The organism is Streptomyces sp. NBC_01497, assembly GCF_036250695.1.
GTDB lineage: Bacteria > Actinomycetota > Actinomycetes > Streptomycetales > Streptomycetaceae > Streptomyces.
Genome location: NZ_CP109427.1, coordinates 1,147,080 through 1,204,750 on the forward strand (window position 1 = coordinate 1,147,080; position 57,671 = coordinate 1,204,750).

General features: G+C 73.3%; 40 protein-coding genes, 1 tRNA gene and 3 pseudogenes (2 of these 44 cut by a window edge). 22 read left to right on the top strand and 22 right to left on the bottom strand.

The window, feature by feature from the left end; translation table 11 throughout:
• Nucleotides 1-794: the 3' portion of a xylulokinase gene (gene xylB / locus OG310_RS05060; protein WP_329454658.1), read on the top strand. 682 nt of this gene lie to the left of the window's left edge; 794 of the gene's 1,476 nt are visible here — the last part of the coding sequence; its start codon lies off the left edge, out of view; its stop codon occupies nucleotides 792-794.
• A gap of 158 nt (nucleotides 795-952) precedes the next feature.
• On the opposite strand, the gene OG310_RS05065 is transcribed toward xylB, so the two are convergent.
• From OG310_RS05065 to OG310_RS05085, 5 genes are all read right to left on the bottom strand, one after another.
• Complete coding sequence (locus tag OG310_RS05065; RefSeq protein WP_329454659.1) at nucleotides 953-1,867, bottom strand: LysR family transcriptional regulator; 915 nt, start codon at nucleotides 1,865-1,867, stop codon at nucleotides 953-955.
• A 45-nt stretch (nucleotides 1,868-1,912) separates the two neighbouring features.
• A complete protein-coding gene (locus tag OG310_RS05070; RefSeq protein WP_329454660.1) occupies nucleotides 1,913-3,106 on the bottom strand; it encodes a glycine C-acetyltransferase in 1,194 nt (397 codons plus the stop codon).
• A 36-nt stretch (nucleotides 3,107-3,142) separates the two neighbouring features.
• On the bottom strand, nucleotides 3,143-4,171 hold the full coding sequence (gene tdh, locus OG310_RS05075; protein WP_329454661.1) for an L-threonine 3-dehydrogenase: 1,029 nt from the start codon (nucleotides 4,169-4,171) through the stop codon (nucleotides 3,143-3,145).
• Nucleotides 4,172-4,283: 112 nt separating this feature from the next.
• Nucleotides 4,284-5,252, bottom strand: coding sequence for a DMT family transporter (locus tag OG310_RS05080; protein WP_329454662.1), 969 nt, complete (start codon nucleotides 5,250-5,252; stop codon nucleotides 4,284-4,286).
• Nucleotides 5,249-6,223, bottom strand: a complete 975-nt coding sequence (locus tag OG310_RS05085) for a phosphatase PAP2 family protein (RefSeq protein ID WP_329454663.1) — start codon at nucleotides 6,221-6,223, stop codon at nucleotides 5,249-5,251. The genes OG310_RS05080 and OG310_RS05085 overlap by 4 nt, the downstream gene beginning before the upstream one ends.
• A gap of 192 nt (nucleotides 6,224-6,415) precedes the next feature.
• Between OG310_RS05085 and OG310_RS05090 the strand changes: the two are divergent.
• The 4 genes and pseudogenes from OG310_RS05090 to OG310_RS05105 all read left to right on the top strand — a co-directional run.
• Nucleotides 6,416-7,000, top strand: a pseudogene (locus OG310_RS05090) (TetR/AcrR family transcriptional regulator); the annotation flags it as partial.
• Between the two features lie 449 nt (nucleotides 7,001-7,449).
• The gene (locus tag OG310_RS05095) at nucleotides 7,450-8,238 is read left to right on the top strand and encodes an IclR family transcriptional regulator domain-containing protein (protein ID WP_329454664.1); all 789 of its coding nucleotides are present in this window, start codon (nucleotides 7,450-7,452) and stop codon (nucleotides 8,236-8,238) included.
• A gap of 528 nt (nucleotides 8,239-8,766) precedes the next feature.
• Entirely contained in the window at nucleotides 8,767-9,669 is a 903-nt protein-coding gene (locus OG310_RS05100) for a helix-turn-helix transcriptional regulator (protein ID WP_329454665.1), read from the top strand.
• Between the two features lie 148 nt (nucleotides 9,670-9,817).
• The gene (locus tag OG310_RS05105) at nucleotides 9,818-11,065 is read left to right on the top strand and encodes a D-alanyl-D-alanine carboxypeptidase family protein (protein ID WP_329454666.1); all 1,248 of its coding nucleotides are present in this window, start codon (nucleotides 9,818-9,820) and stop codon (nucleotides 11,063-11,065) included.
• Nucleotides 11,066-11,096: 31 nt separating this feature from the next.
• On the opposite strand, the gene OG310_RS05110 is transcribed toward OG310_RS05105, so the two are convergent.
• The 4 genes and pseudogenes from OG310_RS05110 to OG310_RS05125 form a co-directional block, all read right to left on the bottom strand.
• A complete protein-coding gene (locus OG310_RS05110) occupies nucleotides 11,097-12,080 on the bottom strand; it encodes a pentapeptide repeat-containing protein (RefSeq protein WP_329454667.1) in 984 nt (327 codons plus the stop codon).
• Nucleotides 12,081-12,402: 322 nt separating this feature from the next.
• A pseudogene (locus OG310_RS05115) lies at nucleotides 12,403-15,019 on the bottom strand (AAA family ATPase).
• A 396-nt stretch (nucleotides 15,020-15,415) separates the two neighbouring features.
• A complete protein-coding gene (locus OG310_RS05120; protein ID WP_329454668.1) occupies nucleotides 15,416-16,720 on the bottom strand; it encodes a M14 family zinc carboxypeptidase in 1,305 nt (434 codons plus the stop codon).
• Nucleotides 16,721-17,327: 607 nt separating this feature from the next.
• The gene (locus tag OG310_RS05125) at nucleotides 17,328-17,777 is read right to left on the bottom strand and encodes a MarR family winged helix-turn-helix transcriptional regulator (RefSeq protein WP_329454669.1); all 450 of its coding nucleotides are present in this window, start codon (nucleotides 17,775-17,777) and stop codon (nucleotides 17,328-17,330) included.
• 56 nt (nucleotides 17,778-17,833) lie between these two features.
• On the opposite strand from OG310_RS05125, the gene OG310_RS05130 reads away from it, so the two are divergent.
• Nucleotides 17,834-18,358 (top strand): DUF6790 family protein, encoded by a 525-nt coding sequence (locus tag OG310_RS05130; RefSeq protein ID WP_329454670.1) that lies wholly within the window; start codon nucleotides 17,834-17,836, stop codon nucleotides 18,356-18,358.
• A gap of 390 nt (nucleotides 18,359-18,748) precedes the next feature.
• On the opposite strand, the gene OG310_RS05135 is transcribed toward OG310_RS05130, so the two are convergent.
• The gene (locus OG310_RS05135; protein WP_329454671.1) at nucleotides 18,749-19,600 is read right to left on the bottom strand and encodes an alpha/beta fold hydrolase; all 852 of its coding nucleotides are present in this window, start codon (nucleotides 19,598-19,600) and stop codon (nucleotides 18,749-18,751) included.
• 101 nt (nucleotides 19,601-19,701) lie between these two features.
• On the opposite strand from OG310_RS05135, the gene OG310_RS05140 reads away from it, so the two are divergent.
• The 3 genes from OG310_RS05140 to OG310_RS05150 all read left to right on the top strand — a co-directional run bounded on the left by OG310_RS05140 (nucleotide 19,702) and on the right by OG310_RS05150 (nucleotide 22,330).
• On the top strand, nucleotides 19,702-20,112 hold the full coding sequence (locus tag OG310_RS05140; protein ID WP_329454672.1) for a winged helix-turn-helix transcriptional regulator: 411 nt from the start codon (nucleotides 19,702-19,704) through the stop codon (nucleotides 20,110-20,112).
• Nucleotides 20,113-20,379: 267 nt separating this feature from the next.
• Nucleotides 20,380-20,622 carry a hypothetical protein gene (locus OG310_RS05145; RefSeq protein WP_329454673.1) on the top strand — a complete coding sequence of 81 codons (243 nt, stop codon included), beginning with the start codon at nucleotides 20,380-20,382 and terminating at the stop codon, nucleotides 20,620-20,622.
• A 340-nt stretch (nucleotides 20,623-20,962) separates the two neighbouring features.
• Complete coding sequence (locus OG310_RS05150) at nucleotides 20,963-22,330, top strand: L-fuconate dehydratase (protein WP_329454674.1); 1,368 nt, start codon at nucleotides 20,963-20,965, stop codon at nucleotides 22,328-22,330.
• 120 nt (nucleotides 22,331-22,450) lie between these two features.
• Here OG310_RS05150 and OG310_RS05155 read toward each other — a convergent pair whose 3' ends face one another.
• Nucleotides 22,451-25,375 carry an FAD-binding and (Fe-S)-binding domain-containing protein gene (locus OG310_RS05155; RefSeq protein ID WP_329454675.1) on the bottom strand — a complete coding sequence of 975 codons (2,925 nt, stop codon included), beginning with the start codon at nucleotides 25,373-25,375 and terminating at the stop codon, nucleotides 22,451-22,453.
• 175 nt (nucleotides 25,376-25,550) lie between these two features.
• Between OG310_RS05155 and pgm the strand changes: the two genes are divergently transcribed.
• Entirely contained in the window at nucleotides 25,551-27,191 is a 1,641-nt protein-coding gene (pgm, locus tag OG310_RS05160) for a phosphoglucomutase (alpha-D-glucose-1,6-bisphosphate-dependent) (protein WP_329454676.1), read from the top strand.
• A 122-nt stretch (nucleotides 27,192-27,313) separates the two neighbouring features.
• On the opposite strand, the gene OG310_RS05165 is transcribed toward pgm, so the two are convergent.
• On the bottom strand, nucleotides 27,314-29,584 hold the full coding sequence (locus OG310_RS05165) for an FUSC family protein (protein WP_329454677.1): 2,271 nt from the start codon (nucleotides 29,582-29,584) through the stop codon (nucleotides 27,314-27,316).
• 123 nt (nucleotides 29,585-29,707) lie between these two features.
• Here OG310_RS05165 and OG310_RS05170 point away from each other — a divergent pair, with 123 nt between their 5' ends.
• The gene (locus OG310_RS05170; protein WP_329454678.1) at nucleotides 29,708-30,223 is read left to right on the top strand and encodes a hypothetical protein; all 516 of its coding nucleotides are present in this window, start codon (nucleotides 29,708-29,710) and stop codon (nucleotides 30,221-30,223) included.
• Between the two features lie 51 nt (nucleotides 30,224-30,274).
• Here the strand turns inward: OG310_RS05170 and OG310_RS05175 are convergent, their stop codons facing one another.
• On the bottom strand, nucleotides 30,275-30,874 hold the full coding sequence (locus OG310_RS05175; RefSeq protein ID WP_329454679.1) for a helix-turn-helix domain-containing protein: 600 nt from the start codon (nucleotides 30,872-30,874) through the stop codon (nucleotides 30,275-30,277).
• Nucleotides 30,875-31,013: 139 nt separating this feature from the next.
• Between OG310_RS05175 and OG310_RS05180 the strand changes: the two genes are divergently transcribed.
• From OG310_RS05180 to OG310_RS05190, 3 genes are all read left to right on the top strand, one after another.
• On the top strand, nucleotides 31,014-32,645 hold the full coding sequence (locus OG310_RS05180; protein WP_329454680.1) for a bifunctional NAD(P)/FAD-dependent oxidoreductase/class I SAM-dependent methyltransferase: 1,632 nt from the start codon (nucleotides 31,014-31,016) through the stop codon (nucleotides 32,643-32,645).
• A 114-nt stretch (nucleotides 32,646-32,759) separates the two neighbouring features.
• Entirely contained in the window at nucleotides 32,760-33,818 is a 1,059-nt protein-coding gene (locus OG310_RS05185) for a Dyp-type peroxidase (RefSeq protein ID WP_329454681.1), read from the top strand.
• Nucleotides 33,815-34,621, top strand: a complete 807-nt coding sequence (locus OG310_RS05190; protein ID WP_329454682.1) for a family 1 encapsulin nanocompartment shell protein — start codon at nucleotides 33,815-33,817, stop codon at nucleotides 34,619-34,621. Before OG310_RS05185 ends, OG310_RS05190 begins: the two co-directional genes overlap by 4 nt.
• Nucleotides 34,622-34,793: 172 nt before the next feature.
• Here the strand turns inward: OG310_RS05190 and OG310_RS05195 are convergent.
• Together OG310_RS05195 and OG310_RS05200 are read right to left on the bottom strand one after the other, a co-directional pair.
• Nucleotides 34,794-35,137: pseudogene (locus OG310_RS05195) on the bottom strand (arabinofuranosidase catalytic domain-containing protein); the annotation flags it as partial.
• Nucleotides 35,138-35,293: 156 nt separating this feature from the next.
• On the bottom strand, nucleotides 35,294-36,733 hold the full coding sequence (locus tag OG310_RS05200) for an aldehyde dehydrogenase (RefSeq protein ID WP_329454683.1): 1,440 nt from the start codon (nucleotides 36,731-36,733) through the stop codon (nucleotides 35,294-35,296).
• A 121-nt stretch (nucleotides 36,734-36,854) separates the two neighbouring features.
• Between OG310_RS05200 and OG310_RS05205 the strand changes: the two genes are divergently transcribed.
• A complete protein-coding gene (locus tag OG310_RS05205) occupies nucleotides 36,855-37,532 on the top strand; it encodes a TetR/AcrR family transcriptional regulator (protein WP_329454684.1) in 678 nt (225 codons plus the stop codon).
• Here the strand turns inward: OG310_RS05205 and OG310_RS05210 are convergent.
• From OG310_RS05210 to OG310_RS05220, 3 genes are all read right to left on the bottom strand, one after another.
• Nucleotides 37,495-39,597, bottom strand: coding sequence for an FUSC family protein (locus OG310_RS05210; RefSeq protein ID WP_329454685.1), 2,103 nt, complete (start codon nucleotides 39,595-39,597; stop codon nucleotides 37,495-37,497). The genes OG310_RS05205 and OG310_RS05210 overlap by 38 nt on opposite strands.
• A gap of 431 nt (nucleotides 39,598-40,028) precedes the next feature.
• The gene (locus tag OG310_RS05215; RefSeq protein WP_329454686.1) at nucleotides 40,029-41,432 is read right to left on the bottom strand and encodes a M1 family metallopeptidase; all 1,404 of its coding nucleotides are present in this window, start codon (nucleotides 41,430-41,432) and stop codon (nucleotides 40,029-40,031) included.
• 247 nt (nucleotides 41,433-41,679) lie between these two features.
• Nucleotides 41,680-42,687: a LacI family DNA-binding transcriptional regulator gene (locus OG310_RS05220; protein WP_443078557.1), complete on the bottom strand. Its 1,008-nt coding sequence runs from the start codon at nucleotides 42,685-42,687 to the stop codon at nucleotides 41,680-41,682.
• 185 nt (nucleotides 42,688-42,872) lie between these two features.
• Here OG310_RS05220 and OG310_RS05225 point away from each other — a divergent pair, with 185 nt between their 5' ends.
• The 5 genes from OG310_RS05225 to OG310_RS05245 all read left to right on the top strand — a co-directional run bounded on the left by OG310_RS05225 (nucleotide 42,873) and on the right by OG310_RS05245 (nucleotide 51,406).
• Complete coding sequence (locus OG310_RS05225; protein ID WP_329454687.1) at nucleotides 42,873-44,204, top strand: MFS transporter; 1,332 nt, start codon at nucleotides 42,873-42,875, stop codon at nucleotides 44,202-44,204.
• A gap of 113 nt (nucleotides 44,205-44,317) precedes the next feature.
• Nucleotides 44,318-48,367: a hypothetical protein gene (locus OG310_RS05230; protein ID WP_329454688.1), complete on the top strand. Its 4,050-nt coding sequence runs from the start codon at nucleotides 44,318-44,320 to the stop codon at nucleotides 48,365-48,367.
• A 290-nt stretch (nucleotides 48,368-48,657) separates the two neighbouring features.
• Complete coding sequence (locus OG310_RS05235) at nucleotides 48,658-49,053, top strand: SH3 domain-containing protein (protein WP_329454689.1); 396 nt, start codon at nucleotides 48,658-48,660, stop codon at nucleotides 49,051-49,053.
• A 230-nt stretch (nucleotides 49,054-49,283) separates the two neighbouring features.
• A complete protein-coding gene (locus OG310_RS05240; protein WP_329454690.1) occupies nucleotides 49,284-50,393 on the top strand; it encodes a DUF4232 domain-containing protein in 1,110 nt (369 codons plus the stop codon).
• Between the two features lie 167 nt (nucleotides 50,394-50,560).
• Nucleotides 50,561-51,406 carry a SigB/SigF/SigG family RNA polymerase sigma factor gene (locus OG310_RS05245; protein ID WP_329454691.1) on the top strand — a complete coding sequence of 282 codons (846 nt, stop codon included), beginning with the start codon at nucleotides 50,561-50,563 and terminating at the stop codon, nucleotides 51,404-51,406.
• Between the two features lie 315 nt (nucleotides 51,407-51,721).
• Here the strand turns inward: OG310_RS05245 and OG310_RS05250 are convergent.
• From OG310_RS05250 to sucC, 4 genes are all read right to left on the bottom strand, one after another.
• Nucleotides 51,722-51,806: transfer RNA gene (locus OG310_RS05250), tRNA-Leu, on the bottom strand.
• Nucleotides 51,807-51,962: 156 nt separating this feature from the next.
• Entirely contained in the window at nucleotides 51,963-53,537 is a 1,575-nt protein-coding gene (locus OG310_RS05255; RefSeq protein ID WP_329454692.1) for an aldehyde dehydrogenase family protein, read from the bottom strand.
• A 163-nt stretch (nucleotides 53,538-53,700) separates the two neighbouring features.
• Nucleotides 53,701-54,576: a succinate--CoA ligase subunit alpha gene (gene sucD, locus OG310_RS05260; RefSeq protein WP_329454693.1), complete on the bottom strand. Its 876-nt coding sequence runs from the start codon at nucleotides 54,574-54,576 to the stop codon at nucleotides 53,701-53,703.
• Between the two features lie 12 nt (nucleotides 54,577-54,588).
• Entirely contained in the window at nucleotides 54,589-55,722 is a 1,134-nt protein-coding gene (gene sucC / locus OG310_RS05265; RefSeq protein WP_329454694.1) for an ADP-forming succinate--CoA ligase subunit beta, read from the bottom strand.
• Between the two features lie 149 nt (nucleotides 55,723-55,871).
• Here sucC and OG310_RS05270 point away from each other — a divergent pair, with 149 nt between their 5' ends.
• Together OG310_RS05270 and frc are read left to right on the top strand one after the other, a co-directional pair.
• Nucleotides 55,872-57,554 carry a thiamine pyrophosphate-binding protein gene (locus OG310_RS05270; protein WP_329454695.1) on the top strand — a complete coding sequence of 561 codons (1,683 nt, stop codon included), beginning with the start codon at nucleotides 55,872-55,874 and terminating at the stop codon, nucleotides 57,552-57,554.
• A 12-nt stretch (nucleotides 57,555-57,566) separates the two neighbouring features.
• Nucleotides 57,567-57,671, top strand: the start of a protein-coding gene (gene frc, locus OG310_RS05275; RefSeq protein ID WP_329454696.1) for a formyl-CoA transferase. It continues 1,149 nt past the right edge of the window; 105 of the gene's 1,254 nt are visible here — the first part of the coding sequence; the start codon lies at nucleotides 57,567-57,569; its stop codon lies off the right edge, out of view.

A 57,671-nucleotide genomic window follows, 5' to 3' on the forward strand; every position in this document is an offset into this window, starting at 1 on the left:
CCGCGGCGTTGGGGCTGCCCGCCGGGATCGCCGTGGCGGCCGGTACGGGCGACAACATGAGCGCGGCGGTGGGCCTGGGGCTCGGTGGCGCGGGCCTGCTCGACCACCCGGTGCTCAGCCTCGGCACCTCGGGCACCGTGTTCGCGGCGACCAGGACCCGGCCGCGGTCCGTCGCGCTGAACGGCTTCGCCGGGGCGGACGGCACCTACCTGCCGCTCGGCTGCACCCTGAACTGCACGCAGGCCGTCGACAAGGTGGCCGAACTGCTGCGGCTCGACCGCGAGGACACCGAGCCCGGTGGCGAGGCGGTCCTCCTGCCGTACCTGGACGGCGAGCGCACCCCCGACCTGCCGATGGCGGCGGGGCTGCTGACCGGTCTGCGCCACGACACGACGCCCCGGCAACTGCTGGGCGCCGCGTACGAGGGCGCCGCCTTCACGGTGCTGCGCGCGCTCGACGAGGTGCTGCGCGCCTGCGGCCTCGACCCGGCGGCGCCGGAGGTCGCGGCACGGCCGCTGCGGCTGATCGGCGGCGGCGCGCAGGGGCGCGCGTGGACGTCGACCGTGCTGCGGCTCTCCGGCCGTCCGGTGATCGTCCCGGCCAGCGGCGAGCTGGTCGCGCTCGGCGCGGCGGCCCTCGCGGCGGCAGCGGCGGACGGCGAGGACGCGGTGGCCGTGGCGAGCGAGTGGGGCACCGGCGCGGGCACGGAGCTGGAGCCGGTCGCGCGCGACACCGAGACGTGGGAGCGGGTGGCGTCGGTGCTGGAGCGAGCGGCGCCGAACCTGCTGGCCTGACCCGGCGGGCCCGGCCGACGCGGTGGCCGATGCGGTGACGAGTCGAGTGCACGACGGCCCGCGCGGGGATGACGGGGGGCGGCCGGCGGGGCGGCGAGGGGCCCTCCGCGTGGTGGGCCCGCGGCGGCCACCGTCCCGCGCGCCGGCCCGCGGTTTCCTCAGCCCGTCGTCAGCCCCGCCGCCGCGTCGGACAGCGCCGCGAGCACGGGTGCGATCAGCGGATGGGCCTCCGCGCCCGTGCGCACCGCGGCGAAGACGCGCCGCGTCGCGCGCGGGCCCGCCACGGGTCGTACGACCGTGCCCTTGAGCTCCATGCCCCGCAGTGCGGACCGCGGCACGAGCGCGACGCCCGCGCCCGCGCCCGCGAGGGCCGCGACGGCACGGAAGTCGTCGGAGGCGTGCACCAGCCTGGGCTCGAACCCAGCCTGTTCACAGGCCAGTTGCGTCACCTCGTAGCAGGGGTTGCCGGGGTACTGCCCGATCCAGTCGTCGTCCGCGAGGGACGCGAGCTCGACCTCACCCGCAGCGCCGAGCGCGTGGTCGTCCGGCAGGACCGCGTCGAACGGCTCCGCGTACAGGGCCACCCGCGACAGCCGTACGTCGTCCTCCTTCGGCGCGCCCCGGTACTCGACCGCGACCGCCACGTCCGCCGCGCCGTCGAGCACCATCGGCAGGCTCTCGTCGCCCTCCGCGTCCCGTACCCGGACACGGATGGCCGGGTGCGCGGCGGCCAGGACACGCAGAGCGGGGGCCAGGACCTCGGCGATCCCGGTGGCGAACGACGCCACCGTCACCTCGCCCGCCGTGCCGCCCGCGTAGGCGGCGAGCTCCGCCTCCGCCCGCTCCAGCTGCGCGAGCACCGCGTTGGCGTGCGTCAGCAGGATCTCGCCCGCCGCGGTCAGCCGCACACCGCGCCCGCTGCGGGTGAGCAGCGCGTGCCCGGTCTCCTGCTCCAGCGCGGCGAGCTGCTGGGAGACGGCGGACGGCGTCAGATAGAGCGCTGCGGCCGCGGCGGTCACCGTACGGTGGTCCGCCACGGCCCGCAGGACGCGCAGGCGTTTCGGGTCGATCACCCGTCCATTTTGTCAGGCATCGCGCGGCGCCGGCCGCGCGGGAGGTCAGCCGCCCAGGGCCGCACGGGCCTCGGTGAACGCCGTCACCGCGCGCTCGACGTCCTCGGTGGAGTGGGCCGCCGAGAGCTGGACCCGGATACGGGCCTTGTCCATCGGCACCACCGGGTACGAGAAGCCGATCACATACACGCCGCGCTCCAGCAGGAGCTCCGCCATCCGGCCCGCCTCACCGGCGTCCCCGATCATCACCGGGGTGATGGGGTGGTCGCCGGGCAGGATGGCGAAGCCCTCCTCGGTCATCCTGCGACGGAAGCGCGCCGTGTTCGCCTTCAGCTTCTCGCGCAGCTCGCCCGCGCTCTCCAGCAGGTCCAGGACGGTGAGCGAGGCGGCGGCGATGGTCGGCGCGAGGGAGTTGGAGAAGAGGTACGGGCGCGAGCGCTGGCGCAGCAGCGCCACGATCTCGGCGCGGGCCGCGACGTAGCCGCCGGACGCGCCGCCGAGGGCCTTGCCGAGGGTGCCGGTGATGATGTCGACGCGGTCCATCACGCCGTGCAGTTCCGGGGTACCGCGCCCGCCGTCGCCGACGAAGCCGACGGCGTGCGAGTCGTCCACCATCACCATCGCGTCGTAGCGCTCGGCGAGGTCGCAGATCTCCCGCAGCGGGGCGACGTAGCCGTCCATGGAGAAGACGCCGTCGGTGACGATCAGGCGGCGGCGCGCGTCGCCGGCCTCCTTCAGGCGCTCCTCCAGCTCGGCCATGTCGCGGTTGGCGTAGCGGTAGCGGCGGGCCTTCGACAGGCGGATGCCGTCGATGATGCTGGCGTGGTTGAGGGCGTCGGAGATGACCGCGTCCTGCGCGTCGAGGAGGGTCTCGAACACGCCGCCGTTGGCGTCGAAGCAGGACGAGTAGAGGATCGTGTCCTCCTGCCCGAGGAAGCCCGACAGGCGCGCTTCGAGCTCCTTGTGGATCTCCTGGGTACCGCAGATGAAACGCACGGACGCCATGCCGTAGCCCCAGCGGTCGAGCGCGTTCTTGGCGGCGGCGAGCACGTCGGGGTGGTCGGCGAGGCCGAGGTAGTTGTTGGCGCAGAAGTTGAGGACCTGGGCGCCGGACCCGTCGGCACCGACCCCGACCGACGCGCTCTGCGGGGTGGTGATCACCCGCTCCGGCTTGAAGAGTCCCGCCTCGCGGATCTCGTCGAGGGTGGCACGCAGATCGTCCCGTACAGACGCGAACATGTGATGAGCTCCCGGAGTCGTGGGCGTTTTCAGTTGTCAGTTGTCCCAGTTGAGGATGATCTTGCCGCTGCGCGCGGTGGCCGCCTCGTCGAACGCGGCGTCGAAGTCCTCGTACCCGTAGCTGCCGGTGATGACGGGGCTGAGATCCAGGCCGCCCTCGATGAGCACCTGCATCCCGTACCACGTCTCGAACATCTCGCGGCCGTAGATGCCCTTGATCGTGATCATGTTCTGCACGATCTTCGACCAGTCGACGGCGAACTCCTTGGCGGGCAGCCCGAGCATGGCGATCCTGCCGCCGTGCGTCATGTTGTCGAGCATGTCCCGTACGGCCTCGGCGCGGCCGGACATCTCCAGGCCGATGTCGAAGCCCTCCTTGAGGCCGAGCTGCTCCTGGGCGTCCGCGATGGTGTGGCGGGAGACGTCGAGGGCGAGCGTGACCCCGACCTTGCGGGCGATTTCCAGCCGCTCGGGGCTGACGTCGGTGATGACGACGTTGCGGGCACCGGCGTGCTTGACGACCGCGGCGGCCATGATGCCGATCGGGCCGGCTCCCGTGATCAGCACGTCCTCGTTCAGGGAGGGGAAGCTGAGCGCGGTGTGCACGGCGTTGCCGAACGGGTCGAAGATGGCCGCCACGTCCAGGTCGACCTTCGTACGGTGCACCCAGACGTTCGACGCGGGCAGCGCCACGTACTCGGCGAAGGCGCCTGGCCGGCCGACGCCGAGGCCGACCGTGTTGCGGCAGAGGTGGCGGCGGCCCGCGAGGCAGTTGCGGCACTTGCCGCAGACCAGGTGGCCCTCGCCGCTGACCAGGTCGCCGACGGCGATGTCCGGGACGTCCGCGCCGACGGCCGCGACCTCGCCGACGAACTCGTGGCCGATGACCAGCGGGGTGGCGACGGCGCCCTGGGCCCAGCCGTCCCAGGCCCTGATGTGCAGGTCCGTGCCGCAGATGCCGGTGCGCAGGACCTTGATCAGCACGTCCCCGGGGCCGTGCTGCGGCTCCGGGACGTCCAGGAGCCACAGCCCTGGTTCGGCGTGCTGCTTGACGAGTGCCTTCATCGGCAGGGCTCCCGGCGGTGACGAGACGGATGATCGTGTTCCGGAACCAATCTCGCCGCTGCGGGCACCCCCCGTCCATCGAGGATTTCTTAACCGGCCCCACAGATCAGCTTCACGCACGCTCCGCCCGGCGCTTCGTCGGCTGGGAAGGAACCGCCGGCAGATTGCCGCCTGCCACCGGTACGGAAACGATCTCCGGCGTGTTCGCGCTGCTCGGCCGCCGTGCCGGGTCGGTGGCACGGGTGAGCAGCACGACGCCGCGCGCCGCGAGCACCGCCCCCACGACGGCCGCGGCGATGCCGAGCGGACCGCCTTGGAGCCGTTCGCCCAGCAGGATGAGCCCGATCGCCGAGGCGGCCACCGGGTTCGCGAGCGTGAGCAGCGACAGCGGCGCGCCCAGCCCGCCCCGGTAGGACGCCTGCGCGAGCAGCAGCCCGCCGCACGCGAACAGGGCGACGAGGACGGCGACGATCGCGACGCCCCACGCCGGCATCCGGCCACCGCCGCCCGCGGTAATGGTGACGGTGACGGTCTGCGTGAGCGCCGAGGCGACACCGGAGGCGACACCCGAGGCGGTCGCGTGCCGCAGGCCGGGCCGGGCGCCGGGCAGGGAGAAGACCAGCAGGGCGGCCACCGCGGCGGCCGTCGCCGAGACGCCGAGTGCCTGCGGCAGCGAGAGCGCCTCGGACGGCGCGCTCCCCGAGGCGGCCAGCAGGATCGCCGCGAGGCCCAGGAGCGTGCAGGCCGTGCCGGTCCACTCGCCCCGGCTGACCTTGCGGCCCGCCCGGTAGGCGCCGAGCGGGACGGCGGCCACCAGGGTGAGCGCGCCGAGCGGCTGGACGACCGTGAGGGGCCCGTACGCGAGGGCCGCGACGTGCAGGAGCGCGCCGGTGACGTTGAGCCCGACGGCCCACCACCAGGCGCCGCGCCGCAGCAGCGCGAGCAGCCCGCCGCCGGTGCGACCGGGGGCCCGCTCCCCCGCGCCGCTCGCCGCGAGGCGTTCCTGGGCCACGGCCGCGACCGCGTAGGCGACGGCCGAGACGAGGGAGAGGCCGACGGCGGCGAGGGTCGCGGCGGTCATCGGCGGACTCCGGCCGTGCGGGCGGCGCCCGCGGTGCTCGCGGACCCCGCGTCCCCGGTCCTTGCCGACCGCCCCGGGCCGGCCGGCGGACGAGTCCGGGGTCCGGGCAGATGGCGGCGTACGACGAGGCCGCCGCCGCGGTACGCCGTCGCGCTCGGAACCCGCAGCAGCGCGAGCGCGGCCACCAGCAGCGCCGTGGCGACGAGCGTGTCGAGCCAGTAGTGGTTCGCCGTGGCGATGATCACGAAGAGGGTGAGCAGCGGATGCAGCAGCCACAGCCACCGCAGGCGCGACGCGGTCGCCGCGATCAGCCCGATCGCCACCATCAGGGCCCAGGCGAAGTGCAGGGACGGCATGGCGGCGAACTGGTTCTCCACCGAACTCGCGGAAGGGTCGGCGGCGTACACCGAAGGCCCGTAGAGGCGGGCGGTGTCGACGAGGCCGGTCAGGCCCAGCATGCGTGGCGGGGCGAGCGGCACCAGCAGGTGGAGCACGAGCGCCCCGCCGGTCACCGCCGTCAGGACGCGGCGTGACCAGAGGTAGTGGCGGGGGCGCTTGAGGTAGAGCCAGCCGAGGAAGAGGACCGTCGCGGGGAAGTGGACCGCCGCGTAGTAGGTGTTGGCGAGGTGGACGAGGGTGTCGCCGTGCAGCAGCAGGTGCTGGAGGTCGGCCTCGTCGGGCAGATGGAGGTCCCGCTCCAGGTGCCACACGTCGCGGGCATTGCGGAACGCCTGATCCGTTCGGCCTTCGGCCAGTTGCCTGCCGAGTTTGTAGACGAGGAAGAGCGAGACGACCAGCGCCAGCTCACGGACGAGCGGCGGCCTGGCCGCCGTGTCGGCCGGCAGGCCGGGCGCCCGGGACGACCGCTGTCCGGTCGTGCCTGCCGGCGCGGCGGATATTCGGCCGTCCGGACGGGGTGGTCCGGCAGGACAGAGCCTGCTTCGCAGGGCGGGACCAGTCCGGGCGTTCATTCACCCGACCCCTTTGCATGAGCTGCACGGCGTGCGACGTCGTGGTGCGGTGACGGCTCGGCGGAGGCCTCGCCCTATCGATACGCCAGTGTACCGATACGCTTCCGTATCGGTACACTGGCGTATCGATGTCGAATGCGTGTCCGGCCACCGGGTCCTGCGATCGGTCGCCCCGCCCGGAGAGGAGAGACGATGACGTCAACACCGCGCCGCTCCAAGATCACACCCGAACGCGAGAAGGAGTTCTATCTGGCCGCCCTCGACCTGCTCCGGGAAGGCGGCTACGAAGCACTGACGATGGAGGGCATCGCGGCCCGCACACGGTGCGGCAAGTCGACGCTCTACCGGCAGTGGCGGACCAAACCGCAGCTCGTCTGCGCGGCCCTGCGGGGCACCCGGGGCATGAAGCTCACCGAGATCGACACCGGCACACTCCGCGGCGACCTGCACGCGGTGGCCCACGCCACGAGCGCGAACGCGAACCGGGACACCGCTCTGATGCACGCCCTCGTGCACGCCGCCCAGCAGAATCCCGACCTGCTGTCCGCCCTGCGCGAGAACCTGATCGAACCCGAGATCGCGGAGATCGACGCGATGGTGCGCAGGGCCGTGGAGCGGAGGGAGGTCGCGCCCGACAACCCGGCCGTCGAGTTCGTCGCCGTGCAGTTGTTCGGCCTGATGCGCGCACGGCCCCTGCTGCGGGGCGTCCACGCGGACGAGGAATACCTCGTACGCTTCCTCGAAGCATGCGTCCTGCCCGCTCTGGGCGTGCCGGCACGCCGGGGAACGCCGGCCCCGCCGGCCGCGACTCCCGCAGCCGGCGCGGCAGCCCTGCCGGATGAGCCGTGCGTATCGGATCCGGCGCCCGTCGCGGAGGCGCGGCCCGCACAGAGTGCGCCGTCCGCGCCGGATGCGGCGCCCTCGCCGCGCGCGGCGTCCCTGCCGGGCACACCGCCCGGCGCCCGGCCGGCCCGCTGAGGGCGGCCCCCAGAACGGCGGCCGGGTCTTCGAGCGGAGGGCCGGGCCGTCCGGCGCCGCACCGTGGGGACGGGCGCGGCGCACCCACCGGCCGGTGGGCCTCCGCAAAGGAGGCCCACCGGTACGCGTGCGGCCCCGGCCTCCTGCGAGAATCGAGCGTGCCCCGCGCCGCGCCACCCCGGCCGGTGCTCCGCCGCACGGCGATCACCCGGGGCGGGCCCTGCGGGGCGGGACCACGGAGGCGACCGATGAGCGCCGCGCAGGAGCGCGAACCCCATTTCGTCCGCTCCTTCGAGCGGGGACTCGCGGTGATCCGCGCGTTCGACGCCGACCACCCGGAGCTGACGCTCAGCGAGGTGGCACGCGCCTGCGACCTGACCCGCGCCGCCGCCCGCCGTTTCCTGCTGACCCTCGCGGACCTCGGCTACGTGCACACCAACGGCCGCACGTTCCGGCTCAGTCCACGCGTCCTCGAACTCGGCTACGCCTACTTGTCCAGCTTCTCCCTCCCGGATATCGCGCAGCCCCATCTGGAGCGGCTGGTCGCGGAGATCCACGAGTCGTCCTCGCTGTGCGTGCTGGACGGCGACGACGTCGTGTACGTGGCGCGGGTGCCGGTCAGCCGGATCATGACGACGACGATCACGGTGGGCACCCGCTTCCCCGCGTACGCCACCTCGGTGGGGCGGGTGATGATCGCGCACCTGCCCGAGGACCGTATCGAGGAGGTCGTGCGGCGGGGCAGACTCGCCGCCCTCACCGAGCGGACCATCGTCTCCACGGAACTGCTGCGCGCAGAACTGGACGTGATCAGGAAGCAGGGGTACGCCATCGTGGACCAGGAGTTGGAGGCGGGCCTGCGCTCGGTCGCGGCGCCGGTGCGCGACGGCACGGGCACGGTGGTGGCCGCGGTCAACATCCCGGTCCACGCGAGCCGTCACTCGGTCGCGTCCGTCCGCGAGGACCTGCTGCCCCATCTGCTGGACGCGGTCGGGCGCGTCGAGGCCGACCTGAAGGTGGCGGCGCCGCGCCGGTGACCGGCCGAGGGCGCGCCACGTCCAAGAAGGGCGGGATGGCGGCAAGGCACCCGGCAGCGTGCCCGCACCGTAGCGGGCCGGGCGCACCCGAGGTCCCGCGCCTCACCGTCCTCGGCTCCGCCACTCCACCCCTGCGCCGGGTCCGCGACTCCACCACCGGGCGATTTCTCAACTCCGCGACCCCGCAACCCGGCCCGGCGACCGTCGTCGAGGGCGGGCCCCCAAGCCCTTCCCTGGACCGCCTCCCCACCGCGCCCACGCGGCCGGAGCGTTCCCGAACAGGTCCCCGGCGAAAGGGTGTTGGCGACCCCGGCGGCAGCCGGTGCCGGCGTCCCACTCCGCCGCCCGGCCGCCGCCCCGGGAATCGACGGGGTCCGAAGCACCCCCGCGCGGACGTGACTTGACGCCACCGCGTGGGCACGGACGGACACGGAGAGCGATCGGACTCACGCTCCGTGAAGTCGTCGCGCTGTGTGGTCGCCAGGGCGACGCCGAGCAGGTCCGGGCCCTCCCGCCGATACTGGAGCCATGACCCGACATGGAGAGCTGGGCGCGGCGCTGCATCGCTGGCGTGAGCGGATCGCACCCGCCGGGGCCGGACTGCCGCAGGGCGGCGCCGGGCAGCGCGGCATGGGGCGTGCGGAGCTGGCGCGGCTGACCGGACTGTCCGTCGACCACATCACCCGGTTGGAGGAGGGCATGGCCATCATGCCCTCCTCCCAGGTGCTGGCCTCGCTGGCGCGGGAGCTGCGCCTGGACGACATGGAGCGGCGGCACCTGTTCCTGCTCGCCGGCCACACTCCGCCCGCGACCGACCAGGTTCCGCGGCGGGTGCCGCCGAGCGTGCGGCGCATGCTGGACAGGATGCCGGGGGCCGCCGTGGGCGTCCACGACGCCGGATGGTCGCTGATCGCGTGGAATCCGCTGTGGGCCGCGCTCTTCGGCGACCCCGGACCGACGCTCACGGCCCCGTGCCGGAACGTGGCCTGGCGGCACTTCACGGCGGCGCCGAGCCGCGTCACCCGTTCGCCGGAACAGCTGGCCCGGTTCGAGACGGCGCTCGTGGGCGATCTGCGGGCCGCGGCGGCGCGCTATCCGACCGACGTCGAGCTGCGGGCCCTCCTCGCGGGGCTGCGCCGGGCGAACACCCGGTTCACCGAGCTGTGGACGTCCCGGTTCACCGGATCGCACGAGGGCGAGTCCGTCACCGTCCACCATCCGGACATCGGCGCGGTCGACCTCGACTGCGACATCCTCTCCGTCCCGGGATGCGATCTGCGCGTCATCGTCCATTCGGCACCGCCGGGCAGTTCCGCGGCCGAGGCACTGGACCTGCTCGGGGTGATAGGCACCGAGACCATGCCCTTCCCGGTGGCGGAGACCCGGCACGTGTACGGAGACGGCCAGGAGCAGCAGCCCGCGGGGGCCTGAGGCGGCGAGGAGGGCACGGCTCGCCGGCGGGCCGCGCCCTCCTCGCCTGGCCGTGCGTCATCCGGGTGGCCCCGTGTTCCGCGGGGCCATACCTCCGGTCGGCGCACGTGGCGGTGCGCGCGCACCGTACCGTTCCTACCGTGACTGAATGATCATCAGATCCGCGACGCGCACCGCGCTCACCGGGACGGCGGCCCTCGCCACCGGCCTGCTGGTCCTGCTGCCGGCGGCCTCCCCGGCCACCGCCGGCCCCCGGTCCCTGCCCGCGCACATCCGCACCGACCCTCTCCCGCCCGCTCCGGCGCCCGCGTACGTCGACAGCTCGGGGCTCTACGACAGCGGCACCCAGGCCCGGCCGGCCCCGGGCACCCCCGCGCCGCCCGACGACATCTCGGCCCTGTCCTGGCTGGTCGCCGACGCCGACTCGGGTGACGTGCTCGCCGCGCACGACGCGCACCGCAAGCTGCCGCCCGCCTCCACCCTCAAGACGCTGTTCGCGGTCACCGCGATGCCGCACCTGCCGGCCCAGTCCCGGCACACCGTCACCCAGGCCGACCTGTCCGGCATCGGCGAGGGCAGCAGCATGGTGGGCGTCGAGGCGGGTCTCTCATACCAGGTGGCCGACCTGTGGCGGGGCGTCTTCCTGAGCTCGGGCAGCGACGCCGTGCACGTGCTGGCCTCGATGAACGGCGGCTGGGACTCCACGGTCACCCAGATGCAGCGCAGGGCGCGGCAGCTCGGCGCGCTCGACACCCACGTGGTCTCCTGCGACGGCTACGACACACCGGGGCAGGTCTCGTCGGCGTTCGACCTCGCCGTGTTCGGGCGTACGGGCCTCGCCAACCCCCAGTTCGCGTCCTACGCCGCCACCTCCGACGCCCAGTTCCCCGGCGAGCGGGGCGCGAGCTTCGGCATCCAGAACACCAACCGCCTGCTCAGCGGCGCCCACGGGGTCCAGACGTACCCCGGCATGATCGGGGTGAAGAACGGCTACACCACGCACGCGGGCAACACCCTGATCGCCGCGGCCCGGCACGGGAACAGGACGATGCTGGTCACGGTGATGAACCCGCAGTCGGGCGCCCTCGACGCGGTCTACGACGAGGCGCGCCACCTGCTCGACTGGGGCTTCGACGCCGACGGCCACGCCACCCCGGTGGGCTCGCTGGCGCCGGCACCCCCACCGCAGGCGGCGGGTGCGGACCGCGGCCGGCCCGGGCACGCCGCCTCGGCCGCCGCGGAGCCCGTGCGGCACCGCGCCGAGGCGGGGACCGCGAGCGCGGGGCTGCCGGCCGGTGTGCTGGTGCCGGCGGTCCTGGTGGGCGCCGCACTGCTCGCGGGTGCGGGGGTGATGCTCGTACGGCGTGCCGGCCGGCGCCGTACGCCCGCGAGCTGACCGGGGCGCCCGCCGCGCGGTGCGACGGACGTCAGGAGCGGTCCGGCCAGTGGGCCGGGCGGCTCAAGGAGGGCGGCAGCGCGGTCGCGCGGTCGCCCTTCGCCGCGTCCAGTTGAGCCTGGGTCAGGAAGAGGGTGTCCGTGAGATCGGCGCCGGCCAGCTCCGCGTCCCGCAGGTCGGCACCGATCAGGTCGGCCGAACGCAGATCGGCTCCCCGCAGGTCGGCCGCGACCAGGCACGCGCCCCGCAGATCGGCGGCGTACAGATCGGCCCCCGCGAGCCGCGCGCCGAACAGGTCGGCGCCACGCCGGTTCCGCTTGCCGCGGCGGCCCGCGCTGCCCGGCCGCCCGCGCAGCGCCTCGGACCGGACGAGCGTGCTCACGCGCCCCAGCAGCGGGCCCACCACCCCGGCGCGGTGCGCGGCGACGTCCGTGGCGAGCACCGCGTCGGCGTCCGCGAGGGTCAGCCGCTCGGTCCGCTCGTACACCTCGGCGAGTTCCGCGCGCAGCGTCCGCGCGGCGGGCAGGGAGCGCGCGTGTGCGAGGTGGTACAGCAGTTCCTGGAGCTGCCGCATGACGGGCAGCACGGCGAACATGGCCCGGGCGGTCCCCGGCGCCTGCCGCCAGTCACTCCCGCCGAAGGTGTGGCGGGATATCTTCTGGCCCGCTCCGAAGCATTCGTACACCGCACAGCCCGCGTAGCCGCGCGGCCTCAGCTCCCGGTGGACGGTGCAGCCGAAGTCCTTTCCGAGGTGGGTGCAGGGTTCGCCCGCGTCCTTGTCCGAGGGGAATCCCGCGGCGGCGGAGAAGGACAGCGCAACGCAGCACAGGCCGAAGCAGGACGCGCAGTCCGCTCTCAGCTCCGGTGGCGCGCCAGGACCGGAGGCGGGCAGACGGACCGGATCCGGTACGTCGACGGGTGCGGGCTCGCGTCGCGGGGCCACCGGCTCGGCGGGCCCGGGCACGAAGGCCGGGGCCACGGCTTCGACCTGCGGATCGTCCGGGGAGGAGGGCATCGCCCGAGGGTACGTCAGCGGGCCGGGTCAGTGCCGGGGCCCTGAGCGCGGACCTGCGAGCGCGGGCCAGTGGGCGCGGGCCAGTGGGCGCGGGCCAGTGGGCGCGGGCCAGTGGGCGCGGGCCAGTGGGCGCGGGCCAGTGGGCGCGGGCCAGTGGGCGCGGGCCAGGGAGCGGGGGCCAGGGAGCGGGGGCCAGGGAGCGGGGGCCAGGGAGCGGGGGCCAGTGAGCGCCGGGGCCGCCAGGAGGCGGGTGAGCCGGGGCCGGGCGGGTCGGTGCGGGAGCGGAAGCGGGTCGGTCCCGGGCCGCGCGGTGCGGGAGCGGTCAGTGCCGGAGCCGGTCGGAGTCCAGCGCTCCCCTGGCCCGCGCGGCGAGGCCGTCGGCACCGCAGCGCTCCGCGAGCTCAAGGCCGAGGCCCAGTTCGGCCGCGAACCCCGCGGCGATGCCGTACTCGATCCGCGCCTGCGCGAGTTCGTACCCGCACGGCGACGCCTCCAGGTGCGCGACGGCCTGTTCCAGCAGCGCGATCCGGCCGGACCCCTCGCGCAGGGAGGCGGCGCACAGGTATGCCGAGCCGACGGCGGTGCGGGTCCCGAACCGCTCGGCCTCGCGGCCTGCGTAGCCGACGAGTTCGGCCGCCCGGTCCGGCTCCGTCCCGGCGACCGCGCGCGCCAGGTCCAGCGCCCAGGGACCGACGACGACGTTGTGCCGGCCGCGCGCGGTGAGCGAGCGGCCCGCGGCCTCCAGTTCGATGACGGCCTCCTCGGTGCGGCCGAGCGCGAGCAGCAGCCTGCCGTGCACGCACGCCGCGTCGGGCAGGAGCATCGTGGTCGAGTACGGCGGGGCGAAGCCGTAGCGCTCGGCGCAGGCGGCGGCGCGCTCGACGTGGCCGCGGGCGAGCAGGGTGTCGATCAGCACGCACACCGCCTCCCCGTGCACGGGCAGGTCGCTGCCGAGGCCTTCGGCGAGCCGGATGCCCTGCCGCAGGTATGCCTCGGCCTCCGCGAGCCGGCCGCGTCTGCGGTGCACGTACCCGGCCATGGCATGCGCGAACGCGAGGTGCCCGCCGCTCCAGCCGGAGAGGTCGAACGCGTGCAGCGCCTCGTTGAACAGCGCCTCGGCCCGGTCGAGCCGGTCCGTGACGGCGTACGTCAGGCCCAGCATCGCCGGAACCTCGAAGCTCCACTCGGTGTCGGTCCAGCGCAGGCCGGGCGCGAGGCGGCCCTCGGACAGGGCGCGTTCCGCGGTCGCCACCGCCAGCCGGGCGCTCTCCCCGCGCACAGCGGCGTCGAAGGCGCGCAACGTCAGCAGCACGCGCTCCGTGCTGTCGGCGCCCTGGAGATGCTCGGTGGCCTCGGCGAGCCGACGCGAGCGCAGAGCCGCGTCGTCCTCGGCCGCCTGGACGCCCTCCCAGAGGAAACGGGCGGCGGTCAGGCGGTCCTTGAACGGCCCGGGCAGGCACACCTCGGCCTCCGCCGTGACCATCCGGACCGCCTCGGCGCTCCGGTTGTCGTGAGCGAGGACCTGGGCGAGCCGCAGGACGGCGTCGACGCGGTGACCGCCGGCCAGTCCCGGGGTTTCGAGGGCGGCGCGGAGGTGGCCCACCGTGGTGGCGGGGGCGGTCAGGAGCGACGCGCAGCCGAGCTCGTACAGCACCTCGGCGCGCACGGCGGGCAGCGGCGGTTCCTCCAGGGCGCGTTCGAGGCAGCGGCGGGCGGCGCCCGGCGCGCCGACGGCGAGGTGTTCCGCGGCGGCGTCACGCAGTTGCTGGACGAGTTCGGGGTCGCCGTCCGGGTGCACCTCGAAGAGGTGCGGGGCAGCGGCGGCGGCTCCCCCTCCGCCGCGGGTGAGCGCCCAGGCGGCGCGGCCGTGCAGCGCGGTGCGGGTGGCGGGCGGGATCGAGAGGTACACGGCCCCGGCGATCAGCGGGTGCACGAACTCCAGGGGATCCGTGCCGAGGAGTATCCGCCCCCGCGCGCAGCCGTTCGGCGCATTCCTCGGCCTCGGCCCGGCTCATACCGGCCAGGGTCCTCGCGGTGCGCAAGGAGGCTCCGGTGCCGAGGACGGCGACGGCACGGGCGAACTGGATCGTGGCGGTGCCGAGTTCGGCCAGGCGCCGGACCAGCCCGGTGCCGCGGGTCGAGGCCCCGAGGTCGCGCAGCGCGGGCGCGGACCCGCCCACCGGGTCAAGACCGCTGTCCCGCGCCCGGGCCAGCAGCTCCACCGTCTCGTACGCGTTGCCCCTGGTGACGGCCCAGACCTCCTGGCAGAACGCGGGCTCGGCACGCGGGCCGAGGACCGTCCTGACGAGCCCGCCTACGGCGTCGGCGGTGAGGGCCTTCAGTGTGGCGCGCAGCCTGGCGGCCTCGCCGACGGTCTCCAGCAGGTCGGCCGCGACACCCGCGACGCCTTCGGTGCGGTACGCGACGACGAGCAGCACGGGCAGGTCGGGGCCGGGCCTGCGGGCGAAGGACGCGAGCCAGGACAGCGTCTCCAGGTCCGCCCACTGGGCGTCGTCGACGAGCAGCACCAGCGGGCCGTAGGCGTCGGCGAGGCCGCGGGCGAGGACGTCGAGACCGTCCCTGACGCCCTGCGGGTCCCCGTACTGCGCGCCGGGCGGCGCGACGCCGAGCGCGGGGCCCGCGATCGCGTACCACTCGCCGAGCAGTTCGTCGGGTCCCGCGGTGAGCGCGGGCTGCAGGAGCTGGCGCGCCACATGGAAGGGCACGGACGACAGTGTCTCGCCGCCGCGCGCCGACCACACCACACAGCGCTCCCCCGCGATCCTGCGGACCTCCGCGAGCAGCGCCGTCTTGCCGAGTCCCGCGCCGCCCCGGTAGACGAGGACACCGCCGGTGGGACGGGCGTCAGAAGAGGTCTCACCGCAGAGCGCGCGCACGGCCTGCGCGGCGGCGGCGAGTTCGGGCTCGCGTTCCAGCAGGGAGAGGTCGCAGGGGAGAGAGGACCGGAAATCCACCCGCCTCCTCCTTCTCCCGCGTGCGCACCACACTTCTCGAACCGTGAGGAGTCGAGGGTAGCCGTGTGGACTGTTCCCGGGCAGTGATCCGCCTCATTTACCGCGTTCTGCGGCGGGTCGCGTGCGAGGACGTGCCCGGCGGAGTAGTGTGCCCGGCCGCGCTCGCGCCGGGCGCCCAGGACCCGGCGTCCGCGCCGGGGACGGGGAGCCGTCGGACCTGCCGGACCCACCGGACGGGCCGGCAGCGCTGGTGCGGCTCGCGCACGGGACGGGCGCGCTCGCGGCCCGGACGCACCGGTGCGGCTCGTACGGGCACACGCACACACGTCGACAGCCCGGCGGGGCAGGGCTGCGGCCGCGTCAGGCCCGGACCGAAGCGGGCCCGTTCACGGGCGCGCCGGCCGCGGCCAGCGCGAAGGCGGCCCGTGCCACCCGGAACTGATGCTCCACCTGGTCCTGGACGGGGATCCAGCGGGGGCTGCAGCGCTGCTCGAACACCGCACAGCGGGCCGTCAGGAACCGGTCCAGCCTGTCCCGTACGTCGTACGCGGCCGGGCCGCAGGCCTCCACTGTCTGGAACAGCATGCCGGCGGTGCGCAGCACGAGGCGGCGGGCGGCGATAGTCAGTGCGAGGACCTGCGCACGGTTGAACCCGGCGAGCCCGCCCGGGAAGGCGGCGAAGGACTCGGGGCCCCACTCGGCGACGAGCGAGGGGCAACTGCGCTGGAACTCGTCCACGGTGCGCAGCAGCGGTGCGACGTGGACCGGCACTTGGGGCCGGACGCGGTCGGCCATCTCGGCGAGGAACTCGGCGTCCCGCTCCGTCAGACCGGCCACTCCCGTCATCGCCCCCTGCGGGTCGGGGTGCGGGGAGGCGTCGGTTATCTCGTCGGCGGCCCACATGGGCGCCTCGACGATCGCGGTCACCGTGCCGTACCGGTACGGGTGGTACCAGGTGGAGGCGTGACTGGAGGAGAGCGCCGCGGTGAACTGGTCGCGCCTGCTGGGCGGCGGCATGTCGAAGACGCCGGTGCCGGGGCTCGGCCAGAAGAACGCGTCGAACGGGCAGAGTTCGAGGGGTATGCCGAGATCCGCGGCGGAACGGGCGAGCGGCTCCTCGATGCCGGGCAGCGACCTGGTCAGCTGGACGAAGCTGCCGCCGATGTCGACGCCGTGCAGGGAGAACTGCAGGAAGGGTCTTATCTCGTCCTGGAGGTCGACCAGCGCCCGTGTCTCCGGGAGGAGTTCGGCCTCGGAGCGGGCGTGCAGCCACTCGGGCTGCTCGTAGAAGTTGGGACGGAACATGCGCCGGAAGTGGTGCCCGAAGGTCATCGGCCCGTCCAGCCAGCGCTCGTTGCGGCGGGCGCCGTCGGGATCGAGGCAGATCAGCAGGTGCCAGGCCGCGGCGCCGGGCCCGTCGTCGGGCGCCGCGGCGACGAGGTGTTCGGCGAGCCGCAGGGCGGTGGCGCCGCCCACCGGTTCGTTCGCGTGCGGCCCGGCGACCACGAGGACGTCCCGTGGGCCGCTGCCCACGGTGAGCAGCGTCAGTGGTTCGCCGCCGCGCGAGTGGCCGATGCGGCGCAGTCTGGCGCGCCCGGGATACGCGGCGGCCAGCGCTCCGGCGCGTGCGGTCAGTTCACCGACGGTGGGATAGCGCGACGGCACAGCGTTCCGATCTGTCGATCCTCCAGATGCGCGGCCCCGGCCCGCCGTGCACCGTGAGATAGTCAGTCACTGGATGGCACGGCGTCAACACTGGCCGTCACGCGGGACGCCCGACTTTGCGAGTCTTTGGGGTGAACCCGGCGGTTCAGGGGCGCGCGAGAGGGCGCACAACGCCCTGACGGGCGTGCGACCGGGGTGCGCGGTGCGGGGCTCCGCCAACGCGCTCGGCCGCCATTGCTCCCACCTCCCCGGCCTCCCGGTGGCTGCGGCCCGGCGGCTCATGTACGCCGACGACGGCACTTCCTTCGGATCTCCGACGAGCCTCCCGCCCCACCGGGCCATCGACGGATCGCGGTGCGCGATCCGCCGCACCGAGCCGCCGGGCGTCGCCGACGGCGCTCTCGACGATCCAGCGTCCTCGTCCGGGCCCGGCACCGCGCAGGCGGCATGCCACCGGAGGGCCGAAGAACTCACCCACAGATGCCTTGCGGTGGTCCGGCGCGAATCCGGTCATGTGGGGGTGGACCGGCACCGTCACCGACGCCGGGCCAGATCCACCCGCGCGACCGCGCATCAGCACGTCACGCACCGCGGCGAACCCTTGTGGTCAGAGCGCTGTTTTCGTCGTGCGCCGTGGTTCTCCGGGTGCCAGCAGTGCGGCGAGCCGGTGGGTGTCGGCGAGGTAGCGGTCGTAGGGGAAGCCGGCCTGCTGGAGGACGGTGCGCAGCTCCTCCTCCAGGGGCCTGCCCTCGGCCAGGAATGCCTTTTGGCCCGCCGGGGTCAGGGTGACCAGGCGCCGGCGGGCGTGGGCGGGGTCGACGCCGATCGCCACGTACCCCTCCGCCTCCAAGGGGCGCAAGGAGCGGCTGATGGCGGGGTCGGACAGGCCCAGGGCCTGGGCGAGCTGGTGCTGGGTGGCGGGCTCGATCTCCTCAAGGGTGCCCAGCAGACGCAGTTGGCTGTGGGAGAGGCGCCGGTCCGGGCCGGAGCGGCGCCGGGCCGCCTCGCCCATCAGCATGACCACGCGGTACAGGAGCTCTGCCAGTCCTTCGTCCATGGGTCCACCCTATCGGATACTTGCATGGTTAATATTAACCATACAACACTCGATGCATGGACACTCTCCCGTACGCGGTCCGGACCACGTTCCCGCTCCTGTTCATGCTGGCGCCCGCTCTCGGAGCACTGCTGACATGCCGCCGCAGCCCCGACCGGCCCGCGGCTGAGGTCTGGCAGCGCTGGTGGTCCTTCGGCGCCCTCGGCATCGGGAGTCTGTGGATCACGATCTCGTTCCTGGCGCTCCCTGACGGCATGGCCGACACCATCGGCTTCGCCCACTCGCCGTTCCAGTTCGAGATCGCCTTCGCCAACCTCGGCCTCGCCGTGCTGGGCTTCCGCGCCGCGTCCGCGCCGCCCCGCGAGCGCCTCACCAGCGGGCTGGCGGCTGCCGCGTTCCTGTGGGGAGCGGTGATCGGCCACGTCCACCAGTGGTTCGCCAACGGCGACCACGCCGCCGGGAACACGGGCGGCATCCTCGCCAACGACCTCCTCATTCCCGCCGTCATGATCGCCCTTGCCGCCCGGGACCTCCACCGCACCGTCCCGGGTTGCGGCCGCACCGCCGGTTCGGCCGCCTGAGCGCGTCCGCCCTGCCGGGGATCATCCGGCAGGGCGAACCGGCGGCCGTGACCGGCCGCCGTCCCTCCCGGGACCGGCATGCCGGCCCGCCCGGCGGCGCGCTCCCGCCGCCTGCGGCAGGCCGAGTTCGCAGGGGTGGCTGGTTCCGGAGCCTCGCAGAACCGCACCTCCTGCCCGACGTGCGGAAACGCGCCGGTCGACCGATTACCACGCTCCGCCCCGGTAGCCCCGGGGATCCCCGGGGCGGGAGCAACCCGTGCCCGAGTGCGGGGTGTCGGTGACGGGTCATCTGGAAGGCACGGGGAGAGGTGCCCTGCCGGGCGTCGCGAACCGGTGGGCCTTTCCGGCCACGGCACCAGGGCGTGTATCGCATGTCGGCGGTCGCCCCGGTCACGCGGCAATCGCGTCCCCACCGGCCAGGAACGGACGCAACAGCATGAGCAGGGCGTTCGGTCGGTGCAGTGGAATGATGTGGCCACAGTCCTCGATGACGTGTCCGGTGAGGTCGTCGGCGACGGGGCCCAGTTGGCGTTCCAGTGCGGTGCCGACAGGATGGGCGCCCAGCGCCAAAGTCGGCACCGTCAGGCGGGCGGTGGTGACGGCCTGCGAGATCTGCAGTGCGCTTTCGGGCAGGGCCCGGTAGTACGAGAACGCGCGGCTCAACGCGCGCCTGCCCGTGTACGCGTGGACAAAGGCGTCCCGGATGGCGGCGGGCACTCCGTCGCCGAGCGTGCCGGTGTGCAGGAACCAGTCGATGTAGTCGGCCTCGTGGCCTTCCAGTACGGTCTCGGCGAGGCCGGGCGCGGCGGTATGGAAGCCGAACCACCACGGCGGCCCGCCGGCAAGGAAGTCCTCGGCGCCCGGTAGCCCGCCCAGCACGGACTCCATGACGACCAGGCGTCGGACGAGACCGGGGTGGCGCAGGGCGAGGAGGAACGCCGCCGGGGTACCCGCGTCGATACCCACGACCGCGGCGGAAGACACGCCGAGTTCGGTGAGAAGCGCTGCGGCGTCCTCGGCCAGGGTGCCGGCGTCATACCCGGAGGCGGCCGGGCTGCTCGCGCCGAATCCGCGCAGGTCCGGCGCGATGACGCGGTAGCGGTCGGACAAGTCGGCCATGATGTCCGTCCACAGCTCCCAGGTATGCGGGAAGCCATGCAGGAGCAGGACGGCCGGGCCGGATCCGGCGAGGGCGACGTTGAGTTCGACACCGTTGACAGGGACCCGTATCAGTTCGGGCATGGAGGGACTCCAGGCGTGGTGAGGAATGGTGACAAGGTCACGCTAGGGAACTAGCCTGGTGCTTCCAAGACGGCACTTTCCCCTCAGGTGGTGAGCCCCGGGTGACCACGTCCGTGCCCGGCGAAGCCGGTCGGCGATCCGGTGAGCGCGGTGATCTGCTGGACCCGCGCTGCCCGACCCGCCAGTTGCTCGACCGTATCGGCACCAAGTGGACGTCGATGGTGGTCAAGGTGTTGGCCGGGACGGATCCCGGCGAGCTCCGGTTCGCGGAACTTCGGCGTCGCATTCCGGGCATCTCACAGAAGATGCTGTCTGTCACGCTGCAGAGTCTGGTCCGTGATGGCCTGGTCACGCGCCGGGTGGAACCCACAGTGCCGCCCGCCGTCCACTATCGACTCACCGAACTCGGCCTGTCCCTCGAAAGGCCGCTGTCCGCCCTGCGGGTCTGGGCCGAGACACACATGCCGGAGATCGACCGCAGCAACCGGCTCGCCGAGGCCCGACAGACGTGACCGGAAGATCGATGGTCACAGCCGCTCGCTGATGGCTGCGACGAGGACGGTCCACCTCGTAGCGGACCGTCCGCTTGCCCTCACAAGGCATCGCGAGAGCGCGGTGCCTTGTGAGGCGGTTGATCCCGCACCCGGCCGCGTGGCGCTCGCGGCAGCCGGCCGGGTCGAGTCGAAGCGTGGCGGTCGGCGACACGGGAGCCGAGCCTCCGGCGGCGCAAGGCTCCTTGGCCGCGGACCGTCGCCAGGCCCCGGTCGTACAGGCCGCGGATGTCAACGCGCCCGTCGTCCTCCCGCCACGGCGCCACGGCAGCGTCGAAGCACGCGAACGCGTCGCCGGAGCCGTCGCCTCCGACGAAGCCGGGCCGCCACGGCGCCACGGCGGCGTCGAAGCACGCGAACGCGTCGCCGGAGCCGTCGCCTTCCGCCCTCGCCTCCGACGAAGCCGGCTCCATCACGGGCGACAACCTCATCGTCTCCGGCGGCAGGGGCGTCCGCACCCGCCCCGCGTGAGCGAGGCCCGTGGGGCGCGCCGAGTCGTGGGGGGCCGAGCCATGATCCGCCGATCCGTGGGGCGCGACGGCGTGGGGCGCCGCCCGGCAGCCGGCCCGGTGGGCTTGCGGGTCACCCTGTCGGACTCGGCGATCCCCACACGACACACCACACATCCCATGTATCAGTGTGAGTCGGCGTAGAAATACTGAGAAAGGCCAGGTCATGGCATTTTCGGGGAAAAGCTTCGATGTCATACATCCAATCTCTTGCTAGACATTGGATGTATGGCCCTCTACGCTGACACCGGCCGAGGGGGCCCCACGAACCGCCGCGCCTCCGCCTCGTCTGGAGTGTTGTCATGCCGCCTGCCTCGTCGCCGTCCCTCCCAGCGTCCGCTCGTGTGACGGAACTCGCCGTGCTGGACATCCGGTTCCCGACCTCCGAGCAGCTGGACGGCTCGGACGCGATGAACCCCGAGCCCGACTACTCGGCTGCCTACGTGGTGCTGCGTACCGACGCCGCCGACGGGATCGAGGGCCACGCCCTCGCTTTCACCATCGGCCGCGGCAACGACGTGCAGGCCAAGGCCATCGAGGTACTCGCACCGCAGGTCGTGGGCCGTTCCGTCGAGGAACTGTGCGCAGACCTCGGAGGTTTCTCCCGCGACCTGGTGCACGATTCGCAACTGCGCTGGCTCGGTCCCGAAAAAGGCGTCATGCACATGGCCATCGGCGCGGTGGTGAACGCCGCGTGGGACCTCGCCGCCCGCCGGGCGGGCAAACCGCTGTGGCGACTGCTGGGCGAGATGAGCCCGGAACAACTCGTGGACCTGGTCGACTTCCGGTACCTCAGCGATGCTCTGACCAGGGACGAGGCGCTGGAGATCCTGGTGGCCGCGGAGCCGGGCCGCGAGGAGCGCGTCGCACGGCTGCTGGCAGAGGGCTACCCGGCGTACACCACTACACCCGGCTGGCTCGGGTACTCCGACGAGAAGCTGGCCCGGCTGGCCCGCCAGGCCGTCGCCGACGGTTTCACGCAGATCAAGCTCAAGGTCGGCGGGTCCGTCGAGGACGACGTACGGCGGATGAGGGTCGCCCGTGAGGCGGTGGGCGACGGGATCCGCATCGCCGTCGACGCCAACCAGCGCTGGGACGTCGCCCCCGCCGTGGAGTGGATGCGCCGGCTCGCGCCGTACGCGCCGTACTGGATCGAGGAGCCGACCTCGCCCGACGACGTGCTGGGCCATGCCGCGGTGCGGCGCGGCGTCGCGCCGATCAAGGTCGCGACCGGCGAGCACATCGCCAACAGGGTCGTCTTCAAGCAGCTGTTGCAGGCCGGGGCGGTCGACGTGGTGCAGATCGACGCGGCCAGGGTCGGTGGCGTGAACGAGAACATCGCGGTCCTGCTGCTCGCCGCGAAGTTCGGCGTCCCGGTGTGCCCGCACGCGGGCGGGGTCGGGCTGTGCGAGATGGTCCAGCACCTGTCGATGTTCGACTTCGTGGCCGTCTCCGGCACCACACAGGACCGGGTCATCGAGTACGTGGACCATCTGCACGAGCACTTCACCGCCCCGGTTCGCATCGTCGGCGGCAACTACGCGGCGCCCACGGCTCCCGGCTTCGGCGCGGAGATGCGCGAGGACACACTCAAGGAGTTCCGTTACCCGGACGGCCCGGTCTGGGCCGGCCGCGCGGCGCGGGGCGCACGGCCGACCGACGGCGCCTGAGGGACCCCGGTGGGGTGCGCGTGCCCGCCGGCCGCGCGCCTCACCGGACACACCACGTTCCCGCCGGCAACCCGACCGAGCACGGAAGGTGTGTGGCGGTCTGCTTGACGGGACATCACATCAGCGTGCCGCTTCGCCGGCCGGCTCCGCGCCGTCGCCCGGCAGGTGCTCCGCGAGCAGCTCCGCGAGATGGATGCCACGGCGTTGCGCGAGGTGGTCGAGCTGCGTGCGGCAGGAGAAGCCGTCGGCGAGCACCACGGCCGCCTCGCCGGCACGGCGCACCGCGGGCAGCAGCGCGGTCTCGGCGACGGCCACCGACACCTCGTAATGACCCTTCTCCACACCGAAGTTGCCGGCGAGCCCGCAGCAGCCTCCCACCGCGTCGACGGACGCGCCCGCGGCGCGCAGGAGTTCCCCGTCCTTGTCCCAGCCGAGCACGGCGTGCTGGTGGCAGTGCGGCTGCGCCACCCCCCGCACCCCGCTCAGATCGGGCGGGGACCATCCGGGCGTCGCCGTGAGCAGTTCGGCCAGGGTGCGGGTGGCGGCCGCGGTCGCGGCCGCCCGCGGGTCGTCGGGGAGCAGATCGGTGAGGTCGCCGCGCAGGACGGCCGTACAGGAGGGTTCGAGGCCGACGACCGGAACACCGGACGCGACGGACGACTCAAGGGCTCGCAGGGTCCGACGCAACTGGGCCCGCGCCCCGTCGAGTTGGCCGGTGGTGATCCAGGTGAGGCCGCAGCAGACGGGGCCTTCGGGGATCCGGACACGGTATCCGGCGTGCTCCAGGACGCGGACGGCCGCGCGGCCGACGTGCGGGGTGAAGTGGTCGGTGAAGGTGTCCACCCAGAGGGTGACGGGGGTGCCCGCGGTCTCCGGACGGGCGGCGAACCACGAGCGGAAGGTCCGTTCGGCGAGGCGCGGCAGTGGTCGCCGGGCGTCGATGCCGGCGGCACGCCCGGCGAGTGCGGCGAGCGGCGGAAAGCCCATGAGCGCGTTGACCGGCCGGGGAGCGCGCGCGGCGAGCCGGGCCCAGCGCGGCAGTTGTCCGAGCGCGTAGTGCGCGGCGGGCCGCAGCCGGTGCCGGTAGCGCCGGTGGAGGACTTCGGCCTTGTACGTCGCCATGTCGACGCCGGCCGGGCAGTCGCTCGCGCAGCCCTTGCAGGCGAGGCACAGGTCGAGGGAGTCCGCGACCTCGGCCGATCGCCAGCCGTCCTTCACCAGGGTGCCGTTGACGAGTTCCTGCAGGACACGGGCCCGGCCCCTGGTGGAGTCCTTCTCGTCCCTGGTGGCGAGGAAGGACGGGCACATCACTCCCCCGCCACCGGTGGTGTCCGCCCGGCAGCGGCCGACCCCGACGCAGCGGTGCACGGCCGTGGTGAAGTCGCCCCCGTCGTGCGGATAGGCGAAGGCCCCACGCGCCGGCCGGGGCGTGGCGTCAGGCACCCTGAGGTCGGCGTCGAGCGGCCTCGGCCGCACGATCACGCCGGGATTGAGCAGGTCGTCCGGGTCGAACAGGTGCTTGACGCCCGCGAGGACGGCGAGCGCGTCCGGGCCGTACATCCGGCTCAGCAGTTCACCGCGGGCACGGCCGTCGCCGTGTTCGCCGGAGACCGATCCGCCGTGCCGGCCCACCAGTTCCGCTGCCTCGGTGACGAACTCGCGCAGCACGGCGGGGCGCCCGGCGAGCGGGAAGTCGATGCGTACGTGCAGGCAGCCGTCGCCGAAGTGCCCGTACATCAGGCCGTCCAGGTCGTGCCGGCCCATCAGCGCCGCGAGTTCGCGCACGTACCGGCCGAACCGGTCCGGCGGCACCGCCGAGTCCTCCCAGCCGGGCCAGGCCGGCTCGCCCGCGGGGGTCCGGCCGCCGAGGCCGGCGCCGTCCTCCCTGATGCTCCACAGCGCGCGGGCGGCGGCGCCCGAGACCACGGCGGAGTCCAGGCAGCCGGACGCCCCGGCGAGGCGCCGGGCTGCGTCCTGCGCCTCGGCCGCGGTGTCCCCGGCGGTCTCGGCGAAGAGCCATCCGCCGCCGCCCGGGAGGACGTCGGGCACGGCGGCGGCGCCCCGCCGTGCCCGTACGACGTCGACGAGGCGCGCGTTCATGCCTTCGAGGGCGACGGGGTGATGGGGCAGCAGGGCGGGCACGGCGTCGGCCGCCTCCGCCATGTCGGGATAGCCGAGGACGGCGAGGGCGGTGTGCCGGGGCGCCTCGACCAGGGCCACGGTGGCCCCGAGGACCACCCCGAGGGTGCCTTCCGTCCCGACGAGGAACTTCGCGAGGTTCCCGCCGTTCTCCGGCAGCAGGTGCTCCAGGCTGTATCCGGACACCTGGCGGCGGAAGCGGCCGAACTCGGTGCGGATGAGGGCGAGCCGGTCGCGTACGAGCGCGTCGAGAGACCCCAGCAGGGGGGCCGCCGGGTCCGCGGCGGCGGGCGGCCGGGCGGCGGCGCCCAGGGACCCGGCGCGGGCTGTGAGGCGCAGCCCGGAGCCGGTCAGCACGTCGAGATCCACGACGTTGTCGGCGGTCCTGCCGTACGCGAGCGCGCGGGAGCCGCAGGCGTTGTTGCCGATGGCCCCGCCGATGGTGGCGCGCGCGTGCGTGGAGGGGTCGGGGCCGAACCGCAGTCCGTACGGCGCCCCTGCGGCGGTGATGGAGTCGAGCACGGCGCCCGGCTGGACCTCGGCGGTGCGGGCCTCGGGGTCGAGCGCCAGTACCCGGTCCATGTGCCGCGAGAAATCGAGCACCAGGCCGGTGCCGACGGCATTGCCCGCGATGGAGGTGCCGGCGCCGCGCGCGGTGAGCGGCACGCCGAGGCTCCGGCACACGTCGAGCGCGGCGGCGACCTCGTCGGTGTGCCGGGGGAAGGCCACGGCGGACGGCACGACGCGGTAGTTCGACGCGTCCGAGGAGTACTCGGCGCGGCGCCGGACGGCCGGGTCCACCTCGGCGACACCGGCCCGCCGCAACGCGTCGGCGAGTGCCTCGGGGCGGAAGCCGTGAGCGGGGGGATCGTGGCGGTGGGGATCGCGGTCAGGGTGCGTGGTCACAGGTGTCCTCCGACTCTTTCGTACCCCGGCGGGCACGCGTCAGCCACCCGCCCGGGCAGGTCTTCATCACACGGTCCGCCCCGCTCCCGGACAAGAGCATGCCTGGTGGGGGCATGGCTTGAGAGGATGTGGCAAGAGATCGACCGCGGGACGACCGAGACGGAGGAGTGGGCAGATGGCACACGAGCGAGCGGGCCGGCCGGCCGAGCCGGGGGACCTCACGGATGTGGCCCGGCTGGTGACCGCGTACTACGCGCTGCACCCGGACCCCGAGGAGCCTGACCAGCGTGTCGCGTTCGGGACGTCGGGCCATCGCGGCTCGTCCTTCGCGACGGCGTTCAACGAGGACCACATCGCGGCGACCAGCCAGGCCATCTGCGAGTACCGGGCCCGTCAGGGCACGGACGGGCCGCTGTTCCTGGGCGCCGACACCCACGCGCTTTCGGAGCCCGCGAAGGTGACGGCGACGGAGGTGTTCGCGGCCAACGGGGTGGACCTGCTGATCGACGTGGCGGACGGGTACACGCCGACGCCGGCGGTCTCGCACGCGATCCTCACCCACAACCGGGGCCTGAGCGCCGGCTTCGCCGACGGCGTGGTGGTGACGCCGTCGCACAACCCCCCGGCCGACGGCGGATTCAAGTACAACCCGCCGAGCGGCGGGCCGGCCGGTTCGCAGGCCACGGGCTGGATCCAGGACCGGGCCAACGACATCATCGCGGCGGGCATGAAGGACGTGCGGCGCGTGCCGTACACGCGCGCGCTGGCCGCCGACACGACGGGGACGTACGACTTCCTGGGCACCTACGTGGCGGACCTTCCGTCGGTCCTGGACCTCGACGCGGTTCGCGCGGCGGGCGTGCGGATCGGGGCCGACCCGCTCGGCGGGGCGTCCGTCGCGTACTGGGGGCGGATCGCGGAGGAGCACCGGCTCGATCTGACCGTCGTCAATCCGCTGGCCGACCCGACCTGGCGGTTCATGACGCTGGACTGGGACGGCAAGATCCGTATGGACTGTTCTTCGCCGTACGCGATGGCGTCGCTGATCGAGCAGCGGGACAGGTTCCAGATCGCCACCGGCAACGACGCGGACTCCGACCGGCACGGCATCGTCACTCCCGACGCGGGCCTGATGAATCCGAACCACTACCTGGCCACGGCGATCCAGTACCTGTACGGGCACCGCGACGGATGGGGTGCCGGGCTGGGGATCGGCAAGACGCTGGTGTCGTCCTCGATGATCGACCGGGTCGCGGCGGACCTGGGGCGGCGCCTCGTGGAGGTACCGGTCGGTTTCAAGTGGTTCGTGGACGGGCTGGTGGACGGATCGATCGGATTCGGCGGTGAGGAGTCGGCCGGCGCGTCGTTCCTGCGCAGGGACGGCTCGGTGTGGACGACGGACAAGGACGGCATCATCCTGGCGCTGCTGGCCTCGGAGATCCTCGCCGTGACGGGCCGGACGCCGTCGGAGCACTACGGGGAGCTGACGGGCCGGTTCGGCGAGCCCGCGTACGCGCGCATCGACGCGCCCGCCACCCGTGAGGAGAAGGCCGTCCTCGCGAAGCTCTCGCCCGAGCAGGTCTCGGCGGACCGGCTCGCGGGCGAGCCGGTGACCGGGGTGCTCACCGAGGCCCCGGGCAACGGCGCGGCGATCGGCGGCATCAAGGTCACCACCGAGACCGCGTGGTTCGCGGCCCGCCCCTCGGGCACGGAGGACGTCTACAAGATCTACGCAGAGTCCTTCCAGGGCCCCGACCACCTGGCACGCGTCCAGGAGGAGGCCAAGGGCGTGGTCGCGGCGGCTCTCGGCTCCTGACGGAGCGTGCGCCGGTGCGGGCGCGGTGCGCGCATCGTCGCCGGTGCCCGGCCGGACGGTTGGCGCCTGAGGCGCCGAGCGGCCGGCCGGAGGGCGCCCCTTTGCCGGCGCGGGTCGGCCCGTCAGGCCGCGCTCGCCCGGGGGCGGTGGTCGTCGGGCGTGGTCACCGGCACGTCGAGTGGACGGGCCAGGCCGATCACCCCTTCGTCCAGGCGCTGCAGGTGCCTCAGCACCCGGAAGGTGACCGTTCCGCTGCGCAGGGCCGCGGGGTCGGTCTCCTCCAGCATGGAGGCGATGCTGGCGCCCGACACGACCTCGCCCTCGGCCTGTTCGTCGGCGACGCGCGCGACGAGGACGGCGATGTTGTGGGCGATACGGTCCCCGGCCCTTGCCAGCCGGGGATCGGTGGCGATCCGCTTGCTGTACGGGACGATTTCGGCGGTCGCGGCCAGCGCACGGGCGTGGTAGGCGCAGCTCTCCAGCAGCGCCACCAGGTAGCGGGCCGTCTGCCGGCGTTCGCGCAGCGGTGTGAACGGATGGGTGAGCGGCTGGACGGAGCGGCGCAGGTCGTCCAGCGCGGTGTCGAGGTCGCGTGCCATGTCGAGCAGGTCGGCGGTGGGCCCACCGCTGAGCTGGGTGACGGCGGCCGACGCCACGGCGTCGAGCCGCCGCAGCACCGTGATCAGCAGTTGGTCGGTCCTCAGGTCGGTCTGGACGGGCAGCACGACCAGGGCGGCGATGACGCCGCAGGCGGCGCCCAGGGCGGTCTCCTCGATACGCAGGACCAGCAGGGCGATGCTGTAGGTGTGCAGCAGTGTGTAGAGCAGGCCGAGCATGGCGGTGACGAAGAAGGACATCAGCGCGTAGCTCAGCGGTGCCGTGAAGAACATGCCGAAGATGCAGAGCAGCACGAGGCCGAACGCGGTCCAGGTGTGGTTGCCCACGAGGCCGGCGAGCGCGACGCCGAGGACCACGCCGCACATGGTGCCGATGAGCCGCCGGTAGCCCTTGACCAGGATCTCGCCCGTCGACGAGGTGTTCAAAAAGACGACCCAGCAGGTCAGGACCGCCCAGTACCACCGCTGGTCGGAGAGGAACTCGCCGCCGGTCATCGCCAGCACCGACCCGGCGGAGACCTGGAAGGCGGCCCGGGTGGAGCGCCGCTTCAGCCCGGTCTCCTCGATCTCGGCCGCGCTGCCCGCTGAGACCGCCTCGGCCTCGAACTCCTCGCGGGACCTGGCCGCCTCGGCGGTGTCGTCGGACTCGTCGCCCGGTCCGTCGAGGGCGAGCCTGAGGCCGAGCACGGAGTGCGTCGCCTCGCCGATGCCGCGGAAGACGTCCTGCACGGCGGGCGGGCCCGGCGGCAGGTTCTCCTCGTCGCGGTAGCCGAGCAGCCGGTTGGTGAGGCGGTTCTGCGCGGTACCGCGGTACTCGGGGCCGAGCCGGGTGATCAGCAGGTGCAGCGCCCTGAGGTCGCGGCGCAGGATCACCGTGGTGTCGGCGCCCAGGCGGCCGGTCGCGGGCTGGAGCGGCACCGGCGCGTTCGGCAGGTGCAGGGTGAGCGTGTCGGCGCGTTCCGCGCTGCGGGCGTTGAGCAGTTGCATGCCGAGGCGTTCCGCGGAGATCTCGGCGTCGGCGATGCGGCGTTGCAGGACGTCCGCGCGGGCCGCGTCCTCGGGGGAGTCACCGAGCCTGCCCTGGATCATCAGCGCCGCCTCGTGCAGCCGCGCGGTGTGCCGCCTCAGGTCGACGAGGACCTTCTCCAGGTCCTCGGGCGCCGCGTCGAACATGTCGATCTGGATCGCGACGAGTTGGGCGAGGCGGGCGCGGAAGGCGGTGCGCAGCCTGCTCAGCGTGCCGGCCGTCGTCTGCCGTACCAGCAGGAAGCGGGAGACCGCGCTGCAGGCGAAGGCGATGGCCAGGGTCAGCCACAGCTGCGGCAGCACGGGGAGCGTGGCGTGCACGAACAGCGACACGAAGTAGAACTGGAAGCCGAAGAGACCGATCGTGTAACCGCGGTCACCGAATCTGCGGGCGTACACGGCTCCGAAGATCAGCCCGAGGAACACCAGGTCGCTGAGGATGATCTGATGGCCGAGCAGGGCACCGAGCGACACCGACACGAGCGCCATGACCAGGCCGAGTGCGAGGGTGACGCCCTGCTTGCGCTGCTCCTTCTCCCGGATGGCGAAGGTGCCCACCATGGCGCCCATCGCACCGGCGACCAGGTGCGGGACGGGGGTGTGCAGTGCGGCGAGCACGCCGAGCGTGAGCACGATCGAGCCGACCGTGCGCAGTGCGGCCATGAGCCGGATGAGTCCGGGGTCGGATGCGGAGAAGCGGTCCCAGAGCCGGGTCCTGGCCCGCCCCGTGGCTCCCTGCGTCGATGCCATCTTCTCCCCGCACCCTCTTTCCGGCCATGGTCAGAGTTCGTCCCAGCATCGCACGCCTGCCCGGACGCGAGGCGGGCAGTCCCGGCCACCAGGGCCCCGGATGGCCCCCTTAGCCTCGGGGCCATGTCGAAACTCCTCCTCGTCCTGCACCTCCTCGCCGTGGTGATCGGGCTCGGTCCCGTGATGGTCGCGTCGAGCATGTTCCCCTCCGTCCTGCGCCGTGCGCTGGCGGGCGATGACCCGGCGGGCGCGCGCGGCGCGCTGGGCGTGCTCGGCCGGATCTGCCGGGTGTACGCCGTGGTCTCCCTCGCGGTGCCGGTCTTCGGTTTCGGCCTCGCGAGCATGCACGGCGGTCTCGGGAAGCCCTGGCTGATCGCGTCGATCGTGCTGACCGTGCTGGCGGCGGGCGTCCTGGTCTTCCTGCTGCCCGCGCAGCAGAGCGCGCTCGACGCGCTGGGCGGCGACGGGGCCGCGGCGGAGCCGGCGCCGGGCGCCCCGGCCGCCGAGGGAGCGCTCGCGGGCGTGCCGGCGAGCGCCACCGCGACCGTCCCCGCGGCGCCGGGCAGGCTCGCCATGCTGGCGGGGATCTTCAACCTGCTCTGGGTGGTCGTGGCCGTGCTCATGGTCGTGCGTCCGTAACCCGGCCGCCCTTGCCGCCCTGGCGGCCGTCCGGGAGGGCCGGCCCCGCGGTCAGCCGCGGTCGGACGGGCGCGCCCTGACATGCATCCGCTCGCCCTGCCGCCCGAACAGGGCGATGAACTCGACCGGCCGCTCCCCCACGTTGGCGAACCCGTGCGGGGTGTGGGTGTCGAACTCGGCCGCCTCGCCCGCGCTCAGCACGAGGTCGTGGTCGCCGAGGGCGAGCCGCAGCCGCCCGGACAGGATGTACAGCCACTCGTAGCCCTCGTGGGCGCGTTGCTCCAGTTTCCTGTCCCACGTCTCGGCGGGGCTCGGCGGAATGATCTGCTTGTACGCGAGGAGCCCGCCGAGGTGCCGGGTCAACGGCACAAAGGTGATCCCGTGCCGCACGAAGGGCCGGGGCCGCACGCGCGGATCCTCCGCGCTCACCGTCCCGACCAGCTCGTCGAGCGGCACGCCGTACACCTTCGACAGGGGCAGGAGCAGCTCCAGGGTCGGCTTGCGCCCGCCCGACTCCAGCCGGGACAGCGTGCTCAGCGAGATACCGGTGGTCTCGCTGACGGAGGCGAGGGTGATGCCCTGCTTCCGCCGCAGCTCCCGCAGCCGGGGCCCCACGGCGGTCAGCACCTGTAGGAGGTCGTCGTCAGCCATGTCTCCATTTGCCGACTCGGCAACAACCTTTGTCAAACGCGCGCTCACGGTTCCACCATCTCCCCTGTCGGCGAGACGCGATCACGCCGGCCGAGTGACGGCACGGCGTATGCCGGCAGAGCGACGAAGGAGCGGGGACATGCGGGAGCGTACGGAGCATTACGACACGGTGGTGATCGGCGGGGGCGCGGCCGGTCTCGGCGGCGCGCTGGCCCTGGCGCGGGCCCGCCGCTCGGTGCTGGTGATCGACGGCGGCGAGCCGCGCAACGCGCCGGCCGCCCACGTCCACACCTACCTCGGCCGTGAGGGCACGCCGCCGGCCGAACTGCTCGCCCTCGGCCGGGCGGAGGTGGAGAGCTATGGCGCCACCGTCGTGACCGGCAACGTCACGGCGGTCCGCCGGCTGCCCGCGCGGGAGGGGGACGGCTTCCTTCTCGCGTGCGAGGACGGCACCGAGGTGGTGGCGCGCCGCCTGCTGGTCGCCACCGGGCTGGTCGACGAGAAGCCGGACGTCCCGGGGCTCGCCGAGCGGTTCGGCCAGGACGTGCTGCACTGCCCGTACTGCCACGGCTGGGAGGTGCGGGACACTCCGGTCGGGGTCCTCGCCACCGGCCCCCTCGCCGTGCACCAGGCGCTGCTGTGGCGGCAGTGGAGCGACGATGTGACCCTCTTCACGCACACCGCGGCGGACTTCGGTGACGAGGCGTACGAGCAGCTCGCCGCATGCGGGATCACGGTCGTGGACGGCGAGGTGACGGGGCTTGAGGTCACGGACGGCCGCCTCACCGGGGTGCGGCTCGGCGACCGCGTCGTCCCCCGGGCCACCCTGGCGGTCGCGCCGCGCTTCACGGCGCGCTCGGCCCTGCTCACCGGCCTCGGCCTGAAGTCGGCCGAGCAGGTCGTGGCGGGACACGTCGTCGGCACCTACGTACCGTCCGACGCGACGGGAGCGACGGATGTCCCGGGCGTGTGGGTGGCGGGCAACGTCACCTCCCTCGCGGAGCAGGTCATCGGTGCGGCGGCGGCGGGCGTGCGCGCGGGCGCGGCGATCAACGCCGACCTCGTCGCCGTCCGGACGTCCCAGGCGGTCGCGGCCCGCAGGGCGGCCGGAACCCACCCGGGCCCTCATGCCCCCGGCGGCGGCGAGGCGCTGGACATGCGGGAGTTCTGGGACGAGCGGTACGCGGGCAGCGGGCGCGTCTGGAGCGGCGAGCCCAACGCGGAGCTGGTCAGGGAGGCCGGTGACCTGCCGCCGGGACGGGCGCTCGACCTCGCGTGCGGTGAGGGCGGGGACGCCGTGTGGCTCGCCGGGCGCGGCTGGCACGTCACGGCCGCCGACATCTCGCGGGTCGCGCTGGGGCGCGCCGCGGAGCACGCGGCACGGGCGGGGGTGGGCGACCTCATCGACTGGCAGTGGCACGACCTGGCCGACACGTTCCCCGAGGGCGAGTACGACCTGGTCTCCGCGCAGTTCCTGCACTCGACGGGCGGCCTGCCGCGCGAGGACATCCTGCGCAGTGCGGCCGCCGCCGTCGCGCCGGGCGGGGTACTGCTGGTCACCGGCCACTCCGGGGGCGCGCCCTGGGAGGAACACGGCCACCCCGGCGTGGTGCTGCCCACTCCGGCCGAGGTCCTGGCGGAACTGCGGCTGGCCGACGGCGCGTGGAGCGTCGAGCGCTGCGAGGACCACGAGCGGCTCCAGACCGCTCCTGACGGCACGCGGATGGCCCGTACGGACAACACGGTGCGCGTGCGTCGCGTCACGAAGTGAGTGGCGGTGCCGGAACGGGCCTTTAGGATCTGCCCGAGCCGGGAACACGCGAGTGGGCGGGGAGACCCGCGAGCAGGGCGTGCACCCTGGGCACGATGAGACAGGAGAGCGGATTTGACGGCCGAACCATCCGACGCACCGGAGCCGCAACCGGTGCTGAGTCCGCTCACCACGGCGGCGATCTTCCTGGTCCTCACGGTCGACGAGGGCGGTGAGGGACCGGTGCGCGACCTGCTCGCGGACCTGCCGGGCCTGCGGCGCAGCTACGGCTTCGGATCGCCGGACGGCGCGCTCAGCTGCGTCGTCAGCATCGGTTCGCGGGTGTGGGGCCGTCTCTTCGACGGGCCCCGCCCCGCGGAGTTGCACCCCTTCGTGGAGCTGACCGGACCGCGCCACCGGGCCCCCGCCACCCCGGGCGACCTGCTCTTCCATCTCCGGGCGACCCGGCAGGACCTCTGCTTCGCCCTGGCCGCCGAGATCATGGACCGGCTGCGGGGCCATGTCACGCTCGTCGACGAGGTGCAGGGGTTCAAGTACCGGGACGTGCGCGACCTGATGGGTTTCGTGGACGGTACCGAGAACCCCGAGGGCAGGGCGGCCACCACGGCCACCCTGGTCGGTGACGAGGACCCGGACTTCGCGGGCGGCAGCTATGTGATCGTGCAGAAGTACCTGCACGACCTCCCCGCCTGGAACGCACTGCCCGTGGAGGCGCAGGAGAAGGTCATCGGCCGCCGCAAACTCACCAACGTCGAGCTGGACGAGCCCGCTTCGCACGTCTCCCTGAACACGGTGACCGACGCGGACGGTGAGGAACTGCAGATCCTCCGCGACAACATGCCGTTCGGCAGTCCCGGCCACGACGAGTTCGGCACGTACTTCATCGGCTACGCGCGCACCCCCGAGGTCACGGAGCAGATGCTGCGCAACATGTTCCTCGGCAACGCCGACGCGAGCCACGACCGCATCCTGGACTTCTCCACGGCGGTCACCGGCACGCTGTTCTTCGCACCGTCCGGGGACTTCCTCGACGACCTTCCCGATCCGCCGTCGTCCGCGACGGCCGAGCGGCCCGTACCGCCCGTACCCCACACCCGTAGCGAGGCTCCCGCAGGCGTCAGCGCCGACGGGAGCCTCGGTATCGGAGACTTGAACAGGAGCACCGCCAAGTGAACAATCTGCACCGCGAACTGGCCCCCGTCTCCGCCGCGGCCTGGGCCGACCTGGAGGACGAGGCGCGGCGTACGTTCAAGCGCCATGTGGCGGCGCGCCGCCTCGTTGACGTACCCGAGCCCGGGGGCTCCGAACTGGCCGCCGTCGCCACCGGCCACCTGGACACGGTGGAGCCGCCGGCCGAGGGCGTGCGGGCACATCTGCGCCGCGCCCAGCCGCTGGTGGAGCTGCGGGTCCCGTTCACGGTCTCGCGCGAGCAGGTCGACGACGTGGAGCGCGGCGCGAAGGACGCCGACTGGGACCCGGTCAAGGACGCGGCGCGCAAGCTCGCGTACGCCGAGGACCGGGCGATCTTCGAGGGATACGCGGCGGCCGGCATCGAGGGCATCAGGGCCAGCTCGTCCAACCCGCCGCTCGCGCTGCCCGCCGACGCGCGCGACTACCCGAACGCGATCAGCCAGGCCATCACGGAGCTGCGGCTCGCCGGTGTCGGGGGGCCCTACGCGGTGGCGCTCAGCGCGGACGCGTACACCCTGGTGAGCGAGACGTCGGACCACGGCTACCCGATCCGCGAGCACCTGAGCCGGGTGCTGAACGGCGACATCATCTGGGCGCCCGCCATCGACGGCGCGTTCGTCCTCGCGACCCGTGGCGGCGACTTCGAGCTGCGGATCGGCCAGGACGTGTCCATCGGCTACCTGAGCCATGACGCGACGAGCGTGCAGCTGTACTTCCAGGAGACGTTCACCTTCCTGACGTACACGTCGGAGGCGATCGTCGCGCTCTCGCCGCACGGAGCCTGAGTACCGCGTGCCGTGTGTGCGGGCCGGCCGGTCGCGCCCGGCCGGCCCGCACCTTCCCGGGCGCCGGCACCGGGCTGGGGCCGACGGCCTCCCGGGCCGGTGCGTTCCGCGGGGCGCACCAGCCCGCCCGGCGCGCCGACGAGGCGGGGCGGGCCGCCGCGGGTTACCTGCCGTAGCCGACAGCGTTGATGTTGCCCGGCACGGCGTTCTCGGTGGCGTCCGAGAGATATTCGGACCTCGTCACACGCTCGTAGGACGTGCCCTGGGCGCTCTTGCTGTCGTCGCCCCCGATGCCCAGGATGATCGCGCCCTCCGTGTGCACGGGTTGCAGCCGCAGACGTTCGGACGCGCGCCGCTGTAGTAGGTCGACAGGCCGCCGGACTGGGCGTTGCCGCCGCGGATCGCCCCTCGATAACGGTTGCTGACGGTGGGCTCGTTGGCGTTGCAGCCGGCGTTGACACCGGAGAACGGGCCGTTCTCCAGGTCCGCCATCACCCACGGCCCCTTGCCCGCGCCGTGACTCCGCGGTCTCCAGCGCCGGATCCGACGCCCGCTCGGCGCTCGTCACGGCCCCGCGCGGGCCGCCGGCGCCCGTGCTGCCGGCGCCGGCACCGGGCCGGGGACGCGCTCACGGCGGGCGGGATCGGCCGGGCGGCGGGACCGCCGGAGACGTCAGACCGAGATCGTCTTGAACTCCACGTACTGGCCGAGTCCGACGGATCCGAACTCGCGGCCCACGCCGCTGCCCTTGTAGCCGCCGAACGGCCCGTCGAACGACGGCGGAGCGCCGTTGACGGAGAACGTGCCGGTCCGTACGCGCCGCGCCGTCGCGAGGGCGCGCTCCTCATCGGCGCTCCACACTCCGCCGCCGAGGCCGTACGGCGAGTCGTTGGCTATGCGAACGGCGTCGTCGTCATCGTCGAACGGGATCACGACGATCACCGGGCCGAAGATCTCCTCCTGGGCGATCCGCATCGCGTTGTCGACGTCGGCGAACAGGGTCGGGCGCACGTAGTATCCGCCGTCGAGCCCTTCGGGAAGGTCCGGGCCGCCGGTGACGAGCCGCGCGCCCTCCTCGATGCCGAGGTCGATGTACGACCGGACGCGCCGCTGCTGTTCGGCGCGGACCATCGGGCCGATGAAGGTGGCGGGGTCGGCGGGGTCGCCGACGGTCAGCGACTCCACCAGGTCCTTGAGCTTCGCGACGGCCTCCTCGTAGCGGTCGCGGTGGACGAGGATCCGGGTGTGCGCGACGCACGACTCGGCGTTGTTGCCGAAGGAGAGGAACTTCAGGCCCTCGGCCATGGCGTCGAGGTCGGCGTCCGCGAGGACGATCGCGGCGGACTTGCCGCCGAGTTCCAGGCTCACCCGCTTGAGCTGCCGGCCGGCGATGGAGGCGATCTTCCGGCCTGCCTCGGTGGAACCGGTGAAGGCGATCTTGTCGATGCCGGGGTGGGACACCAGGTACTCGCTGGTCTCGCGGCCGGCCACGACGATGCTCAGGACGCCCTCGGGCACCCCGGCCTCGGCGAACAGGTCCGCCAGTACCAGGGTGCTGAGCGCGGTCTCCGGAGACGCCTTCAGCACCACGGTGCAGCCCGCGAGGAGCGCCGGGACCAGCTTGACCAGTGCGGACTGGTGCGGCGCGTTCCACGGGATGACGGCGGCGACGACACCGACCGGCTCGCGGCGCACCACGGTGCGGGCCCGGGCGCCCTCGGCGCGAGGCAGCGTCTCCTCCCACGGGAAGGTCTCGGCGGCGCGCAGGAAGGACCCCGTCTGCTCGGGCAGGGCGGCGGCGGCCCAGCCGGTGAACCACCGGGCCGAGCCGTTCTCCGCCGTGGTGAGGTCGGCCCATTCGTCGGCGCGCGCCGCGTACAGCTCGTTGAAGCGGGTGATGACCTTCCGGCGCTCCGCGGGCGCGGTCCGGGGCCAGGGGCCCTGGTCGAACGCCTCCCGCGCGGCGGCGACGGCCTTGTCGATGTCGGCGGGCGCGGCGTGCGCGGCCCGTCCGACGAGCGAGCGGTCGTGGGGCGAGCGGGTCTCCAGCAGCCCGGGCTCGGTCGGCTCGGTCCACCGGCCGCCGATGTACAGCTTGTCGAAGGTAATCATCTTTCCGGTCTCTCCCGGTCGGGCCTGTCGCCAGGCAGGGGCGCCGGTGAGCGCCCTGTCGGCGAAGTTAACACAACGGCGTTCTGCTAACAAGAAAACGGTGTTGTGTTAACCTCGGCCCATGTCCACGCCCCCCGCCGACTTCCAGCGCGCCCGCAGGCCCGAGCACAAGGAACTGCGCGCCGCGTCGATCCTCAATGCCGCACGCACGCTGGGACTGGCCAAGGGCGTCCGCGCGGTCACGCTCACGGACATCGCGAACGAGGCGGGCATCAACAAGTCGGCGGTCCTGCGCTACTACGAGACGCGCGAAGAGATCTACCTGCGGCTGACGGCCGAAGGGTGGACGGCATGGTCGACCCGGGTACGGGCCGCGCTCGGCGCCGCCGGCGAGCGCTCGGCCGAGACCCTCGCGGACGTCCTGGCGACCACGGTCCTCGGCCAGCCCCTCTTCTGCGACCTCCTCGCCCACGCGACGCTCAACCTGGAGCGGCACGTCTCGCGGGAGGCGGTCCTCTCCTTCAAGCTCCGGGTGCTCGGCTCGATCGCGGACCTCACCCGGGCGGTGGCGGACTTCGAGCCGCGGCTCGGCGAGGCGGGCGCCCGCGATGTCGTCTCGGGGGTGACCCTGCTCGCCGGCGGGCTGTGGCAGGCGTCCCACCCGCCCTCGACACTCGCGGAGCTCTACACGGAGCGGCCGGACCTCGGGCACGCCGTGGTCGACCTGCCGGACAAGCTGAACTCGCTGGTGCGGGCGCTGATCACCGGGCTGAGCGCCCCCGGCTCCACCGCGCACTGAGCAGCCGGCCCGTCCGCTCGGAGGTGGCCACGGCGCGCGCCGCCCGTACCTGCTCGCGCAGGACGTCGAGGACGGCGCTGCCCGCGGGACCGTGGTCGGCCGCCACGTGCGGCAGCGCCACGTGCGCGCGCACGCCCCGCGCCAGCTCCCGGAGCTGGCCCTCCACGGCCCGTGCCTCCCGCGGTGGGGGCGGCGGGGCGCCGTTGCCGATGTCCTGCTGGGCCGCCGTGGTCGCGTCGACCACCCGCTCGACGGCCATCGCCAGCGGCCACCACTCGGCCGCGAGCGTCGACGTCGGCCGCGGTTCGGTCATGGCGCGACGGAACTCGGCCCGTACAGCCGACAGTTCGCGGTACAACCGCCTGCGGGCGCGCGCCGAGGCGTCATCGTCCGCCGCCGCTGCCCCGACCGCCGTCGCCCCCCGGGGCGGCGGCCCCGCTGCCCCGTCCACGCGGTGTGCCCCACCCGCCGGGCGCGTCCCCGGCTCCGTCCCCGTGGCCTCGGGCCGCGCGACGAGGCATACCACGACGTACTCGGCGGCATCCTCGATGACGGCCGCGAGCCGGTCCCCGACACGCGCGTGCCAGCTCTCCGGCCACAGCAGGTAGCCCACGACCAGCGCGATCGCACAGCCGATGAAGCTGTCGACGAGGCGGGGCAGCAGCAGTCCGAAACCGAGATGGTTCAGCACGTCGGACAGCAGCAGGATCAGCGGGGTGATGGCCGTCGTCTGGTACGCGTACCCCCGGGAGGCCATGACGGGGAGCAGCGCCGCGAGCACCGCCATCAGAGCGGCCGACCACCAGCCGTACGGGGCGGCGCCGAGCACGGCCGCCGCCACGCCGAGTCCCACGACCGTGCCGATCGCCCGCATCACCGCACGGGAGAAGACCGATCCGAGGTCCGGCTTGAGGACGAAGGCGACGGTCAGCGCCACCCAGTAGGAACGCGGCACCGGCACCACCGACACGAGCGTCTGCGCGATGCCCACGCACAGGGCGAGCCGCAGTCCGTAGCGCCAGGCGGTGCCTGAGCGCAGGGTGGTGCGCGCCGTACGCCGCATGCGAAGCGGCAGTGGTGCGGGCCGGCCGAGCCGGTCTCCCGGCGTCGCGTGCTCGCCGCGCACCACCGAGGCCGCGTAGCGCAGGGCGGCCTCGACGGCCCGCTCCGCCCGGCCGGCGTCCTCGGGCAGTACCCCGGCAGCCACCGTGCCACCGCCGGCGGGCGGGCGGCCCTCGATCGTGTCCGCGAGGGCCCGCAGCGCCGCGGGCACCGTGGCCGGCAGTGGCCGGCCGGACTGGTGCACGGCGGGCGCCGCCTCCAGCAGCGCGGTCAGCGCGTCGAGACGGGCGAACAGGGCGAAGGCAGTGGACCGCTGGCCCCGCTCCCCCGCGCGCCGGGCGAGAACGAGGTCGTGGGCGTGGTCCATGCGGCGGGTGGTCGCCTGCCGCCGGGCCTCGTATCCGCTGCCGCCCGCCGCCTCCAACTGGTCGGCGAGCGCCCGGTAGGCGGCGGCGACGGCGGCGCGTTCGGGCGCGGCACCGCGTACGGGCCAGGCGAGGAGGGTCAGCAGCAGGACGAACGCGCCGCCGCCCAGGAACAGCGCGGGCGCCAGCCACACCGGCCCCGGTACCGGCAGCCCCGCCTCGATGATCGTGTTGATGAGCAGGAGCAGGGCGGCGCCCGACGCGAGCGGGCCGATCGACGAGATCAGGCCGGAGACGAGGCCGACCAGGGTGACGACGATGACGGCGAGCCCGCCGTGCCCGAAGACGGACGCGCCGACGACGACGCCGGCCGCCCCCGCCAGCTGCGGTACGGCGATGCCGAGGAACCGCATCCGGTAGGAGTCGGCCGTGTCGTTGATGACGGCGAACTGCGCGCCGATCCCGGCGAGCGCCCCGTACGCGGGCCGCCCGAGCGCGAACCCGAGAGCGAGCGGACCCGCGACGCCGACGCAGGCGCGCAGCGCGGCGGGCCAGGGCACGGGTCCCGGGTTCGGGCGCAGGGCCGCCACGAGCCATTCGGGGGTTCGGGACCGCCCGTCGGTCCTGGCCGTGCGCACCACTGTCCGTCCTCCTGAGGCACTGGCCGGCACCGGCCGCCGCGGGGCCGGGACACCGGAGGCGGGAACGACTCCCCGCGTAGGACAGCATGGCGCCTGAGCGGCGCCGTCCCGCGCACCGGGCCGCCGGACACGGGCGTCGTGCCCGGACGGGGCCCGCGTCACGGCCGGACGACGGGTCGTCCTGTGCGACGGCGGACCGCGCCGTCGCACAGGACGACCGGGGTGCCGGCCGGTCCGGGACGGTGGGATCTCTCCTGACGGCCGCGGACCGTCGACGGTGGCGGGCCGCCTGCCGCCGTCGCGGGCGTCACGTTCACCGCGCGGGAGGAGGCGCGGCCGACGGGAGGGCTCGCGCCGGAAACCCGCACGTCGGCGCCGGCCTCCCCTGCCGGCGGGGACGCCGGCGCCGACCGCCGGGGGCGCGGGTGTTACGGCAGCGCCGGGCGGCCCGGTGTCTCCAGCCAGGTGCGGAAGAGGCCGGTCAGGTCCTGGTGCGAGACCTTCTCGGCCAGCGCCTCGAACTCCTGGGTCGTGCCGTTGCCGTAGCGGTGGGCCGCCGTCCACGCCGGGAGCAGCTTGAAGAACGCCGTGTCGCCGATGCGTTCGCGCAGCGCCTCCAGTGTCATCGCGCCGCGTGTGTAGACCGCGTCGGCGAACATCGTGTCGCGCTGCGGGTCGTCGACCCGCGTCTGCCAGAAGTCGTTCGCCGCGGGGCGGGCGTTGTAGGCGCTGACGAAGTCCTCGCGGGTGGTGTGCGTCCCCCGGTGCTCGTCCCACAGCCACTGGGCGTAGGTGGCGAAGCCCTCGTTCAGCCAGACGTTCTTCCACTGGGCGACCGACACCTCGTCGCCGAACCACTGGTGGGCCAGCTCGTGGACGATGGTCGACTCGCTGCGCACCGCCGAGTAGGCGGGCTTCGACTGGACTTCGAGCGAGAAGCCGGCCTGGGGCATGTCGTCCACGATCGCGCCCGTCTCCTCGAAGGGGTACGGGCCGAAGAGCGTGCTCCAGTAGTCGGTGGCCTCGGCGGTCACCTGGTAGACGTCGACCGTGCCCTTGGGCAGTACCGGGTCGGTCGCCACGTAGATCGGCGTGCCGGCGGGGGTCCGGCCCTGCCGCACGTCGAACTTACCGATGGTCGCGGTCGCCAGATACGTCGCCATGGGCTTCGACTCGCGCCAGTGGAAGTGCGAACGGCCGTTCTTCGTACGGGAGTCGATGAGGCGGCCGTTGGACACACCGGTGAGTCCCTTGGGCGCGTCGATGGTGATGTCGTACGTGGCCTTGTCGCTCGGGTGGTCGCTGGAGGGGAACCAGGAGGACGCCGCGTTCGGTTCGCAGGCCACGAAGACACCGTCGGCCGTCTTCATCCAGCCGTACTGCGAACCGAACACGATCGGCCCGCTGAGCGGCTGCGGTATGCCGTGGTACGCGAGGGTGACGCGGAACGTGCGGTTCTTCGCGAGCGACTTCGCGGGCGTGATGGCGATCTCGTCGGCGGATCGGCTGAACCGGGCCGGGCGGCCGTCGACCCGCACCGAGTCCACGGTGAGTTTCTGCAGGTCCAGGTCGAAGGAACGGAGGTTCTGGGTGGCTCTGGCGGTGAGCGTGGTCGTGCCGTCGAGGACGTCGGAGTCCGGGTTGTACGACACCCCCAGGTCGTAGTGGAGCGCGTCGAATCCACCATTGCCGAGGGCCGGGAAGTACGGGTCACCGATGCCGGGTGCGCCGGGTGAGGCGCCGGGGGCCGCGGCGATGGCGAACGCGGAGGCGACGGCGGTCGCCAGGGCGAGCCAGCGGGACGTACGACGAGCCGAACGTGACAGAGCCATGACAGCCTTTCGGGTACACGGTGTCGGTGACCGAACGTGCACACTCTGCTCCGCCGGGCGCCCAGCCGCTCCGCGCATCGCAAAATTTCTTCGAACTTCGTTAAAGACTTCGGCAGTTGGGACGCTTAAGCCCGACTTGTCGGAGCGGCCGACCGACAACACGCCCCGTCCAGCCCCGCCTCGGCCGCACCCGGCACCCGGCCTCGGCACCCGGCACCCGGCCTCGGCTCCCCCGCGGACCCGGGTCTCAGCGAGGCGCCGGGCCCGTCGTCCTCCGAGTCACCAGGCTCGGCGACACGGACACCAGCACCGCCCGGTCGCGCCCCTCGATCCGCTCCAGCAGCAGCCGCGCCGCCGTCGCGCCCATCAGCTCCCCCGCCTGGTCCACACTGGTCAGCCGCACCGGCGCCATCGCCGCGACCGCCGTGTTGTTGTATCCCGCCAGGGACACGTCCTGCGGGATACGCAGCCCCAGCTCGCGGGCGGCCCGGAAGACCCCCATGGCCGCCACGTCGGCACCCGCGAACACCGCGGTCGGCCGGGGACGGGCGGCCAGCAGCTCCATCCCCGCGCGGTAGCCGCCCTCCTCGGAGTACGCCGTCGTCGCCACGCGCGCGTACGGCGCCAGACCGTGCCGGCGCATCGCGTCCTGGTAGCCACGCCGCTGCACCCGCTCCGGAGTGCCCGACCACCCCGTGCCGTCATTGCCGTGGGCCGACGTCAGGGCTATCCGGCGGTGCCCCAGCCCCACCAGGTGGTCGACGACGAGCGCGGCGCCCTCCGCGTCCGCGTCCACCACCGAGTCGTACACGTCGGCGGTGTCGTGGTGCCCGATGACGACGGTGGGCACGGTGGCGGCGGCCGCCATCACCTCATGGCGCGAGAAGCCGGGCCCGATCAGGATCAGCCCGTCCATCTGGCGGTCCACCATCGCCCGCGCGAGCCTCGTCTGGTCCTCGGCGCCGAAGCCGGCCGCCCCGAGGAGCATCTGGTAGTCCGTGCCGCGCAGCCGCTCGGTGACACCGTCGAGGATGTCGGCGAAGAACGCGTTGCGCAGGTTGTCCAGAAGGACCCCGATCGTGTACGTACGGCCCCGCATGCCCCGGGCCGCGGCGTGCGGCCGGTAGTCCAGTTCGTCCATCGCACCGCGGACCCGCTCGCGCATCGCGTCGCTGACTCCGTACGCGTTCCGCAGCACCTTGGAGACCGCGGACGTGGAGACGCCCGCGTGCCGCGCCACATCAGTGATCGTCACACGCCGCCCGCCGCCGACCGGGTGCATTGGCACGCCTCCGCTTTCCGGCCGCCCGTAATCGGGTACAGCCCTGATTTCACGCAACGTTCCACAACCTTACGCACGTCTCTTGACGTCGAAAGGGCGCTCGGCCCTACGGTGGCCTCCCCTTGGTTGGAGAACGTTCTACGACGAGGAGCCGCAGCATGGGACAGCCGGCACCCGGCGGCCGTACGGCCGGAGACTCCGCCGAAGAGGTACAGGTCAAGGACGGCATCCCGGTCGACGGTGTCAGCCGTCAGCAGTGGAGGTGGTCCGCGCTCGCCGGTATGGCGTCCTACCTCGACGCGGGATCGATCGTGGCGATCGGCTCCGGCCTCGCCCTGTTCCAGGAACACCTCCACCTCGCCACCACGGGGCTGACGGGCGTCGGCGCGCTCGCCGCCATAGGGCCCAACGCGATCGGCGCCGCCGTCGGTTCCTTCATCGGCGGCCGGCTCGGCGACAAGCTGGGCCGCAAGCGGATCTACCAGTACGACCTGCTCGTGTACGCGGCGGCGGTGCTGCTCATCGCGCTGTCGGTGAACTCCTGGATGCTCTTCCTCGGCACGTTCGTCGTGGGTGTCGCCGTCGGCGCGGACGTGCCGACCTCGCTCGCACTGGTCGGCGAGTTCTCGCCGGTCAAGGCACGCGGCAAGCTGCTGGGGCTGACACAGGTCGCCTGGAACGTCGGCCCCATGATCGTGCTGCTGCTCGCGCTCGCCCTGTCGCACCTGGGCCTGCTGGGCATCCGGATCGTCTTCCTGCATCTGGTCGTCGTCGCGATCATCACCTGGGCGATGCGGCGGGGCATGACCGAGTCCGCGATGTGGAAGGCGGCGGCCGAGCGGGGAGCCGCGAGCAAGGCCCGGGTGCGGGCACTGTTCCGCGGCGCCCACTTCAAGGCGCTCAGCTGGACGGGCAGTTTCTACATCTTCCAGGGACTGGCGGCGGGGACGGCCGGGCTGTTCACCCCGTACATGGTCAAGAACCTCGGCGCGGGCGACCAGACCGTCTCGGTCGCGCTGTCGTGCGCGGGATTCGGCGTCGGCATCGTGGCGACCGTCTTCATCTACATGCCGTTCAGCGACCGCAACCACCACACCCGCAGGCGGCTGTGGGTGACCGGCGCGATCGCGCAGATCATCGCGTACGCGCTGTTCCTGGTCTTCCCGTTCACCGTGCCCACCATCCTGCTGAACACGTTCCTGTTCGGGGTCGGCGCGTCACTCGCCGGCGACGCGTTCTACAAGACCGTCAGCCAGGAACTGTTCCCGACGATGCTGCGCGGCACGGCCCAGGGCTTCACGTTCGGTGTGGCGCGCGCCTGCCTCGGTGTGTGGAGCTACTACGTGCCGCACCTGGCGAGCGCCGGGATCACCTCGGTCGCGGCCCTGCTGTGCGCGTTCCTCGTGATCAGCGGGTGCGTCGGCTTCTTCTTCATGCCGAACACCGTGGGCAAGTCCCTCGACAGCATCCAGCTGGAACGGGCGGGCTGAGCCGGAGCGGACCCACCACCACGGCACCGCACGCCGGGCGCCCTCCGCACGGCAGCACCACCCGGACGACCTGCACCACCAGCACCACCCGCACGAAAAGAAAGGCCCCGCTCGTGACCGACGACCAGGCCGCGTCACCGACCGCCGGCGGGGCACCGTCCGCGACCGGCCCGGCGACCCGCCTCCTGTCCCGCTTCACCGACCCGTCACCCGAGTACGGGCCGCTGCCCCTGTGGTGGTGGAGCGGGGCCCCCGTCACCGGGGAGCGGCTGCGCCGGCAGATGGAGCTGCTGCTCGCGCAGGGGGTGCGCCAGGCCGTGGTGATCTGCCTGGCGCCGACCGGACCGATGTTCGGCTCCCTGGCGGACGATCCGCCGTACCTGAGCCCGGAGTGGCTGACGCTCCTCGACGGCGCCTGCGCCGACGCCGAGGAACTCGGTTTCACCCTGTGGATGTACGACCAGATCGGCTTCTCGGGAGCCAACTTCCAGGGCCTGATCACCGCACAGAACCCCGAGTTCGCCGGACTCGGCCTCTACCGCACCACCGCGAGCACCGACGGGGGGCCCGCGGTGGTGCGCCCGCCCGCCGGGCACACCGCGCTGGCCGCGTACACCACGCCGCTCGACGGCGACAGGGCGACGCCGCCGGTGCCGGTGCCGCTCGACGCGGCCGGCGCGGCACACTGGGAGGGCCCTGCGGCACGCCTGACGCTCGTGCACACCGGCGTCAGCGGCTTCGACTACTTCGGTACCGAGGCGTGCGCCGCGCTCCTGGACCAGGTGCACGGCACGCTGGAGCGGCACGTCGGCAAGTGGTTCGGCCGCTCCATCGGCGGCTTCTTCCAGGACGAACTGCCCGCCCTGCCCACCTGGGGCCGGGATTTCGCCGCGACCTTCGCCGCCGTGTACGGCTACGACCCGGTGCCGCGCCTCGCCGCGCTGTGGGAGGGCGACGACGACGCCTCGGCGCGCGTGCGCCGCGACTACCAGGAACACCGCGCCCGGCTCGGCCGGCAGGCCTTCTTCACGCCACAGCGGGCCTACTTCGAACGGCACGGTCTGATCTGCGGCTTCGACCAGCCATCGCCGGCCCGCGAGGGCGACCCCGTGGGCGGGGTGAAGGTGTACGGGGACTACCACGCCACACACCGGGGCTACGGGGCGCCCGGCAGCGACCACTGGGGCGACGCCAAGGTGCACAGCTCCATGGCGCACGCGAACGGCGAACCACGCACCTGGATCGAGGCGTTCCACTCCTCCGGCTGGGGCGGCACGCTGGAGGAGACATACGACTGGCTGGCGCCGTTCCTGCGCCGTGGCGCGAACCTCTACGACCCGCACGCCGTGTACTACGCCACGCCCGGCGGCTGGTGGGAGTGGGCACCGCCGTCCACGTGCTGGCGCCAGCCGTACTGGCCCGACTACCACGTCTTCGCCGGCGCGGTGGCGCGCCTGTGCTCGGTGCTCACCGCGGGCCACCACGTGTGCGACACGGTGCTGCTCTCCCCCACCACCACCGCGCAGGCCTACCTCACACCGGACGGGCCCCTGGCGCCCGCGCGCGAGTCGGCCGCGCTCTACCACCGGCTGAACGGTGTGGGCACCTGGTTCGCCGAGCGGCGCGGGGTGCTGGAGAGCGCGGGCCTCGATCACGACGTCCTCGACGAGAGCGCGATCGCCCACGCCTCGGTCGCCTCGGACGCCTGCGGGGCGACCCTGTCCGCCGGCGCGGAGACGTACCGCACGGTGGTGCTGCCGGGTCCCCGCGCGCTGCACACGGCTGCGGCCGCCACCCTGGCGCGGTTCGCGCGGGCCGGCGGCCGGGTGGTGTGTGTCGGGCGCGCGCCCGACCTGTTCCTGGGCGCGGGCCTGACCCGGGACGGCGGGAAGGCGGCCGACGGCGGCGCGGCCTTCGCCGACGCGCTGGCCGCCGGACTCATCACGCTCGTCGCGGACGCGGAAGCGGTCCCCGCGGCCGTCACGGCCGGACCCCTGCGCGTGGTCGCCGACGCCCCCTTCCTGCTGCGCCGCGACGGCGGCACCCACATCCTCGCCCTGACCGCGCACGACGAGGTGAGCGGGACCCGCGCGCCGATCGTGTCGCTCGGCACGGACGACTGGACGACCCAGGACAACTTCTCCTGGTCCGCGTACTGGCGGCAGCTGCACGGACACGGCTACACGTACGTGCCGTCCGCCGGCCGCACCGCCTCGGTCCGGATCGAGGGCCCGTCGCACGCGCCCCGGGCGCAGCGCTGGGACCCGGGTACGGGCGAGCGCACCGAACTCAGCGTGTCCCCGGCCGAAGGCCGGGGCTGGCGGCTGGAGGTGCCGTTCGCGGACGGGGCGGTGGCGCTGGTGGTGTTCGGCGACGACCTGCCCGCGCCGACCCGCGAGCCGCTGGGACGGCCCACCGGTACGACGGAGCTGGCCGGGCCCTGGCGGGCACTCGCGGTCTCGACCCTCGACAACCGCTGGGGCGACCTGGCGGCGGCCAACCGGCCCGGGATCCTGCCGGTCGAGGTGTGGCGGATGGAGCACCGGGAGGGCGAGGGGGGTCCATGGCGGCCCGTGACCGCCGGGTTCGGCCCCTTCGCCCTCGTCCGGCGCGGCGAGGGCGGCTACGAGCCGGCCGAGTGGTCGCTCTCGCGCGGCATCCGCGACGACCCGGTGCACGACTACCGGCTCGGCCCGAAGGGCTACGTGCCGGAGGAGTTCCTCGACGTGCGCGAGGTGGTGCGGGGCGGCGAGGTGTCCGTACGGACGCATCTGACACTGCCGGCGACGCCCGGTCCACGGTGGCTCGCGGTGGGGGCCAACGCCGAGCGGCGCGTGCTGGCCGACGGCGCGGACCTGCCCGTCGAGGGCGACGGCTACCAGTCGTTCAGCCCGCTGCCGCAGGGCCTCGCGGGGCGCACCGTGACCCTCGACCTGGTCCTCGTCGCACGGGAGGACGGGCCGGTGCGGGCGTCGTTCGCCGTCGTCCGCGACCCGGAGGCGTACCGCAGGCCCGAGTGGATGTCCGCCGGCGCGGGCGGCGCCCCGGGCCGGACGTACGACCTGACGCGCCGGCTGGCACTGGACCGGCTGCCCGAGGACCCCACGGTCCAGGTCGGCAGCGACGGGGCGTGCACCGTCCTGGTCAACGGCGCGGAGGTGGGCCGCCAGGGCGACTTCAACCCGTACCCGGGCCACCGCGAGGTGCGGGTCCACCCCTACGACCTCGGGGCGGTCCTGCGGGTCGGCGAGAACACCCTGACCCTGCGGCTGACCGACCCGGACGGCGGGCCGACGGCCGCCGCCCTGGACTCGGCGCCGGTGGCGCGCGGCGGCCTCGGCCTGCGCAGCGACGCGACGTGGACGGCCGAGGCGGACGGCGCCCGCGCCCCGGTCGTGCTGCGCCCCACGCACCTGGGCCGCGACCCCCGCTCCTTGTGCGCCTGGGCCCGGCCGCATCCGCTGCCGGGCGCGCACTGGCTCGAACCGGCCGCCGCGCAGGGCCGGGTGGTGGAACCCGTCGTGCCGGACCTGTCGCCGGGGCCGGTGCGGGAGGAGTGGCTGCGCTTCACCGCGCCGCTCGGCGCGACGGCGCTGCGGGTGGCGACGTCCCTGCGGACGAGGGTGGTCACCGGCGGCCGGACGTATGTGCCGGACGCCGGGGGCCGGGTGGAACTGCCCGCGCCCGCGGCGGCGGGCACGCAGGTGGTGCTGCGGATCGCGGCGGTCGACGGGCGGCGGGGCGGCGCGCTCCTCGACGGGCCCGTGACGGCGGAGACCGCGGAGGCCGCCTCCCCGCTCGTGAGCTGGGAGGAGCTGGGCCTGCGGGCGCTGGGCGGCGCCGTTCGGTACCGGAGCGAGCTGGCCTTGCCGGACGGCCCCCCGCGCGGTAGGGCGGTGCTCGATCTGGGCGCGGTACGCGGCACGGTGGAGGTGACGGTCAACGGCGTGGCGTGCGGCGAGCGGGTGTGGGGGCCCTGGGTGCTGGAGGTGACGGGCGCGCTGCGCGGCGGGGTCAACACCGTCGAGGTGGTGGTGCGCGGCACGCTCGCCGGATACCTCGACGACGCGTCACCCACCCGCGCGATCGCGGCAGGTCAGGTGCGGACGGGCCTGTTCGGCCCGGTACGGCTGCTGACGTACGAAGCCGCGGCCGGGGACTGAGCCGGCGGGCCCGGGCCGGGCGCGCGACGAGGCCCCGGCCCCGTCGGCGCCGCCCTCACGGTCCTGTCCTCCGCGCGCCGCACCATGGCGCGGTCCGCCGACGCCTCCCGGGAGACATAAATCTGCAGGTCAGCAAGGGTTCGCGGACCTCAGACCCAGCAGTTCACGACCAGACTTTACGCATACTTTTATACAGCCATAAGGGTGACAAGGCTGTTTCTTGCGGGCGAGTCGGGCTCCCGGCGTGCCATGAAGGACGTGCACAGCAACTCCAGCGAAAGAAGGACTCCATGCACGCATCGCGTGTGGGGCGCCGGGTCGCCACCACCCTCGCCGGGATTCTGATCGCGGGCACGGCCGCCCTGGCCGCCGCCCCCGCGAACGCGGCCTCCCCCGTTCCCAGCGGGGACGCGGCGCCGGTCGCGGCCCAGCCCGCGAAGGGCACGGCCTCGGAGCCGCGCGGCAGGGTCGTGTCGCGGCTCACCCTCTCGATCCGCGAGCGGGCCACCACGAACTCCCGTTACCTGGGCGGCCTCGCCCCCGGCTCGATCGTCTACCTGTCCTGCAAGGTGCATGGTCAGAACGTCGACGGCAACGACCTCTGGTACAAGCTGGGCAACGGGCGTCCGGGCTACGTCGCCGCCCGCTACGTCCAGAACCTCTCGCCCGTTTCGTACTGCCGCTGACGCCGGACCGCGTCACGCGTTGATCCCCCTCTGCCGCCGGGCGCCTCGCGCGCCCGGCGGCAGAGCCGCGTCCGGGTCGCCACGCCACGGCGCGGACACGGGCCCTGTCAGTGGCGGGCCCGTAAGTGGCGGACCTGTCAGTGGCGGACCTGTCAGTGGCGGCCCGTAGGCTGAAGGCCGTTCAGCCGGATGCCGCCCAGGCCTTCGGACACGGGGGAACGGGGACAGCCGTGCGCAGGGGGATGGTGGCCGCGTGTCTCGCGGCGTTGCTGGCGGTCGCGGGATGCGGCACCGAGCGGGCCGGCGACGGGGGTCCGCCGCACGCACCGACCGCGACGGCTTCGGCGGCCTCGCCGCGGCCGCGCGTGAGCGCCGGTGCCGAACTCGGCGTGGACGGTGTCGTGCCGTGGGTGGCGGAGCCGGCCGTGGACGCCGACTTCACGACGCCGTCACCTGCGCCGCCTCCCGTGACGGGACCGACCTGCCGCGCCACGCGCCTGTCCGGCACCGTGCGCCACTGGGCGAGCAAGGGCGCGGGGGACGAGGAGGTCCACGACCCCACCATGGCCGCCTCGCTGTACGGATACGCCGTCCTGACCAACACCGGGAAGGCGGCGTGCCGCCTGCGGGGCGCCCCGCGTCTGACGTTGCGGGGCGCGGGCGGGAAGGACGTACCGATCGGGCACGACGCGTTCAGCGGGGCCTCGGCCCCGGTCGGACTGCCGCCCGGCGGGAAGGCGAGTTTCCGCATCGACTGGGACGCGCCGTTCTGCCCCGCCGTGCCGGGCCCCTACACGCTCGTCGCGGACCTGCCGGACGCCGGCACCGTGACCGTACGCCCGGCGGACACGACCGTGCCCGGCTGCTCGAACGACGATCTGCATCCCGAGGTACGGGCCTACCTCACGTCGTCACCGATCACGCCAGGCGACGCGACGCCGCGACCACCCGTGGTGTCGGACCTGAGTTCTCTGACCGCCAGGATGACCGGCATACCGGCCACGGTCCGGCCCGGCGGCCCCGTCGGCCTGACGCTCGCCCTGTCCAACCCGACGGACCGGCCGGTGTCCCTGGCGGGAAGACCAGGGTTCGACCTGCACGTGCTCTGTGCCGGGACACGGGGCCGGGCCGGGATCAACGAGGACACGACGTACCTGCTCAACAACCGGCCGGTGCGGGCCGTACCCGCGCACGGGACGGTACGGTTCGCGATCCGCGCGTCCCTGCCCGCCGCGACGCCGCTGCCCGGCCCGCGGCTCACCGTGGGCTGGCAGATGCTCAGCCGCGGCTTCCCCGCGCACCTGCCCTACGCGGCCGCGACGATCCCGACGGGCGCCTGATCCGGCAGCCGGCGGTCCCTCGCGACCCCCGTTCCCGAGGGCCGCGACCCGGTTGCGGGAGGCGGCCGCAGGGGGCGATCGAAAAGATTTCCCTGTGACAAGTATTGTCGGGCGGAATCGAGGGCAGAAGCGGCTCTGCCCCACCTCGTCCGCGAAGGGAACCGGTCATGTCCGCCACCACTGCCCGCACCACGGAGCAGGTCGTCGAACTGCCCCGGATCGAGGACCCGGAGGCCGTCTCACCGGTCGACGCGCGCGCTCTTTCCAAGCTGTTCTTCGACCGGCTGCAGGTCCTCGAAGAAGGCACGCGAGAGTACGCGTACGCCCGGAACACGCTCATCGAGATGAACATGTCACTCGTGCACTTCGCCGCGCGCCGGTTCGGCCGCCGCGATCAGTTCGAGGACATGATCCAGGTGGGCATGATCGGCCTGATCAAGGCGATCGACCGGTTCGACCTGAGCCGCGAGAACGAGTTCGCCACGTTCGCGGTGCCCTACATCGTGGGCGAGATCAAGCGGTTCTTCCGGGACAGCACCTGGGCGGTGCACGTACCGCGCCGGCTCCAGGAGATGCGGGTCGAACTGGCGAAGGCCCGGGACCTGCTCTCCGCGCGCCTGGACCGTGAACCCACGGTCGCCGAGCTGGCCGTACACCTCGGCCGCACCCACGACGAGATCATCGACGGGCTGATCGCGGCGAACGGCTACAGCACCGACTCGCTGGACATGCCCTACGAGAGCGGGGAGGGCTCGGCCCGCAGGTCCTCGACACTCGCCGACTCCATCGGCACCTGCGACCCGGGCATGGAGCTGGTCGAGGACCTCACCGCGCTGGCCCCGCTGCTCGCGGAGCTGGACGAGCGGGACCGGACGATCCTGGAGATGCGCTTCGGCAGGGAGTGGACGCAGTCGGAGATCGGCGACGCGCTCGGCATCTCCCAGATGCACGTCTCGCGCCTGCTCAACCGCACGCTCAAGACACTGCGTTCGGCCATGCTCACCGAGAACTGAGCACGCCAGGACCGCCCCCGGGCGGGGACCCGGACGGGGGCCGTGCACGGTGAAGGGTGCGGTAACGAGCCACGATCGGCGGCTCGTTACCGCACCCTTCGCGGTGGTTCCCGGCCACTTGCCACGGCGCGCGAGCGCGGGCCGCCCCCAGGGCCGCCTCACGCCTCGCGCCCAGGGTCGCCCCCGAGGACACAGGGGGCGCCGGGCCCCGTCCGGACGCGCTTGCCGTCCGGACGCGGAAAGATCCGGACACCGGCCGCCCCCGCCCGTCCGGGAACGCAGAAAGACCCCTGATCATCAGGGGTCTTCGTGAAGTGTCCGAGGGGGGACTTGAACCCCCACGCCCGATAAAGGGCACTAGCACCTCAAGCTAGCGCGTCTGCCATTCCGCCACCCGGACGAGTGATCTTCCGCGGCGTTCCCGTCGCGGTGACGTGGTCAACAATACCAGGGGTTCGAGACCCGGCTCACCCCTATATGCGGTGGTCAGAGATGGGCCTGCCGAGCGGGCCGTGATCGTCGGGACCGCTCGGCAGGGATCGGCTCGGGTGCCGGATCAGGGCATCTGGTGGTAGTCGGGGAAGTTGCCCGGCGGGCGCTCACCGTCCGCGCCGGTCGTCACCGCGTGGACGAGCAGCTCACCGCCGACGAAGGCGCCGCGCCAGGCGTGTCCGAAGCCGCCGAACAGCTCGTCCCTGTCGCCGCGCGAGCGGGGCGTGCCGTGGCCCACCTTGAACGCCCTCACCTGGGGCGCGAGCCGGGCGTAGGTCGCGGGGTCGTCGGTGGACAGGGTCGCCACGAGCGCCCCGTTCGAGGCGTTCATGGCGGCCAGCAGCTCCGCCTCGGTGTCGACCAGCACGATCGTGTCGACCGGGCCGAACGGTTCCGCGTGGTGCAGTGGCGAGGACGCCGGCGGACCGAGCAGGGTGAGCGGCGCCAGGTAGGCGTCCCGGGACCCGCCGGGCGGGAACGACGCGTCCCGCAGGGTGCCCTCGTGCAGCGGAACGGCGCCCCGCTCCACCGCCTGAGCCACCTGGTCGCGCAGTTCCCTCGCCTTCGCGGCGTTGATCAGCGGGCCGAAGTCGAGGTCCGGCAGCGGGTCGTCGGGGTGCCCGACGGCCAGGGGGTGGCCGACGCGCACCGACCGGACGGCGGGGAGGTAGGCGTCGAGGAAGTCCGCGAACAGCGACCTCTGCACCACGAACCGGGGGTAGGCCGTGCAGCGCTGCTTCCCGTAGTCGAACAGCTTCGGGATCACGGTGGCGAGCGAGGACCAGTCCCCGAACTCCCAGACGCCCCAGGTGTTGAGGCCTTCCTGTTCGAGGACGTGGCGCTTGCCGAGGCCGGTCACGGCCGTCGCGATGCCGGCGCCGGTGTCGCGGCCGCCGACGAACGAGACGCAGCCGATCTCCGGCGAGCCGACGAGTGCCGCGGACAGTTCCCGGCCGCTGCCGCTGACCAGGGTGACGGGAAGACCTTCCCGGGCGGCGAGCGCACACGCGAGGGTCAGGCACGCAACTGACCCGTCGGTCGGGGTCTTGGCGATGACCGCGTTGCCGGCGAGGACCTGGACGAGCATCGCGTGGACGAGCACGGACATCGGGTAGTTCCAGCTGGCGATGTTCGAGACGGGGCCCTCCAGGGGCGCCCGGCCCTCGACCATGCGCTCGATCCCGGAGACGTACCAGCGCACTCCGTCGATCGCACGGTCGACATCGGCGCGGGCGAGCCGCCAGGGCTTGCCGATCTCCCAGACGAGCAGCAGGGCCAGCAGGTCCCTGTGCGCGTCGAGCGCGTCGAGCGTGGCCGTGACGCGGGCCCTGCGCTCGGCGAGGGGGGTGTGCCGCCAGGCGCGGTGCTGGTCGAGGCCGGCGCGCACGGCCCGTGCCGCGGTGGCCGGGTCGAGCATCGGCGGTCCCGCGACCGGGGTGCCGTCGAGCGGGCTGGTCGCCGGCAGTGAGCGGCCGTCGGCGTGCCAGTTCCCGGCCCAGAGGTTGCGGACGCGGTCGTCCTGGAACGCCTCGGGCACGGCGGTGAGGGCGCGCCGCCAGGCGTCGTCCCAGCCGGTGCCCGGTTTGAGGCTGAGGGTGCTCGGGGGTGTGAGGGTCGGGGGTGTGAGAGTCGGTGCCATCGAGGGTCTCCGCTCGTGAGGTGGGCGGGGTGTGCGTGGCTGCCGTCGTGACGCGCACGGATCGTCGCGGCGGGGAGGGTGCCGGTGCGGTCGCCGTCCCGCGACCGCACCGGCGCCCCGCGACCGCACCGGCGCCCCGGGGGGTGCGCCGGTGGCGGGGCGGTCAGAGCCGGTCGCGTACCAGCCGTGCCGTCTCGGACGGTGTGGAGCCGACGTGCACACCGGCTGCTTCGAGGGCCTTCTTCTTGGCCTCGGCCGTGCCGGAGGAACCGGAGACGATGGCCCCCGCATGGCCCATGGTCCGGCCCTCCGGTGCCGTGAAACCGGCGATGTAGCCGATCACCGGTTTGGTGACGTGTTCGGCGATGTGGGCGGCGGCCCGTTCCTCCGCGTCTCCGCCGATCTCGCCGATGAGCACGATGAGTTCCGTCTCCGGGTCGTTCTCGAAGGCCGACAGGCAGTCGATGTGGGAGGTGCCGATGACCGGGTCGCCGCCGATGCCCACCGCCGTGGAGAAGCCGGTCTCCCGCAGTTCGTACATGAGTTGGTAGGTGAGCGTGCCTGACTTGGAGACGAGTCCGATCCGCCCGGGTGTGGGGGCGATGTCGGCGGGGATGATGCCCGCGTTCGCCTGTCCCGGGCTGATCAGACCGGGGCAGTTGGGGCCGATGACCCGGGTTCCCTTGTTCTTGGCGTACGCCTGGAAGACCACGGCGTCGTGCACGGGGATGCCTTCGGTGATCACGACGGCGAGCCCGATTCCCGCGTCGGCCGCCTCGATGACGGCGGCCCTGGCGAACGGCGGTGGCACGAAGACCACACTGACGTCGGCGCCGGTGGCAGCCATGCCCTCACCGACGGAGCCGAAGACCGGCAGGGAGGTCCCGTCGACGTCCACTGTCCGGCCCGCCTTGCGCGGGTTGACGCCGCCGACCACCGCGGTGCCGGCGGCCAGCATCCGGCGTGTGTGCTTCATGCCCTCGCCCCCGGTCATGCCCTGGACGAGGACCTTGCTCTGCTTGCTCAGGAAGATCGCCATGCTGTCCGCTCCTCACTCGGTGTGGGCGAGGACGGCTGCCTGGCGTGCGGCGCCGTCCATGGTGGTGGCCTGGTGGACGAGCGGGTGGGCGCGGCCGGTGAGGATCTGCCGGCCGCGGGCCGCGTTGTTGCCGTCGAGCCGTACGACGAGCGGTTTGGTCAACGTGACTGATTCCAGGGCCCGTACGATGCCGTCGGCGACCGCGTCGCAGGCGGTGATCCCGCCGAAGACGTTGACGAGGACGGACCTGACGGACGGGTCGGACAGGATGACGGAGAGGCCGTCCGCCATGATCTGGGCGGACGCGCCCCCGCCGATGTCGAGGAAGTTGGCGGGTCGCACCCCGCACCCGGCGACCACGTCGAGCGTCGACATGACGAGGCCGGCGCCGTTGCCGATGATGCCGACCTCGCCGTCGAGTCTCACGTAGTTGAGGCCCTTCTCGGCGGCCTCGGCCTCCAGCGGGTCGACGTCCCGATCGTGGGGGGACTCGCCCCACCGTGCTTGGCGGAACCGCGCGTTGTCGTCGAGAGTGATCTTCCCGTCGAGGGCGATGATCCGTCCGTCGGCGGCCTGCACCAGCGGGTTGACCTCGACGAGCAGGGCGTCCTCGCGGACGAGGACCTGCCACAGGCCGCGCAGCACCGGCGCGGTCGTGGCGGGCAGGCCCGCCGCGACGGCGATCTCCATCGCCTTGGCCTCGGTGACTCCCTCCGCCGGGTCGACCGCGATGCGGGCGACGGCCTCGGGCCTCGTGGCCGCCACCTCCTCGATCTCCATACCGCCCTCGGCTGACGCGATGGCGAGGAACGTGCCGGCCGCCCGGTCCAGGACGTAGGAGGCGTAGAACTCCCGCTCGATGTCGATGGTTTCGGCGAGCATCACCTTGCGGACGGTGTGTCCCTTGATGTCCATGCCGAGTATCTGACGCGTCGTCAGTTCTGCGGCGGCCGGGTCGGCCGCCAGTTTCACACCGCCGGCCTTGCCCCGGCCGCCGGTCTTCACCTGAGCCTTCACCACCACGCGTCCGCCGAGCCGTTCGGCCGCGTCGCGCGCTTCACGCGCGGTCAGCGCCACTTCGGCCGCCGAGACCGGAATGCCGTGTTCCGCGAAGAGTTCCCTGGCTTGGTGCTCGTACAGATCCATGCCGCTCCTCTTTTTGCGTCAAGTGCCGCACGCCCCCTGGACACCACCCCCGGGAATGGGGGATAACAAGGTTCATACAGTATTCGTAGACTGTATGCAATGTACCGGGAGCGCTTCACCGCGTTCTGACGAAGGGACAGGAACACTCCATGCCCGACGACACCCAGGCACAGATCTCCGGTGGCCACCTCGTCGCCAAAGCACTCAAGGCGGAGGGGGTGGAGCGCATCTACACCCTCTGCGGCGGTCACATCATCGACATCTACGACGGGTGCGTGGACGAGGGCATCGAGGTCGTCGACGTACGCCACGAGCAGGTGGCCGCCCACGCGGCGGACGGCTACGCGCGCATCACCGGCAAGCCGGGCTGCGCGGTGGTGACCGCGGGACCCGGCACCACCGACGCCGTCACCGGCGTCGCCAACGCCTTCCGGGCCGAGTCACCCATGCTCCTCATCGGCGGACAGGGCGCCCACACCCAGCACAAGATGGGCTCGCTCCAGGACCTGCCGCACGTCGACATGATGACGCCCATCACCAAGTTCGCCGCCACGGTGCCCGACACCGCCCGCGCGGCCGACATGGTCTCGATGGCGTTCCGCGAATGCTTCCACGGCGCTCCCGGCCCCTCCTTCCTGGAGATCCCGCGCGACGTGCTCGACGCCAAGGTGCCGGTGGAGACCGCGCGGATACCACTGGCCGGCGGGTACCGCGCCTCGACCCGCACGGCCGGCGACCCCGAAGCGATCGAAAGGCTCGCGGACCTGCTGGTCGCGGCCGAGAAGCCGGCCATCCTGCTCGGCAGCCAGGTATGGACGACACGGGGCACCGACGCGGCGATCGATCTGGTCCGGGCGCTCAACATCCCCGCGTACATGAACGGCGCCGCGCGCGGCTCGCTGCCGCCCGGCGACCCGCACCACTTCCAGCTCTCCCGGCGCTACGCGTTCTCCCACGCTGATGTCATCGTCATCGTGGGCACGCCCTTCGACTTCCGCATGGGCTACGGCAAGCGGCTCTCCCCCGACGCGACGGTCGTGCAGATCGACCTGGACTACCGCACCGTCGGCAAGAACCGCGACGTCGACCTCGGCATCGTCGGGGACGCGGGCCTCGTCCTTGAATCCGTGGCACAGGCGGCGAGCGGCCGGATCAACGGCGGTGCGGCCCGGCGCAAGGGCTGGCTGGACGAGCTGCGGGCAGCGGAGCAGGCGGCGCTGGACAAGAGGCTGCCGAGCCTGACGTCGAACGCGTCGCCGATCCACCCCTATCGGCTGGTCAGCGAGATCAACGACTTCCTGACCGAGGACTCGATCTACATCGGCGACGGCGGCGACATCGTCACGTTCTCCGGCCAGGTCGTGCAGCCGAAGTCGCCGGGCCACTGGATGGACCCGGGCCCGCTGGGCACGCTCGGCGTCGGCATCCCGTTCGTGCTGGCGGCCAAGCAGGCCCGGCCCGACAAGGAGGTCGTCGCGCTGTTCGGTGACGGCGCGTTCTCCCTGACCGGCTGGGACTTCGAGACGCTGGTCCGCTACGACCTGCCGTTCGTCGGCATCGTCGGCAACAACTCCTCGATGAACCAGATCCGTTACGGACAGGCCGTCAAGTACGGCAAGGACCGCGAACGGGTCGGCAACACCCTCGGGGACGTGCACTACGACAAGTTCGCCCAGATGCTGGGCGGTTACGGCGAGGAGGTCACCGACCCTGCCGACATCGGGCCCGCGCTGCGGCGTGCGCGCGAGTCCGGCCTGCCGTCGCTCATCAACGTGTGGGTCGACCCCGACGCGTACGCGCCGGGAACGATGAACCAGACCATGTACAAGTGAGGAGTTCCTCCCATGACCCAGGCAGTGCAGACCCAGGACGGCGCCCAGGCCCTGGCCGGCGTGCGCGTCCTCGACATGACGCATGTGCAGTCGGGCCCCTCCGCGACCCAACTGCTC

What these genes read in the sequence shown, in the direction of transcription:
- OG310_RS05070 (WP_329454660.1), bottom strand. Translation starts at nt 3,106, where the DNA reads ATGTTCGCGTCTGTACGGGACGATCTGCGTGCCACCCTCGACGAGATC.
- tdh (WP_329454661.1), bottom strand. Translation starts at nt 4,171, where the DNA reads ATGAAGGCACTCGTCAAGCAGCACGCCGAACCAGGGCTGTGGCTCCTG.
- OG310_RS05080 (WP_329454662.1), bottom strand. Translation starts at nt 5,252, where the DNA reads ATGACCGCCGCGACCCTCGCCGCCGTCGGCCTCTCCCTCGTCTCGGCC.
- OG310_RS05085 (WP_329454663.1), bottom strand. Translation starts at nt 6,223, where the DNA reads ATGAACGCCCGGACTGGTCCCGCCCTGCGAAGCAGGCTCTGTCCTGCC.
- OG310_RS05095 (WP_329454664.1), top strand. Translation starts at nt 7,450, where the DNA reads ATGAGCGCCGCGCAGGAGCGCGAACCCCATTTCGTCCGCTCCTTCGAG.
- OG310_RS05100 (WP_329454665.1), top strand. Translation starts at nt 8,767, where the DNA reads ATGACCCGACATGGAGAGCTGGGCGCGGCGCTGCATCGCTGGCGTGAG.
- OG310_RS05105 (WP_329454666.1), top strand. Translation starts at nt 9,818, where the DNA reads ATGATCATCAGATCCGCGACGCGCACCGCGCTCACCGGGACGGCGGCC.
- OG310_RS05110 (WP_329454667.1), bottom strand. Translation starts at nt 12,080, where the DNA reads ATGCCCTCCTCCCCGGACGATCCGCAGGTCGAAGCCGTGGCCCCGGCC.
- OG310_RS05125 (WP_329454669.1), bottom strand. Translation starts at nt 17,777, where the DNA reads ATGGACGAAGGACTGGCAGAGCTCCTGTACCGCGTGGTCATGCTGATG.
- OG310_RS05130 (WP_329454670.1), top strand. Translation starts at nt 17,834, where the DNA reads ATGGACACTCTCCCGTACGCGGTCCGGACCACGTTCCCGCTCCTGTTC.
- OG310_RS05135 (WP_329454671.1), bottom strand. Translation starts at nt 19,600, where the DNA reads ATGCCCGAACTGATACGGGTCCCTGTCAACGGTGTCGAACTCAACGTC.
- OG310_RS05145 (WP_329454673.1), top strand. Translation starts at nt 20,380, where the DNA reads ATGTCAACGCGCCCGTCGTCCTCCCGCCACGGCGCCACGGCAGCGTCG.
- OG310_RS05150 (WP_329454674.1), top strand. Translation starts at nt 20,963, where the DNA reads ATGCCGCCTGCCTCGTCGCCGTCCCTCCCAGCGTCCGCTCGTGTGACG.
- pgm (WP_329454676.1), top strand. Translation starts at nt 25,551, where the DNA reads ATGGCACACGAGCGAGCGGGCCGGCCGGCCGAGCCGGGGGACCTCACG.
- OG310_RS05165 (WP_329454677.1), bottom strand. Translation starts at nt 29,584, where the DNA reads ATGGCATCGACGCAGGGAGCCACGGGGCGGGCCAGGACCCGGCTCTGG.
- OG310_RS05170 (WP_329454678.1), top strand. Translation starts at nt 29,708, where the DNA reads ATGTCGAAACTCCTCCTCGTCCTGCACCTCCTCGCCGTGGTGATCGGG.
- OG310_RS05175 (WP_329454679.1), bottom strand. Translation starts at nt 30,874, where the DNA reads ATGGCTGACGACGACCTCCTACAGGTGCTGACCGCCGTGGGGCCCCGG.
- OG310_RS05180 (WP_329454680.1), top strand. Translation starts at nt 31,014, where the DNA reads ATGCGGGAGCGTACGGAGCATTACGACACGGTGGTGATCGGCGGGGGC.
- OG310_RS05200 (WP_329454683.1), bottom strand. Translation starts at nt 36,733, where the DNA reads ATGATTACCTTCGACAAGCTGTACATCGGCGGCCGGTGGACCGAGCCG.
- OG310_RS05205 (WP_329454684.1), top strand. Translation starts at nt 36,855, where the DNA reads ATGTCCACGCCCCCCGCCGACTTCCAGCGCGCCCGCAGGCCCGAGCAC.
- OG310_RS05215 (WP_329454686.1), bottom strand. Translation starts at nt 41,432, where the DNA reads ATGGCTCTGTCACGTTCGGCTCGTCGTACGTCCCGCTGGCTCGCCCTG.
- OG310_RS05225 (WP_329454687.1), top strand. Translation starts at nt 42,873, where the DNA reads ATGGGACAGCCGGCACCCGGCGGCCGTACGGCCGGAGACTCCGCCGAA.
- OG310_RS05235 (WP_329454689.1), top strand. Translation starts at nt 48,658, where the DNA reads ATGCACGCATCGCGTGTGGGGCGCCGGGTCGCCACCACCCTCGCCGGG.
- OG310_RS05245 (WP_329454691.1), top strand. Translation starts at nt 50,561, where the DNA reads ATGTCCGCCACCACTGCCCGCACCACGGAGCAGGTCGTCGAACTGCCC.
- OG310_RS05255 (WP_329454692.1), bottom strand. Translation starts at nt 53,537, where the DNA reads ATGGCACCGACTCTCACACCCCCGACCCTCACACCCCCGAGCACCCTC.
- sucD (WP_329454693.1), bottom strand. Translation starts at nt 54,576, where the DNA reads ATGGCGATCTTCCTGAGCAAGCAGAGCAAGGTCCTCGTCCAGGGCATG.
- sucC (WP_329454694.1), bottom strand. Translation starts at nt 55,722, where the DNA reads ATGGATCTGTACGAGCACCAAGCCAGGGAACTCTTCGCGGAACACGGC.
- OG310_RS05270 (WP_329454695.1), top strand. Translation starts at nt 55,872, where the DNA reads ATGCCCGACGACACCCAGGCACAGATCTCCGGTGGCCACCTCGTCGCC.